The 46,569-nt window shown below is 58.0% G+C and carries 69 protein-coding genes and 1 pseudogene; 61 read left to right on the plus strand and 9 right to left on the minus strand.

The features are described from left to right. Positions 1-76: 76 nt before the first annotated feature. The 4 genes from BG83_RS0125620 (at position 77) to BG83_RS0125635 (ending at position 5,469) form a co-directional block, all read left to right on the plus strand. A complete protein-coding gene (locus BG83_RS0125620) occupies positions 77-1,933 on the plus strand; it encodes a GspE/PulE family protein (RefSeq protein ID WP_235193283.1) in 1,857 nt (618 codons plus the stop codon). Continuing rightward, positions 1,930-3,084 carry a hypothetical protein gene (locus tag BG83_RS0125625; protein ID WP_024979433.1) on the plus strand — a complete coding sequence of 385 codons (1,155 nt, stop codon included), beginning with the start codon at positions 1,930-1,932 and terminating at the stop codon, positions 3,082-3,084. Before BG83_RS0125620 ends, BG83_RS0125625 begins: the two co-directional genes overlap by 4 nt. A gap of 107 nt (positions 3,085-3,191) precedes the next feature. Then, a complete protein-coding gene (locus BG83_RS0125630) occupies positions 3,192-3,896 on the plus strand; it encodes a type 4 pilus major pilin (RefSeq protein WP_235193284.1) in 705 nt (234 codons plus the stop codon). Positions 3,897-4,155: 259 nt separating this feature from the next. Further along, a complete protein-coding gene (locus BG83_RS0125635) occupies positions 4,156-5,469 on the plus strand; it encodes a hypothetical protein (protein ID WP_231973557.1) in 1,314 nt (437 codons plus the stop codon). Between the two features lie 164 nt (positions 5,470-5,633). Here the strand turns inward: BG83_RS0125635 and BG83_RS0125640 are convergent, their stop codons facing one another. The 4 genes from BG83_RS0125640 to BG83_RS0125655 all read right to left on the minus strand — a co-directional run bounded on the left by BG83_RS0125640 (position 5,634) and on the right by BG83_RS0125655 (position 8,024). Continuing rightward, positions 5,634-6,116 (minus strand): lytic transglycosylase domain-containing protein, encoded by a 483-nt coding sequence (locus BG83_RS0125640; RefSeq protein WP_024979436.1) that lies wholly within the window; start codon positions 6,114-6,116, stop codon positions 5,634-5,636. Beyond that, on the minus strand, positions 6,109-6,462 hold the full coding sequence (locus tag BG83_RS29090) for a hypothetical protein (protein WP_080693746.1): 354 nt from the start codon (positions 6,460-6,462) through the stop codon (positions 6,109-6,111). The genes BG83_RS0125640 and BG83_RS29090 overlap by 8 nt, the downstream gene beginning before the upstream one ends. Positions 6,463-6,527: 65 nt before the next feature. Then, positions 6,528-6,962 (minus strand): hypothetical protein, encoded by a 435-nt coding sequence (locus BG83_RS29095; RefSeq protein ID WP_080693747.1) that lies wholly within the window; start codon positions 6,960-6,962, stop codon positions 6,528-6,530. 9 nt (positions 6,963-6,971) lie between these two features. After that, positions 6,972-8,024, minus strand: a complete 1,053-nt coding sequence (locus tag BG83_RS0125655; RefSeq protein ID WP_024979439.1) for a PRTRC system protein D — start codon at positions 8,022-8,024, stop codon at positions 6,972-6,974. Positions 8,025-9,668: 1,644 nt separating this feature from the next. Between BG83_RS0125655 and BG83_RS0125660 the strand changes: the two genes are divergently transcribed. The 23 genes from BG83_RS0125660 (at position 9,669) to BG83_RS0125775 (ending at position 23,448) form a co-directional block, all read left to right on the plus strand. Further along, complete coding sequence (locus tag BG83_RS0125660; protein WP_231973555.1) at positions 9,669-11,072, plus strand: phage integrase N-terminal domain-containing protein; 1,404 nt, start codon at positions 9,669-9,671, stop codon at positions 11,070-11,072. A 310-nt stretch (positions 11,073-11,382) separates the two neighbouring features. Beyond that, positions 11,383-12,885: an LPD1 domain-containing protein gene (locus tag BG83_RS0125665; protein WP_024979441.1), complete on the plus strand. Its 1,503-nt coding sequence runs from the start codon at positions 11,383-11,385 to the stop codon at positions 12,883-12,885. A 272-nt stretch (positions 12,886-13,157) separates the two neighbouring features. After that, positions 13,158-13,694 carry a hypothetical protein gene (locus tag BG83_RS0125670; RefSeq protein WP_024979442.1) on the plus strand — a complete coding sequence of 179 codons (537 nt, stop codon included), beginning with the start codon at positions 13,158-13,160 and terminating at the stop codon, positions 13,692-13,694. A 70-nt stretch (positions 13,695-13,764) separates the two neighbouring features. Continuing rightward, positions 13,765-14,295 carry a hypothetical protein gene (locus BG83_RS0125675; protein ID WP_152543761.1) on the plus strand — a complete coding sequence of 177 codons (531 nt, stop codon included), beginning with the start codon at positions 13,765-13,767 and terminating at the stop codon, positions 14,293-14,295. A gap of 81 nt (positions 14,296-14,376) precedes the next feature. Further along, positions 14,377-14,589, plus strand: a complete 213-nt coding sequence (locus BG83_RS0125680) for a hypothetical protein (RefSeq protein WP_024979444.1) — start codon at positions 14,377-14,379, stop codon at positions 14,587-14,589. A gap of 84 nt (positions 14,590-14,673) precedes the next feature. Further along, the gene (locus BG83_RS0125685; RefSeq protein WP_024979445.1) at positions 14,674-14,946 is read left to right on the plus strand and encodes a hypothetical protein; all 273 of its coding nucleotides are present in this window, start codon (positions 14,674-14,676) and stop codon (positions 14,944-14,946) included. Positions 14,947-15,493: 547 nt separating this feature from the next. Beyond that, on the plus strand, positions 15,494-15,886 hold the full coding sequence (locus tag BG83_RS0125690) for a hypothetical protein (protein WP_024979446.1): 393 nt from the start codon (positions 15,494-15,496) through the stop codon (positions 15,884-15,886). 10 nt (positions 15,887-15,896) lie between these two features. Continuing rightward, the gene (locus BG83_RS0125695; RefSeq protein WP_024979447.1) at positions 15,897-16,283 is read left to right on the plus strand and encodes a hypothetical protein; all 387 of its coding nucleotides are present in this window, start codon (positions 15,897-15,899) and stop codon (positions 16,281-16,283) included. A gap of 370 nt (positions 16,284-16,653) precedes the next feature. Continuing rightward, positions 16,654-16,935 carry a hypothetical protein gene (locus tag BG83_RS28135; protein ID WP_048935417.1) on the plus strand — a complete coding sequence of 94 codons (282 nt, stop codon included), beginning with the start codon at positions 16,654-16,656 and terminating at the stop codon, positions 16,933-16,935. Continuing rightward, a complete protein-coding gene (locus tag BG83_RS0125705; RefSeq protein WP_231973553.1) occupies positions 16,889-17,257 on the plus strand; it encodes a hypothetical protein in 369 nt (122 codons plus the stop codon). The genes BG83_RS28135 and BG83_RS0125705 overlap by 47 nt, the downstream gene beginning before the upstream one ends. 10 nt (positions 17,258-17,267) lie before the next feature. Further along, entirely contained in the window at positions 17,268-17,426 is a 159-nt protein-coding gene (locus BG83_RS29760) for a hypothetical protein (protein ID WP_197495080.1), read from the plus strand. Between the two features lie 18 nt (positions 17,427-17,444). Continuing rightward, positions 17,445-17,690, plus strand: coding sequence for a hypothetical protein (locus BG83_RS0125715; protein WP_231973551.1), 246 nt, complete (start codon positions 17,445-17,447; stop codon positions 17,688-17,690). 132 nt (positions 17,691-17,822) lie between these two features. Beyond that, a complete protein-coding gene (locus BG83_RS0125720; RefSeq protein WP_231973550.1) occupies positions 17,823-18,164 on the plus strand; it encodes a hypothetical protein in 342 nt (113 codons plus the stop codon). 27 nt (positions 18,165-18,191) lie between these two features. Beyond that, positions 18,192-18,686, plus strand: coding sequence for a hypothetical protein (locus BG83_RS0125725; protein WP_024979452.1), 495 nt, complete (start codon positions 18,192-18,194; stop codon positions 18,684-18,686). Positions 18,687-18,793: 107 nt separating this feature from the next. Then, positions 18,794-19,024 (plus strand): hypothetical protein, encoded by a 231-nt coding sequence (locus tag BG83_RS0125730; RefSeq protein ID WP_024979453.1) that lies wholly within the window; start codon positions 18,794-18,796, stop codon positions 19,022-19,024. Positions 19,025-19,372: 348 nt separating this feature from the next. Beyond that, positions 19,373-19,792: a hypothetical protein gene (locus tag BG83_RS0125735; RefSeq protein ID WP_024979454.1), complete on the plus strand. Its 420-nt coding sequence runs from the start codon at positions 19,373-19,375 to the stop codon at positions 19,790-19,792. A gap of 14 nt (positions 19,793-19,806) precedes the next feature. Next, positions 19,807-20,058, plus strand: a complete 252-nt coding sequence (locus BG83_RS0125740) for a hypothetical protein (protein ID WP_024979455.1) — start codon at positions 19,807-19,809, stop codon at positions 20,056-20,058. A gap of 18 nt (positions 20,059-20,076) precedes the next feature. After that, positions 20,077-20,424 carry a hypothetical protein gene (locus BG83_RS0125745; RefSeq protein WP_024979456.1) on the plus strand — a complete coding sequence of 116 codons (348 nt, stop codon included), beginning with the start codon at positions 20,077-20,079 and terminating at the stop codon, positions 20,422-20,424. A 64-nt stretch (positions 20,425-20,488) separates the two neighbouring features. After that, positions 20,489-20,920 carry a hypothetical protein gene (locus BG83_RS0125750; RefSeq protein WP_024979457.1) on the plus strand — a complete coding sequence of 144 codons (432 nt, stop codon included), beginning with the start codon at positions 20,489-20,491 and terminating at the stop codon, positions 20,918-20,920. Positions 20,921-20,936: 16 nt separating this feature from the next. Further along, positions 20,937-21,323 (plus strand): hypothetical protein, encoded by a 387-nt coding sequence (locus BG83_RS0125755; RefSeq protein ID WP_024979458.1) that lies wholly within the window; start codon positions 20,937-20,939, stop codon positions 21,321-21,323. Positions 21,324-21,364: 41 nt separating this feature from the next. After that, positions 21,365-21,622, plus strand: a complete 258-nt coding sequence (locus tag BG83_RS0125760) for a hypothetical protein (protein ID WP_024979459.1) — start codon at positions 21,365-21,367, stop codon at positions 21,620-21,622. A gap of 212 nt (positions 21,623-21,834) precedes the next feature. Beyond that, on the plus strand, positions 21,835-22,059 hold the full coding sequence (locus tag BG83_RS0125765) for a hypothetical protein (RefSeq protein WP_024979460.1): 225 nt from the start codon (positions 21,835-21,837) through the stop codon (positions 22,057-22,059). Between the two features lie 495 nt (positions 22,060-22,554). Continuing rightward, positions 22,555-23,448: a hypothetical protein gene (locus BG83_RS0125775; RefSeq protein ID WP_024979462.1), complete on the plus strand. Its 894-nt coding sequence runs from the start codon at positions 22,555-22,557 to the stop codon at positions 23,446-23,448. 69 nt (positions 23,449-23,517) lie between these two features. Here the strand turns inward: BG83_RS0125775 and BG83_RS0125780 are convergent, their stop codons facing one another. The 5 genes from BG83_RS0125780 to BG83_RS0125805 form a co-directional block, all read right to left on the minus strand. Then, the gene (locus tag BG83_RS0125780) at positions 23,518-24,879 is read right to left on the minus strand and encodes a type II toxin-antitoxin system HipA family toxin (protein ID WP_024979463.1); all 1,362 of its coding nucleotides are present in this window, start codon (positions 24,877-24,879) and stop codon (positions 23,518-23,520) included. Next, positions 24,879-25,259 carry a helix-turn-helix domain-containing protein gene (locus tag BG83_RS0125785; RefSeq protein WP_024979464.1) on the minus strand — a complete coding sequence of 127 codons (381 nt, stop codon included), beginning with the start codon at positions 25,257-25,259 and terminating at the stop codon, positions 24,879-24,881. The genes BG83_RS0125780 and BG83_RS0125785 overlap by 1 nt, the downstream gene beginning before the upstream one ends. A 543-nt stretch (positions 25,260-25,802) precedes the next feature. Next, complete coding sequence (locus BG83_RS0125790; protein ID WP_231973527.1) at positions 25,803-26,255, minus strand: DUF6283 family protein; 453 nt, start codon at positions 26,253-26,255, stop codon at positions 25,803-25,805. Positions 26,256-26,515: 260 nt separating this feature from the next. Continuing rightward, on the minus strand, positions 26,516-26,905 hold the full coding sequence (locus BG83_RS0125800; RefSeq protein ID WP_024979467.1) for a hypothetical protein: 390 nt from the start codon (positions 26,903-26,905) through the stop codon (positions 26,516-26,518). A gap of 24 nt (positions 26,906-26,929) precedes the next feature. After that, on the minus strand, positions 26,930-27,133 hold the full coding sequence (locus BG83_RS0125805; protein ID WP_024979468.1) for a hypothetical protein: 204 nt from the start codon (positions 27,131-27,133) through the stop codon (positions 26,930-26,932). A 307-nt stretch (positions 27,134-27,440) separates the two neighbouring features. On the opposite strand from BG83_RS0125805, the gene BG83_RS0125810 reads away from it, so the two are divergent. The 34 genes and pseudogenes from BG83_RS0125810 to BG83_RS0126010 form a co-directional block, all read left to right on the plus strand. Then, positions 27,441-27,791, plus strand: coding sequence for a hypothetical protein (locus BG83_RS0125810; protein ID WP_024979469.1), 351 nt, complete (start codon positions 27,441-27,443; stop codon positions 27,789-27,791). A 215-nt stretch (positions 27,792-28,006) separates the two neighbouring features. Then, positions 28,007-28,588, plus strand: coding sequence for a hypothetical protein (locus tag BG83_RS29975; RefSeq protein WP_024979470.1), 582 nt, complete (start codon positions 28,007-28,009; stop codon positions 28,586-28,588). A gap of 249 nt (positions 28,589-28,837) precedes the next feature. After that, positions 28,838-30,121 (plus strand): hypothetical protein, encoded by a 1,284-nt coding sequence (locus BG83_RS0125820; protein ID WP_024979471.1) that lies wholly within the window; start codon positions 28,838-28,840, stop codon positions 30,119-30,121. Between the two features lie 1,357 nt (positions 30,122-31,478). Next, a complete protein-coding gene (locus tag BG83_RS30070; RefSeq protein ID WP_257784480.1) occupies positions 31,479-31,610 on the plus strand; it encodes a hypothetical protein in 132 nt (43 codons plus the stop codon). Between the two features lie 399 nt (positions 31,611-32,009). Then, entirely contained in the window at positions 32,010-32,453 is a 444-nt protein-coding gene (locus BG83_RS0125845; protein ID WP_024979475.1) for a hypothetical protein, read from the plus strand. Between the two features lie 15 nt (positions 32,454-32,468). Continuing rightward, complete coding sequence (locus BG83_RS0125850; RefSeq protein WP_024979476.1) at positions 32,469-32,828, plus strand: hypothetical protein; 360 nt, start codon at positions 32,469-32,471, stop codon at positions 32,826-32,828. A gap of 12 nt (positions 32,829-32,840) precedes the next feature. Next, entirely contained in the window at positions 32,841-33,134 is a 294-nt protein-coding gene (locus tag BG83_RS0125855) for a hypothetical protein (protein ID WP_024979477.1), read from the plus strand. A gap of 31 nt (positions 33,135-33,165) precedes the next feature. After that, positions 33,166-33,360 (plus strand): hypothetical protein, encoded by a 195-nt coding sequence (locus tag BG83_RS29465; protein ID WP_048935418.1) that lies wholly within the window; start codon positions 33,166-33,168, stop codon positions 33,358-33,360. Positions 33,361-33,474: 114 nt separating this feature from the next. Continuing rightward, positions 33,475-33,852 (plus strand): hypothetical protein, encoded by a 378-nt coding sequence (locus tag BG83_RS0125860; RefSeq protein WP_024979478.1) that lies wholly within the window; start codon positions 33,475-33,477, stop codon positions 33,850-33,852. 131 nt (positions 33,853-33,983) lie between these two features. Continuing rightward, the gene (locus tag BG83_RS29590; protein ID WP_156669041.1) at positions 33,984-34,145 is read left to right on the plus strand and encodes a hypothetical protein; all 162 of its coding nucleotides are present in this window, start codon (positions 33,984-33,986) and stop codon (positions 34,143-34,145) included. 25 nt (positions 34,146-34,170) lie between these two features. Continuing rightward, positions 34,171-34,356 carry a hypothetical protein gene (locus BG83_RS0125870; protein WP_152543762.1) on the plus strand — a complete coding sequence of 62 codons (186 nt, stop codon included), beginning with the start codon at positions 34,171-34,173 and terminating at the stop codon, positions 34,354-34,356. A 275-nt stretch (positions 34,357-34,631) separates the two neighbouring features. Beyond that, the gene (locus BG83_RS0125875) at positions 34,632-35,096 is read left to right on the plus strand and encodes a hypothetical protein (RefSeq protein ID WP_064809138.1); all 465 of its coding nucleotides are present in this window, start codon (positions 34,632-34,634) and stop codon (positions 35,094-35,096) included. 8 nt (positions 35,097-35,104) lie between these two features. Then, positions 35,105-35,365 carry a hypothetical protein gene (locus tag BG83_RS0125880; RefSeq protein ID WP_024979482.1) on the plus strand — a complete coding sequence of 87 codons (261 nt, stop codon included), beginning with the start codon at positions 35,105-35,107 and terminating at the stop codon, positions 35,363-35,365. A gap of 403 nt (positions 35,366-35,768) precedes the next feature. Beyond that, positions 35,769-36,323, plus strand: coding sequence for a hypothetical protein (locus tag BG83_RS28145; RefSeq protein WP_024979484.1), 555 nt, complete (start codon positions 35,769-35,771; stop codon positions 36,321-36,323). Positions 36,324-36,554: 231 nt separating this feature from the next. After that, positions 36,555-36,815 carry a hypothetical protein gene (locus BG83_RS0125900; RefSeq protein ID WP_152543763.1) on the plus strand — a complete coding sequence of 87 codons (261 nt, stop codon included), beginning with the start codon at positions 36,555-36,557 and terminating at the stop codon, positions 36,813-36,815. A gap of 79 nt (positions 36,816-36,894) precedes the next feature. Next, positions 36,895-37,110 (plus strand): hypothetical protein, encoded by a 216-nt coding sequence (locus BG83_RS28410; protein ID WP_024979487.1) that lies wholly within the window; start codon positions 36,895-36,897, stop codon positions 37,108-37,110. Between the two features lie 217 nt (positions 37,111-37,327). Beyond that, the gene (locus BG83_RS0125915) at positions 37,328-37,558 is read left to right on the plus strand and encodes a hypothetical protein (protein WP_024979488.1); all 231 of its coding nucleotides are present in this window, start codon (positions 37,328-37,330) and stop codon (positions 37,556-37,558) included. A 402-nt stretch (positions 37,559-37,960) separates the two neighbouring features. After that, on the plus strand, positions 37,961-38,122 hold the full coding sequence (locus BG83_RS29595; RefSeq protein ID WP_156669040.1) for a hypothetical protein: 162 nt from the start codon (positions 37,961-37,963) through the stop codon (positions 38,120-38,122). Between the two features lie 465 nt (positions 38,123-38,587). Continuing rightward, a complete protein-coding gene (locus BG83_RS0125930) occupies positions 38,588-39,010 on the plus strand; it encodes a hypothetical protein (protein WP_152543764.1) in 423 nt (140 codons plus the stop codon). A 476-nt stretch (positions 39,011-39,486) separates the two neighbouring features. Next, positions 39,487-39,810, plus strand: coding sequence for a hypothetical protein (locus tag BG83_RS0125935; protein WP_152543765.1), 324 nt, complete (start codon positions 39,487-39,489; stop codon positions 39,808-39,810). A gap of 7 nt (positions 39,811-39,817) precedes the next feature. Beyond that, positions 39,818-40,192 (plus strand): hypothetical protein, encoded by a 375-nt coding sequence (locus BG83_RS0125940; protein ID WP_024979492.1) that lies wholly within the window; start codon positions 39,818-39,820, stop codon positions 40,190-40,192. Positions 40,193-40,438: 246 nt separating this feature from the next. Then, positions 40,439-40,651: a hypothetical protein gene (locus BG83_RS29980; protein ID WP_235193285.1), complete on the plus strand. Its 213-nt coding sequence runs from the start codon at positions 40,439-40,441 to the stop codon at positions 40,649-40,651. 16 nt (positions 40,652-40,667) lie between these two features. Further along, positions 40,668-41,009: a hypothetical protein gene (locus BG83_RS0125950; RefSeq protein ID WP_231973514.1), complete on the plus strand. Its 342-nt coding sequence runs from the start codon at positions 40,668-40,670 to the stop codon at positions 41,007-41,009. Positions 41,010-41,065: 56 nt separating this feature from the next. Beyond that, positions 41,066-41,416, plus strand: a complete 351-nt coding sequence (locus tag BG83_RS0125955; RefSeq protein ID WP_024979495.1) for a hypothetical protein — start codon at positions 41,066-41,068, stop codon at positions 41,414-41,416. A gap of 102 nt (positions 41,417-41,518) precedes the next feature. Beyond that, positions 41,519-41,932 (plus strand): hypothetical protein, encoded by a 414-nt coding sequence (locus BG83_RS0125960; RefSeq protein WP_024979496.1) that lies wholly within the window; start codon positions 41,519-41,521, stop codon positions 41,930-41,932. Positions 41,933-41,940: 8 nt separating this feature from the next. Continuing rightward, the gene (locus BG83_RS0125965; protein WP_024979497.1) at positions 41,941-42,156 is read left to right on the plus strand and encodes a hypothetical protein; all 216 of its coding nucleotides are present in this window, start codon (positions 41,941-41,943) and stop codon (positions 42,154-42,156) included. Between the two features lie 79 nt (positions 42,157-42,235). Next, positions 42,236-42,532, plus strand: a complete 297-nt coding sequence (locus tag BG83_RS0125970; RefSeq protein WP_024979498.1) for a hypothetical protein — start codon at positions 42,236-42,238, stop codon at positions 42,530-42,532. A gap of 1,015 nt (positions 42,533-43,547) precedes the next feature. After that, a complete protein-coding gene (locus BG83_RS0125980; protein ID WP_024979500.1) occupies positions 43,548-43,772 on the plus strand; it encodes a hypothetical protein in 225 nt (74 codons plus the stop codon). 41 nt (positions 43,773-43,813) lie between these two features. Then, positions 43,814-44,071, plus strand: a complete 258-nt coding sequence (locus BG83_RS0125985) for a hypothetical protein (protein ID WP_024979501.1) — start codon at positions 43,814-43,816, stop codon at positions 44,069-44,071. A 16-nt stretch (positions 44,072-44,087) separates the two neighbouring features. Continuing rightward, a complete protein-coding gene (locus tag BG83_RS28155) occupies positions 44,088-44,348 on the plus strand; it encodes a hypothetical protein (protein WP_037032527.1) in 261 nt (86 codons plus the stop codon). 101 nt (positions 44,349-44,449) lie between these two features. After that, positions 44,450-44,728, plus strand: a complete 279-nt coding sequence (locus tag BG83_RS0125990) for a hypothetical protein (RefSeq protein ID WP_024979502.1) — start codon at positions 44,450-44,452, stop codon at positions 44,726-44,728. Positions 44,729-44,735: 7 nt separating this feature from the next. Next, positions 44,736-45,047 carry a hypothetical protein gene (locus tag BG83_RS0125995; protein ID WP_024979503.1) on the plus strand — a complete coding sequence of 104 codons (312 nt, stop codon included), beginning with the start codon at positions 44,736-44,738 and terminating at the stop codon, positions 45,045-45,047. Next, entirely contained in the window at positions 45,044-45,487 is a 444-nt protein-coding gene (locus BG83_RS0126000; protein WP_024979504.1) for a hypothetical protein, read from the plus strand. Before BG83_RS0125995 ends, BG83_RS0126000 begins: the two co-directional genes overlap by 4 nt. Positions 45,488-46,217: 730 nt before the next feature. Next, a pseudogene (locus BG83_RS0126010) lies at positions 46,218-46,569 on the plus strand (hypothetical protein); the annotation flags it as partial.

Genomic DNA, 46,569 nt, shown 5'->3' on the forward strand with positions numbered 1-46,569 from the left:
ACGCTAAATGCTGAATCGAATTCTGAACAGGGGTGAGGCGAGCGTGAATCGCGCTGAGCCGGTCATCGGAAATCCCGTGGACATCGTTTCGTCGGGTGCTTGGGTGCCCCCGTCGTCTCCCGGTGGGACTCCTCAAGGCACGGTAACGATCGATTCCGACGCTGCCGAGATTGCAACGCCGCGCATTGGTCCTCAGGACCGCGATGCTGACGACTCGGTGGTCATCTCCACTGTTGACGCGCTTCCGCTCTTTACACGCAAGATGTATGACGACGATCTGGTCCAGATGCCGCCGTCCATGCGTCAATGTGTTTGTCCAGTGGAGGTGTCCCCGCCAAATGCTGAAGGTAAGAAGCGGGGCGAGTACGCCATCATTCTGACCAAGGACATGCGAAACGACGACTACGTCGAGGAGCTCGTTGCGCACTTGGCAGTCAAGTGGGACCTTGTTGCTGATGGCTATCACATTGCCTCTGATCAGGTACTGATTGATCTCGCACGCGACCGGGTGATGGAAAATCGTCGGCGCAAGTCTGCTGCTGTGTCGCTCGAGCAGAAGAACGCAAGCGCTCTTTACCGGCAGTTCGAACTGATGGGCGAGTTCTCGATTGCAAATGAGGCCTCGGACTTGCATATCGAAATGAACCGCCGGCAGGCGAAATCTCAGGTCTCGTTCCGAATCCACGGAAAGCTGGTGCAGCCGCCCGAGTTTTGGATCGACACGCATACGTTGCTGGACATGGTCGCGTACCTGTACAACAACAAGTCGCAGAATGGATCTCACAACTCGTACAACGAGAACATCCTGCAGCAGTGCCAACTGCAGTTGAAGATTCAAGGCCGTGAGGTTCTGTTCCGTTGGGCGTCAGGTCGGACCGCGCTCGGTAGCATCGTTGTGCTGCGCATGTTGTTCCAGGATGACATGCAAAGCATCAAGTCTCTCGAGGAGCTCGGCTACTTCGACCAGCAGATCCATATGTGGCGGAACGCAATCAGCCGTCACAAGGGCGGAATCACTGTCGCTGGAATCGTCGGCTCGGGGAAATCGACGACCATGCAGACCAACATGGCCGGTCTTCCCGCTACGATGGCCAAGTACACGGTTGAAGATCCGGTCGAGTACTTGATTCCTGGCGTACGCCAATTCAACGTGTCGCGTTCCCTGACTGATACGGAAGGCGATTCATTTATTGGCTGGAAGCGGCAGTTGAAGCGTATGGACCCCAGCGCAGTCCTTGTTGGTGAGTGTCGTGATTTGGAAAGCGCCTCGATGTTCCGTGACATTGTCGAATCCGGCCACCTTGGGTTCACTACGGTTCACGCTCCGTCACACATTGGCAGTATCGACCGCTTTTGTTCGTCGGAGTTGGGGATTCCCCGTGAAGTCATGGCGACCCCTGGGTTCATGAACTTGCTTGTTTACCAAGCACTCGTGCCGATCAACTGCGAGTGTTGTAAGGAATTCCCCGCAACTCGAGTTGCTAGCCCGGAGTATTTGCATCGCCTTGAACGCCTGTTTGAGATCGACGTTGACGGCATCTTCATAACGAATCTCCACGGGTGCGAAAAATGCCGCAAGCCAGGATTAACTGAACTCAATGGCATTGCCGGGCGTAAGGTGGTCGCCGAGATGCTTGAGCTCGATACCTACATGCTGGAGATGATCCGCGATCATCGGAACATCGATCTGATCAAGTACGTCAACAAGCAGCGCACAGCAGGTTTCAACGAGGAAGACTCGGTCGGTAAGTCGGCAATGGAAGTTGCTATGTATCGCTGCTCGCGAGGCGAAGTGTCGCCCTTTGAAATCGAAGAGAAGTTTGGCACCTTCGAGCAGTATGAGAGCGAGCAGCAGCGCTTTGGTCTGGGAAAATTCGCCGGTGCGCAAGAGCGGTTTGACTCCCTGCAGAGGAACTGGGGGGTTGTCGCATGAAAACCATGCTTGCTCGATTGCCATTTGGCAGAACGACCGCGACATCCGATCCGACAGCCGGTCGCGGTCTATATCTTGCAATACTCGACTTTAAACAGCGCCGGGGGGAGTTCTACGGGGATTTGGCTGGGATTATGGATGCCCAGCCTGGCCGGAACATCCGGGAATTGCTTGAGCCCTATGTTGAACGGTATGGCTCCTTGCCGGAAGGCAAGCTCGCGGCGTTTTGGCTTCAGCGAATGGACGAGGACGTTGCTACGTTCTCTGAAGCGCTCACCGGGACCGTCCCATCGGAAGACCTAACCGTTCTTTCCTTTGCCGAGCGAGCAGGTGATCTCAAGGTTGGTTTGAAGCAACTCTCAGAAAGCATTCTTGGAATGGAGGCCGCGAAGAAGGTCGCACGCACTGTTTTGATGACTGCAGTTGCAGCCATTGTGATCTTCCACGTCTTCCTTGGCGTTGAAGGTTTCGTGCTCATGCCGCGACTTTTGAGAACGATCGGGGGGATGATCCCACCCGAACAGTGGGGCCCAGTTGGCAAGTTATTCAACACAGTTGGCGAGTTTATTCGCAGCTGGGGCTGGGCAGTTCTCGCGCTCGAAGCGCTGGCAATATGGTGGGTCAAGTGGTCCTTCCCAAACTATGTCGGGAAACTCCGCCCGTGGCTCGACCGAAACTTTCTTCCCTATCAGTTCTACAGAGACTTTCGCGGGGCGTCATTCCTGTCTTCGCTCGGAGCGGCCACTACGAAAGTCGGGACCCAGGTGCAGACAGTTCCAGACGCTTTGGAAAAGATGGAGCCCGAAGCTTATCCCTGGCTGAGATGGCACATCAAGCAGATCCTCGACAACTTCGAGCAGGAGCCTAACGCGAAGGGCGAAGCGTTCAATACAGGAATAGTCAACGATCGAGCTTACTACCGGATCGTTGACTTGGCCTCGTACAACGATATGTCGACCATGCTTGGCAAGGTCGGTGAGATCGTTCGTACGACGGCGCCGGTCGAGATGCAGAAGAAGGCCACCACGCTCCGATACATCGTTGTTATTGGCGTCATTCTGCTGATGATGAGCTTCTACTTCGGAACGTTCAAGATGGGCGATGAGTTCAAACAGATCATCCAGTTGAACATGATGATGCGTGGCTCTTGAGCCGAAACGCATTCGATTTCCGTCCGAATGACCCCGCCGATAGGCTCTCTCTCGCTATTTCGGGTGCTTCTAGGACGTGTTTTACTGATTCCGAGGAAGAAGTGGCAATGGTTGAGTCGCGCCGAGTTCACGGATGTGGAGGCGCGAACGGTCGACGCTTCGTTCGTGGCGGTGGCGCACTTTCCTTCTATTACGTGCTGAGGAGCATCATGGATATTCGTTTTACTGAAGTGGAAAAGAGCGGCCTGGCGCAGCGGCCGCGCCGTCTGGGTTGGGCAAAGTCGTGTGCTCATCTGAAGGGCAACGGGCAGCGGGGCAGCGTGTTGGTCGAGTACGGCCTCTATTTGCTCGTGATTCTGATCGCCGTGGTCGGCTCGTACGCATATTTCAGTTCGAACAGCGTTGGCGAGCAAACCAATCTGCTCGGCAACGACCTGACTTCGTTGGCCGGCAAAGTGAAATCGACGTACGCAGGTCAGTACGCCAACGTTTCGAATGCATCCCTGGATACTGGTGGGTTCTTCAAGAACCTGGTTTCCATGCAGGACACCGCCGGCACCGTTACTGTTTCGCCTGGCGGCGGCCTGCTTACCGTTACGCCGGGCACCTTGAACATCGCGAACGACTCCGTGCAGTATCAAATCACCAACCTACCTGATTCGGCTTGTCAGCCGATCATCTCGGCAATCATGCGGTCAGCGTCGCAGATCTCCATCAACGGCACAGTGATCAAGTCGTCGACGGTGACGTTCAATCCGGCCAACATGACTTGCACGAACAACGCGAACAAGCTGGTGTATCTCATGACCTGATGCGGCCTGCGCAGGTCGAACATTTGGCAAAGGCGCCCGTGAGCGCCTTTTTTCTTGGCACTTCTATCGCCTATACTTCCTGATGGGAAGTTTTATGCGCTCGGAAGCAACGCGGACATCGTTAGGATCATCGAAACACAGGGGATGGCATTCTATGAATCAGACACTGGATTGGAAGGACGTGGTGGGGCGCCCCCCTATGTGGCGTGCAGGGGCGACGGCAACTGCGCGACGTGCTCGTCTGCGACAGAAGGGCAGCATGCTCATTGATACGGCGTTGGCGCTGACGATTGCCACCATGACGTTGGGAGGGCAGTTCGCCAACACCACCGAGGCAGTCGACGAGTCGCTTGCAAAGGCAACGGGGCAATGGGCTGTGGAGTTTCAGGGGGGGATTAACGGGTACTACAGTGACTATGGCCAGCAGATCATGGCCGGGCAATCTGTGCCAGGGGTTGCCAGCCCCTATAAACCCACCGTGCCCGAGCTGATCAATCTCGGATACCTGCCGTCCGGATTCGGCAGCGTGGCGCCCAACGGGCAGACCTTCACATCGTCAGTGTCGCAAGTTTGCGCTAGCGGAAATTGCTCGTTGGCCGGTTACGCAGTCTCGACTGCACCTTACACGGATGCAAGCGGGGCGGTGCGCAATGATTTGGCCGGCATCGCAATGCAGGCCGCTGGCGCGGATGCTGGGATGTCTACTCCTGGCAATGCGGGGAAGCTCATCGGGACAGGCAATGGGTGGCAGACTCCAATGTCGGGTGTGCCTGTGGGTACCCTGGCAATGCGTCTAGGCTCCTATTCCGCGACGGATGCTCGCCTAAGTCAGTTTTACAAGCTGGATGGGTCGAGGAAGCTGACCGGCCCCATGAATGCGAACGGAAACTCAATGAGTAACGTTTCCACCTTGGGTGCCACGGGCAACGTGACTACCTCAGGTGGTGCATTTGTGGCCAGCACGCCAGGCATTGGTGTCAAGATTGCAGGAACGCAGTTCTACGGCGACTCGAGCAACATTGCGCTTCGTGCTCCCGGCGGCACCTACATCCAGCATACAGATGGCTCTTGGGCGTCGATGAATTCTGGGACGATCAATGCCTACCAGGATTTGAACGTAGCGGGCAACTCTACGCACAGCGGCGTAACTTGGCTCAACGGTACGACCGTACACAATGGTTACACCTATTTGCAGGGGGGAGCGGTCGTGAACTCAGCCCTGGCAATGGCAGCGACCGCCTGGTCAGGTTATGGTTGCTCAGGGACGGGCATCACTACAGATCCGAACGGAAAGATTCTCTCTTGCCAAGGTGGCGTTTGGCAGTTGGCCTCAGGAATGGGACAGCCTTTCCAAGTGGCTGGCAGCGGAACTTGCGACTATAGTGCGGCAATCGCTCAGTGTCCCGCTGGGTCCAAGTTGGTCGGTGGAGGCTATGTTCTGACTTGGTACAACGGCGGTTCCTTCAGCCATGCCCCGGACGGTTCGTATCCAGACAGTGGCAACAACCGATGGGTCTTAAATGGTTCCGGCACCAATAGTTGTTTCGCAAGCTACGCGAGCTGCGTCTACTAAATGATCGAATGGGCTTGGCGGTGTCCTTACCGGCAAGCCCATTTTCTTTCCACGGTCAGCATGCACAAGTGCCGTACCGGAACCCACAGAATCACTAGCCCGCGCACTGGTGAGTTTGGAGTGCACGGTCGCCCCATTGTAGGCAACGATGCCGCAAGACGCCTTCAGCGCGACGTCACCTGTCCCCAGGAAGTAAGGATCTGCTGTATGGCACGGGCATACTTGTCCCGATGCTGAGGCGTCTCAGAATGGTAGGCGCCGATGGCTTCCCAAGTGTTACCGTACTTTGCCATCTTCGTCTTCAGCCGCCAGGCAGCAACATATATGTTGATGCATCGGTCCATAAGTGCTGAAGGCGTTATTCCCCATGTTGCAAGCTCGGGAAAGTGCACCGAGTTTATCTGCAATTCGCCGACGTCTACTGAGCCATTGGAATTCCTGTGGACAGCAGTCGGGTTCCCCTTCGATTCGTACCAGGCGATCGCCCTGAGTACATAGGGGTTCACTGATTGGTATGCACCGGCGTCGTCGAAGCAGTCTGCCTTGGCAGGCAGACTGCAGACGAGCAGGGCGATGACGAGGCAGCTCGCTAACCGAGACACGAAGTAGCTTCGGCGACTTTTAGCGGTCAATGCGCGTTCAAACATAGCTGTATCGCAAGGGCACTTGGCGTCGGCCACCTCCGGCCGGCGGGTCGATATCGCAGCTGTTCGCGAAACGGTCCAGCTTGAGGCTAGCAGTATCCAACTTGGCCAGCACGCGACCGAGGCGGATCAAAATCCAAGCGATCGCCGGCGGGAAATGTCGGCCGGCCACTGCTTCGGCGTAAGCGTCTTCCACAACGCCATCCTTTTCGACCAGGCTGTTCCCGAGCCCCTCCACTCGCAAGAAGAGTTCATAGAGCTCGTCACGGCCGTCCCCACGGCCGCGCAGTTGGGCCGGTACGCTTCGGCGGTCGAGTTGGGCGTGTTCGCACAGATATTCGTGAGTCATTTGATCCTCCTTGAGTTGCTCCACGCTTTCAAATTTACAGAAGCGCAACCCAAGTTCTAGCCCCCTTATTCAGGGATCCACATGTGTTCTGCCAGCGAAGCGTCAACGACATGTGAGTCTTCGGGCTCGCCGAGTTTCACCCCGGCCGTCTGCGCAACGCTCGAGGAGGGAACAGTCGCCTGTATCGAAGCGGAAGGGGGCGCTGCTCCAAGAATCAATGCGTCCGTCTGGGCTGCTGGTGCCGGCAGGGAAGAATGAATTGGCGCCACAGCAGCCGGCGCAAAGAGGGATGGCCCCCCCCTGAAGTTCAAGAGTTTCACGATATCGGCGACGGAACGCATCGGTCCGCAAAGCTCTTCCAGAGTGGCTCCGATCTCTGCAAGCCGAAGTACTTCTGCATTGAGATCGGATTCTTCGTCGAGATTCCCCAGATGTCGATTGACGGCGTGATGAGGCGGGACGGTCAACCTCATGCGGCGACCGGCTGAAGTACGTGCCATGGCTCCCCCTTATGCGGCAGCGCGTTGTCGGTCCATTGCGGCCCAGAACTCGCCGGCGTACTGAAAGCCGCGGACATTGCTGTACACAGGATCAGTATCAACGTGAATTTGGCTGTGGGTCTTGCCGAGTTCCTTCTTGACGTGGTCGACGAACAAGTGGGCTCCGCCTCCGGTAATGAGAATGTTGTCAATGTCCGAAAGGTTGCCGATCGACATGAGCATCTCATTGATGGCATCGGCGACGATTTGGTCAACAAGAGGCTTGAAGGGGCTGATGTCGATAGTCTTTCCGTTGATGGTCAACGGGCTCCCCGTACGAAGAGCATTGTCGATTCGAGACATAGTCCGGGGGTTCGACGTGAGGTCCGGGCCAATGTGATCCGCGACTGCGCTGATAACTGCCCAAACTGACTTTGGAGTCGCGCTGCATCGGCCGGTGAGCGGCTTTGCGCCCTCGGTGACGAACCAGTCAAGCGTGCCATAGCCAGGGTCAAGAACCAGATTGGTCTGCTGCGACATCGACTGGAGCAGCTTGCGCGGAACGGCGTAGTTGTAGAAGGCACCGCTCGGTTGGGGAAACACCTTCACCCGGCGGACGTCGACTTTGAGGACTTGGTCGTGTGCCACAGGATTTGGCACTTCATGCGTTCCCGTCAGTAGCTCCGTGAGCTCCTTCGAGTACCGGTCATAGGTCGTCAGAGGTAGGCCAACGACCATGTAGTCGATGGCGTTCAGCCGCATCTTCTGGAGTGCTCCGAGAAAGAGTGCGCGATATGCGCGCGAAGTCGAATATGCACTCGCCACCTCACGCTTATAGATACCTTTGGATTCGGCAAGAGCGTCTGCACCGACCGAATAGTTCTCGCCATCAACCTGAACAACAATTCGGTCCACCTTTGCCATCAACCCACCAGTGAAGTCCGATTGCGTAGCCCGAGGTGCGAGTGAGGGGAAAAGCCCGACTTTGACATCCATGTCGATGTCGAGTTGGGAAAGGGTGTGCTTGGTGTTGCCGTAGCCAACATCGATAGCGCGAACGATCGCAGGGGTGGACTTTGACATTTAAGGTTCTCCGCAAGAAGTACGGCAAGGATATGGTTCCTGTAACTTCCTGGCAAGAAGTTCTTGCGAATTGTGGCCAATTCGAGGCCACACAATGGCCAAGATGAGCCAGTAATGAGCTGCTCAAGGCCAATTTGGGGCCGTTATGCTCGCTGCTTTCCAGTGTTGGCAGGCATATGGGGCCACGCTTGGTCCGTCCAGAGGCCAAGTGGAGGACAAGTTCGGCCACGCGCTGTCGAGACTTGGTTGGATCTCCACTCAATCTCGTCTCTGTTCGGGGATTGCCCCGCTATTAGAGGAACGCGGCGAGGACAGGCGCTCTGGTTTTTATGAACGGTGTTACAAAGAGAGTGTCCCTGCATGCGGCAGGAAACACCGTAGGTAGAAAGGAATCGGAGGAATTTACAAACAGTAGAGCGGGGCTGAAGGGAAAATTCATTCTTGACAAGAAATGCGCGGCGCCATAATCTGCACGCCATCTACTGCGCCTCGGCGCGGTGATCGGCAGCTGGGCCGCATCTAGCCCCCGAACGCCTGCCAGAAGGCTGGCTTCGGATCAGGACGCGCAATGCGTTCGAACTTGTGGAAGATTGGAGCGCAGACCGCTCCGCCCGGAATCCGATGAGGATCGACCGGGCAAAAGGTATGAAGTGGATCCCTCAGGGATTCGTGCGGCTCGCCAAATCGGCGTAGACGTGGCAACGCCCGCCAACGGCATTTCAATACGTGACGATCCAAATCCGCGATGACCTCCTGCAGCGACAGCTGCCGGGTTGGTCCGGCATGCTTCGCGCTTAGAGCGCGGGTTCGGCATTCGTACACGCATAGAAATTTCCAAGGCACCCCACAACCCGCGAATAGGTGCTTCCGCTAGGAAGGTCTAGTCGGTTGGGTTTCGCAATATGAAATCGGTGCACACCACCGATGAAAAAGCTGTGTGAGCGCTCCTATAGGGAGCCAGCCGCCAGCCTCCCGTCCTACACGGGGGGGCTACTGGCGCGAAGCGCGCGATGTGCTTCTTGTTTCCGATGACTCTCATTCCGCTGGACGCGGCTTCGTGCTAACCGCATGGAAGTCGACCTACCCGTTTGCGAGCGCCCATTGAGGCGTGTCGTGGGCGGGTCTGGTATCTGGCAACTTGCTCGAACCCGTCACGGTTCGGTGGCCGCAAGGGATGGAATGGGAGGAGAGAGATTCGTTCAGGAGGCGCTGGAGTGCGCCAAATGACAATCCGAGGGTGTCGCCACCTCCAACAAACGCGACTTAGGCTCCTCTCTTTGACACAAGAGAGGATGGCGCACCAGCGCAATTGCATAGCCAAGGGATTGGTTATGTAGTTCCGAGAGTTTCTAACGTACGGCCCTGCCAACCCCTGTCGCTACGGAAGCGACCAAGCAATTCCTGTAGGAACGCGGTGCAAGCAATAGACAGCCGGCCTCATGCTCGGAGGGATTGATGCGTCAAAGCGTCGATTCCTGCGGGGATGAGACCGGGGAGTGGAATTCGATGGCATCTGGGCTATGGAGCCTGGACGGTTGAAAGAAACACAAAGCGTGGTCAGTGCTACCACGGAGCCAAGCGATGGATGATTTTTTCGAAGGGACTGGGACGGGGCGAAATCCAAGCCGGAAGGGGACGGAAGGCATGTACTCGACCTCGTGGAACTGGAAGAAGCAGCTTACCGATCTGATCAAGAAGCCAGAGAACCTCCGGACTGTCCGGGGAGATCGGCGCGCATCGGATCGTACCCAGGAAGCACGTTCGAAGATTCTCTTTCTGGGTTTCGAGGAACTGAAGCTGCTCGGATTCCGCTTTGAGACTATCCACAGCTTCCGGAAGAAGCACATGCAGGCGCTCGTGAAGAAATGGTTGGATGAGGGGAAGTCCGCATCAACCATTCAGAACCGTCTGACGGCATTCCGTATTTTCGCTTCCTGGATTGGCAAGGCCGACATGATTGGGCCCACCGAGGATTTCGTGAAGGATGACCCGGATGCTGCCAAGCGCACGCTCTCTGCGCAGGTGGACAAGAGCTGGTCCGGCAACGGCGTGGACATCGACGGAAAGCTCGCTCAGATCCGGGCGGCCGACGAACGCGCGGGGCTCATGCTCCTGGCGGGACGAACCTGGGGTCTGCGTCGGCTCGAGATGGTGTGTATTCGTCCGTACGCCACGATCGATCAGGGCGGCGTGACGAACATCCTCGCATTCAGCGATGTCAACGTGACTCGGGACGAATTGAAGGCGGCCATCGCGGCGAGTGGCACTGGCCTTCCGATCAAGAAGGGTACGAAGGGCGGGCGGTATCGCGTGCTTCCCCTGGATACGCCTGAGAAGCTGGCCGTGCTCAAGGAACTCCAGTCGGTGGTCCGCGACCGTGATGGTCACCTCGGCTGGCCGGGGAAATCCCTGCAGGCCAATGCCAATCACCTGTCGTACCTGGCTCGGAAGTTCGGTCTGACCAAGGCGGACCTCGGCGTCACGCTTCATGGACTGCGCCACGAGGTGGCCAACAACGAGTTCGAGCACCTTTCTGGCGTAAAGAGTGCGATCCGAGGCGGCAACAGTCCTTTGCGTGGGGAGACCCGGGTTGCTGCCCAGCTGGTGGCCCGGCTACTTGGCCACTCACGGGTCAACATCATCAGCGCGTATTGCGGAACGGTGGTGAATATGGGCGAGGTTCACAAGAATCGCGCGGTCGCTGAGTTGGACGCCCTGCAGCCTCACATCGAGGCGATGTCGGCGGCGCTTGATCAACACGGCTTCATCAGTCTGTACATGGTCGGCACCAGGGCGATGGGCAGGCGGCGTCCGCAGGACACGACCGTTCCGTACGAGTTTGTGACATTCGGGGAGATGGGCCAGCCGACGCCGCCGCTTCAGGCGGATCTGGAGGCGATCCTCAAGTCGCGGGTGCACGTTCGCGTGATGGCCGATACGCCGTTGGAGACGAGTGCCACCTACCTGGACAACATGCTCGTGGTGATTGACGGTGGTTCGCCCGGTTCCGGCAAGGAAGATGCAGAGGGTGAGCTTGATGTCGCATGAAGGCCGTACAGCTACGCGGCGGCAGTGCATTCGCGCGCAGGATCCCAGCGGAGAGTGGTGGTGCCAACTGGCGGGCGCGCGTCCGTGGGCGAATGAATCGGCCGTCACGCGCGGCTGGCGGACCTGCCGAGCCTGGGTCTTCAACGGCAATCAGGTCTGCCAACCGACCAGTCGGTGTCGCCTAAGAGGTGAGCGCAGTGCAAATTCCCGTTTGGAAGCTGTGGGATGCAGGCTTGCTGCTGGTGGAGGGCGTGAATATGGCAACCTTTAACCGGCATCGCCAGCGGTTTCCTGTCGGGAGGAGACTGCCATGAGATCTGAGATTGACGATGCCGGCGAGACGATTCCCTACGCCCACAAGCACCGCTCCAATGATGCCGAGGTGAATGAGGGGAAGGCGGTCTGCCTGGCTGACTTCTGGCCAGAGCCTGATTGGAAGCTGTGGATCGATGAAGGGCGACCGTGCGAGGTCGTGGCCAAACTGGCGGTCCTCTATTCAGGATTTGCCAGCCGCCCTAAATCGGGCATGAAAGAGTGCAGTGCTCGCGACTGGCAGATTGCCTTCGAGCGGGCTGCTCCCCTCATCCGAGATCTCTTCGAGCGTGCTCGGACTGTTGCAGACGTGGAACGCATGCCGAATGATCTCGCCTGCGCGGCAGGATTCGAACTTCCCAACCTGCCTAACCTCTCCTTGCGTGATCGGGGCGTCCAGGTATTCCTTGCGCTGGGCCGGGGATCGCGGCGATTGCGCGGGCCATTCAACCTGACGTTGCGCCAATTGGCTCTCGCAACCTGGCTGCCGGATCTCGGATGGCCTGAAAACGCCCACGCCTTCGATTCGGCCATCGTCCCCGTGAAACTCACAGACGGCACCTGGGCCGTCGGGCGGGTGGAGGGGAACCGCTACACATTGCTCGCCGAGAAAATCCTGACCAGAGCAGAGGCATTGGAGTCAGCCCGTCAACACATTGCGAAAGGCACAAGCGCGGTCGGTGCCGGCAGGGCCGCTCGAGCGCGGGAGATTGAACGGGTTGGCGCAGACCACCGGAAAGGGCGAGACGTCACGCCAGAAGAGTTGATGGGCGTGTTTGGCTTCCGCGGCATCCAGTTTGGGGAATCCTTGGGACAGGCCGAGCGGCAACTGTGGGTCAACGAGCTCTATGACGCTTTGCACGATCTGGCCGCCTTTCTCGGCTTGAAGCCACGTTGGATCGGGCTCAAGGGGCTGGCGCTGGCCGTAGGGGCGCGCGGCGTCGGGCGGGCGCTTGCCCATTACGAGCCCGGGCTGCGTTGCTTCAATTACACCCGCAAGCGCGGTGCCGGCTCGGTGGCGCACGAATGGTGGCATGCCTTAGATGCCTATCTCGTCCAGTGGGTCAACCCTTCCTACTTCAGGCTTGCAGATGGTTACCTGTCATTGCACGATTGGGCCTTCCCAGCCGCATCACACCCATCGGCGCCTAAGTTGCTCCCAGCGTTGCGAGAGATCTTGAGCTTCACCGGAAGGACAGGGCAGGCGTCCGAGTTCCTCCGAGACGCTTGGAAGATTGCGGGAATGCCACGCCAGGGTGAGTACTGGTATCAGCGCCACGAGATGATTGCCCGGGCGTTCGAGGCGTATGTCCAGGATGGCTTGGCCGCACGAGGCCAAATCAGCCCCTACCTAGTATTGGGCACATCCCAACAGGAAATGGCTGAAGAGGATGCGGACCTTCGGGCGTACCCAGTGGGTGAGGAGCGGCTTGCACTCAATGGGTATTTCGACGCGATCTTTGCGGCGCTTCGAGGTATTGCTCCAGCTGGCGGCGCTTGAGTAAGGCGTCATCTGCACCGCGCCTTGCCATTCGGAGCGCTTGACAGATTCCTTTATGGAACAGGACGCGCAAGGTAACCAGGTTTACTGGGAACGGCGGAACGACTGTCGGAGACGCAACGGCAAATTCCTATCGGGAGTGCAGGGCGGTTGCGGCAGCACCGTGGGCGTCGAGCGCATGGTTGTGACTCATCAGCGGAACTGGATCTGCTGCGCGCCGTCGATATATTGGGTAGCTCGAGCACGTACGGCTGACATGAACGAGAGGATCTATGCCTGAAGCCATCTGTGAATCAGCAACCCAGCCTGATGCCGGTCCTGCGGCGCACTTCGATCCGGCGGCCATCGTGGAAGCCGTGAACACTGCAAACGACCGCTTTGGCGCGTCCGTGATCTTCAATCTGCTGCTTGACGAACGAGATGTCTCCGGCCGCAGCCTGGAACACATCAAGCGGGCTCTGGGCGACGGCGCCGATGAGCTCATTCACAACTATCAGGCGGCACGGTCCGCTTTGACCGACAAGATGAAGGAACGGGTGAGGGCAGGACGCGATGCAGCCGGTGCACAGTTGAATGCGATGCTCAGTGCGGCAGGGATTTCGATTTCCGGTGAGCCACAGTTGCTGGCCACGCGGCGTGGCGGGTTGATTCAGGCCCGAGTGGTCAGCGTCAGTTCTGCCCGCCTAGTGGAGGATGGGTCCATCTGGGGCTTCCTGCGGCTTGAGACCTCGCGCCATTCCTATGAGGAAAAGGAATTCACCTTCTCGGAAGGGAAGCTCTTGGTTCGCGATGAGCCTGATCTCGTCTGACACGACCGACTGCGTTGGACGAAAGCCGATCAGCGGCAATACGGGCACGCGCCTGAGAAGGGAGATGAACATGCAGTACGAGCACATTCCATACGAGGCGTTTGGCGAGGGCGGTGAGTACACGCGCGCCGCACGTGAGATTGGCGAATTGCCATGGGAGATGCGGGCCCAGGCGCTCAAGGACGCCACATCGGAGATATCGGGGTTGATCGGCCAGCAGGCGGCGCGGGTGATCTCAAGTGGAACGCCGGCCTACCTGGCCTTCGACATGCGGCCAGAGGAGGCAAACCGGCATGCGCATGCGGACATCCTCCTAAAGTTGGGTACCCACATTCCGCTCAGCTACTGCAGTAAAGGGGGCAAAGCGACCGTGCCAAAGCCGAGCGCCGCGCAGCAAAAGATCATCAATCGGGTCAACGCCGGCGAATCCGTGGTCTTCGACTCGAAGAGCGGGCGTTTTGTGATGCACAGCATAGGCAAGACTTCCCAGGTCGACCAGCGGACCATCGACGCGATGCTGAGAGCGGGCATGTTGGAGAAAGACAATCTGGGCCGGTGCAAGCTCAACAATGTGTTCGGTCAAAGTGATCCGGCCGCGTAGCCACGTGTCGACCCCAGATGGCGGGGCGTTTGTGGCCGCAGCGGTCATCCGTACGAATTCCATTTATCCAGGGAGCAACCTTTGACAAACCGTCACAGCACCAATGGCCGATTCCGGATCAATGAGGAGCAGCTGTCGTACGCCACCGGCCCATTTGCGTACGAGTTCGTGCCAAGCCGCGCGATCGGCAAGTGGCGTCTGCACGATGCCAAGGACAACGCCGTCGGCAGCGCCGAAGACGAGGCTGCGGCCGTTCAGGCGGTGCGTGTGCTGAATGGCGACACGCTTCACTGAACACCGGTTCTGTCCATAGCAACGAAGTCCCGCAGCAACCGCTGTGGATTCAATCCCGAACGGAAGGAGAATGAAGTGCACGAAATGCTTGAAGACATCCGCCTCTTCTGGAGAACCGAAAGGACGGCGGCGCTCCTCCTCTTTGCGAGCATCCTTGGCTTGCTCCTCGCCGGCACCGCGGGCGTTACATTCTTGCTGGACGGCAATATCCTCGCGTTCGCCGTGAGCGTTTTTGCGTTCCTCATCTTCGCGCTTCCGGTGTTTGTCCTGAGCACCGTGAACTTTGCGTCGGCACAATGGGATCGGCGCCAAGCGAAGAGTCGCAGCGGATCCAAGCGTTCCTGCGAAATCCGTTAAGGAAATTGAGGCGTGAGGATGCGGCGGGCAACCGGAGTCTCCATCAACCGGGCCTTACCCGGGCAGTGGTCGTGACCTGCACCACGCAGGCGCCCACGGATGTCGCCAAGTGGTTAGGTGGATCTGGCCGGAGACACGCAGCGACGATGGGAGGCGATCCCGGTACCGGCCCGACATCCCCGCCCATCCAGAGGAAATGTGAGTGATCCGGAATAACGTGTGGAGGCATTCATGAACACCCCTCAGAGCCCCAGCATTGCGAGCGCCGAAGCGAGGCGTTGCGCCACGTGCGGGGCTACGTCCGCAGAGGAGGCCTGGAACATCTGCAATGCCACTAGTGAGGCAGTTTGCTATGGCCTAACCCTCTTCCCGCTGGACATCCAGATCGGCCGAATCGAGTGCGGAGCAGTCACAGTCGATAGTTCCGACGGCATGCCCGATTCCACACGACTCTCCAAATAGTTGAAATGTGTAACTTGCGTTGCCGGTTTTGCCGACTGGGTGCCATTTCTAGGTATGGGCAGCGTGCCCAATCTAGGAGATGGTCATGAATCGAATTGAACAGGGTGTGAGCTGGAAGGACCGTATGAAAGACGTCAAGCGCTGGGCCAACGTCGAGCGAATCGCTCGCAATGCCACCATCACGCTCATCGCGATCTCGGCCGCGTTCGTGGTAGGGCAGTTCACCGCGGCATCGGCAATGTCTTCTGAGTTCGTGGAGGGAAGGCTAAACGCGTGGGCTTCAGGCGATCCACACAAGGCCCAAGCCGTTGCGGACTTTCGGCAGTGTCAGCTTGCCGGGCCGGCGGTCAGCTTGGCGGGATGCATCGAGCAGGTCGCTCCTGGCGAATTGGGGAAAGCGCTGTCGGACCAGGTACATCAGGTCCAGGCGACTGCCGCGCGCGGCACGCCGGCGCCACTAAACTGGTTCTTGAACTGAACCGAACGGAATGAAGATGCCCAACCGCCGAAAAGTCGAAGGCCAAGATGTTGCCCTCATCGTGATGGGGGTGATTTTTGCTGCAGCTGCGTATCTCCTTGGTACGAGTTACCTATTCCAGATAGGCGCAGACGGTTCATTCCTCATGTACCGGGCTGCACAGCTTGGGCTGGTCCCAGACAAATGGGCGAAGGGGCATTTGCTTGATGTCGTCTATTTCAAGCAAATCTCAGATGGAACCTGGGAATATCGGGTTCCAAGGAAACTCATCGGATACGCCTACGTGCCTGGCGTAGTCGCAAAGCAGACATCCAAGGATCTAGGAGCGCTTTGCAATACGCCGGATCCGAACGGGAATCGGGGCTGCCAACGAGCTCGTTTCATCGAAAAGCCCTGACCTCTTTTGCTGCCCGCACGGCCCAACTGATTTCCGCCGGCGGCTGTCGGCTGATTCGGAAATCCGGATTGGAACGCGGTACCGGAGTACCCGGTAATCGGACGCACCTCGATCCGAACTCGTCTCGGAAGCCGGTCTAGGCCGAAACGCAGGCCACTCTTGAAATCCGCGTGCCCAAGTGTAAAAGAGGGGTGCGTGCTCGGGAGTTAGCCCAGCGGTATCGCTATTCGTGGGTCTCCAGGGCTCTGGACCGGCTGGAATGCCCCATTGGTTAAGTATCCAGAACGTTTGCCGATATAGCGTTGTTGAAGGCGCGGAGTCTGTTGCTTCGCGGCGGTGCCGTCAGGGCGCCAATATTAGAGATTCACATATGCTGAAAATCATTGCGATAACGAGTGCTTTCTTTGCCGTTATGACCGTCCTTGCAGGACTTGTCCTGGGGGGCTGGAATAAGCTTGCTTGGACGATTTGCGCCGTCGCATTGGTGCTTGCCATCGGAAATGCCGTGAACATCGCCGGGGCTCCAGACTGGGTCCGTTATCTCATCGTCTTCCTCGTGCTCGTCGCAACCTTCTACGTTTGTATCGGCGGACCCGGCACGTTGCATGTCGATTCGCCTCGGAAAACCCGCCCAAATTGGCCTTGGGAGTGACGCGTTGATGCCACGGATCATCACAGACGCCGCGGGCAACGTTGTTGTCATCCAGGGGCAAGTCGGTCAGGTTGTCAAAGGCGACCAAACCGGTTCCGTCCGGATCGAAATGCGCGGGAATGGCAAAGGCATGACTGTCACGACGCTTCCGGATGCCGCTATCGAGCGGGCGCGGGGATATTTCAGTGCCGTCGCCGCGCTGCTCCGGCTGGAGGGTGGCGTTACGCCGGCGGTGCGGACCCTGTTTGCGGCGGGCGGTGATCCAACCAAAGCCGAATCTGACGATGTGACGCTGTTCCGCGAGCACGGCTTACTCGACTGACTGCTGACAAATGCAAACCTACATTCTCATCATGATCGCCATCAGCTCCATGACTGGCCAGGTCGAAGCAATCCATTCCACCGAGTTTTCCGGCAAGCCCACCTGCGAGGCAGCGGCAAAGCAGCTTGCGAAAGACGGTGTACTGAAGACAACTTGCGTCCCCAAATGAGCTGAGGACGCGGAACACATGACCATGTCATCGACGATGAACATCACCTTCACTGCCGGCCTGCCTGATGATCATGGGCAGTACTTGTTCTGGCTGTGGGACGACACTGTGGTCGAAGCCGCGTTGCATCGCGACGACGAGCTTGGCCAGGTCATTACGTACTACAACCTCGCCATTCCTGAGCGACCGGAACGAATCGTGCATCGCGCCGAGACGGGAAAGGTGAAGGGCTGGGCTAATCTGAAGCAGCGCAGCGTGCGCTGATTCAAGGGGGGTACGGTGAACAATTCCAGCGCAAACACTGCTCGAAGCCGAGCTACATCCCCAGGGGCGATTCTGCTATCGCTTCTTGTGCTGGGCCTTGTCATATGGGGTATCGCCGACAGGCTGAGCGCCTTGTCCGACTGGGTGTCGAGCAACAAGATCCGGGAACGCGAGGAAGCGCTCCTGACTGGAAAGGCCGTGGATGATTCGACGGTTGTCCTAACCACGCTCAAAGACGCGACCGGCGTTCGCCAGGTGTATTACAAGTTCGGTCACAGCGAATACGCGAAAGCGCTTCGTGACGCGGGCATCGGATGCCGGTTCTATACGCCCGGGGGCACAGCCTACTCGTTCGCGCAGTACAAGACGACAGACCCCATTCCGTTCGACAAAGTGCCGACCGGGGTGTGGGTGAAAGGCACCTGCGATATCGACCAGGTTGGCGGCGTCGACCTCGCCCGCATTCAAAAGTAGACAACTGCACACTGGGGAGGAGTCAATATGCGCAATGCAAACGTGACCGTTTATCAGACAGCACGCTCGACGCTATGGGGAAAACTCGGCTGGATTCTTTGTGGAATCGTGGCCGCGGTGTGTCTGGTTGGAGTGGCGACCAACTATCACAAGCTCCTGCAGGAAACGACGTCCCGAGGTGCGCCGTGTGTCGATGGCGACTACAAGGCGCCGAGCGATGCGAAAACGCTGCGGGGACTAGTCGAACACTATGCCGGCATGTGCTCCTATAAGGTTGTCTGGAACACGAAGGTCGACCACGTCGTGGACCCGAACGTATTCAACGCCGCCGGCGTCCTTTACGGAACGCGGGATTTCGCGGGCGCGGTACAGAACACGTTGGTCAAGTCGGTGGAAATGGGGCTCTATCGGATGCCCCACCTCGTTGCCTGCTTTGACGAGAAGGCAAAGACAATCACGGTGATCGAGTACGAAACGATGAGCTCGTATAAGCACTGCGCACTGGCCCCAATGGGCTGGTGACAGTTAGGTCGCCTGCGGGCTGTGCCTATACGGCGTCTGTGAGTTCGACGAAAGCCATGTCGATGCCACGGGAGAGCGGTCAGAACGGGGCCATAAGGAATCGAGAAATGAATCAGCGTAGCAAGTCGAAACGTATCGGGTGGTGGTTCTTCGTCGCCTGGACCGTACTCAGTGGACTGGTCGTTGGTTGGGGTACACCGCTGTTTGCGGTGCCAACCATGGGGCAAATCGTGCTGTTACTCGAGCTGACAGCCTTCGGGTTTGTCGCGGCGTTCGGTGTGACCCTGCTCGTCGAGATTTGGTCGCCACTGATTCTCGGGCATCGCCGGGATGAATGACGGGGTCCGCGGCCGCTGATGTTGCGTAAACGCGGACGTTCCAGAGCATAAGGTGAGCCGAGCTTATTGGCTCAAACTTCGATCAATCGAGGAACCCCATGTCGAAACCACCGCTTAATCCTCCCATCCCACCGGATGAGTCAGAGCCTCTTAAGAAGGGCCTCCTGAAAGGGCGCCTTGAGCGAAATCTTGATAATGAGAAGAAGCGTTGCTACGTCACACAAGAGAAGGAAAGGTGCGACGGAAGCGTGCGGCTTCAAGGCGGTGCAGTGTGCTCACTGTGCGGTAAGAAAGGAAAGGTGTGATGCCTGGAGAATCCCGAAAGGAAACCTCTTCCAAGGGAAAAGCATGACCCCGAAATCGCTCTTTGTGCGTGGCTACGAGATTCCCCTTGCCACTTGGTCCAACCGATGCTTCTACGGGCTGTGGCTCTTCGCCCCAACCTTTGCGCTCGTGCTTTCGATCTACTTTGCCCGCTCTGCTGTTTCAGCCAGCTTGGCGTGGTTTTTGATTGCTATCGGCATTTTTCACATCCGAAACGTTGTCGTCCGCAAGGAGGTGGACGAAGGGCTGCACGATAGTCTCTATGGACCACACCTTATGCGAATGCGGCAACGGGAGTTCGACGAACGGTTGCCGTGGTTCAGAAAGGCTTTGTTTTCTGCGGTGGCGATGGTGGTCGTAGCCGGTGTAGTGCTACATATCGTTGGCATTGACGTCGTGTCATCGCTGGCGGCATTTCATGCGTCCTTGGTCACCAAGAACTAGGTAGAGTTTTGGCAATGATCGGCGAATACGGCAGCACCAAGACCTGCGAAAACTGCACGAGCTGGCGCAGGCTTGAGCCCTTTGAGCACATAGAGAAGGGCACCATCGAGCGAGGCGCCTGCGGGCGATTCCAACTGAGCCCGCACGAATTGGCTCCGGATGAGATTGCGAAGCCGGCCGATCCTGGGCGGCATGACTACGTGATCGGTGGGATGGTGATAACCGGCCCGCAGTTTGGCTGCATCCACTACTCCCGGAAGGCCTAGGAAAGATCGGAGATTCCTGTGTTGCATCTGCTTTCGTTCGTCGTCCTTGTCATCTTCGCCATTGGCTGCGCTGCCTATATCTGGCTAGACCAGGCTTATGGCTCGCCTAAGCCCTCTGAAAGGGGTATCACGCTCATGCTATTTGCATGGCTCTTTGCCGGGATGGTGAAGCCCGAAATTCCGGCTATCGTCTGGAGCTGGTGGAGCCAGGTACTGCCAGAGACCGGAACAACCCTTCACCTGGTGACGACTGGGCTGCTAACACTTTTGTCTTGGCTCGCCATGATGCTAGGAGTCATTGGTGTGGGGGCGAGCATTTCCTACGGCTGGTTGCACTGGCGCAGGAATCCTCGTCAAGTCATGTAAATAGGAAAACCCAACTTGGCGAGAACTGCGCCCCGCACCCGGCCGGACGCCGGCAGACACTAAAATGGAAGAACAAATGTTGAAGTCGAGTCTTGTGTTAGCCGTTTTGGTCGCGTTGGCAGGTGCTGCTCATGCCGCGTCAACGTGCAGCCCGGAGGGGGATTTCGCGCGCTACCTTGATAACGAGGTCAAGCAGGAACACATCAGCATCAAGAACGATAAGGCTGTGCTGCGTACATTTGAAGCGAGCCATCGCTTGGCAAGCGTTTCCGACAAGGATCTTCGCCTACTGACGGAAGAGCATGCGACCGTGAAATTCGATGGCGACGGCAAGAACGGTGTTCGGAGTTTCGACCTCGTGAGCGAGAAAGGTGACCGGCTGTACATGATGGCAATCGATTGCAACGCCAAGACCAACTTCGAGGGGAAGGCGGCCCAGTACATCGAGAACCCGAGCGTTGGCGCTTGGGTACGCGTTCGCAATGCACAGATGTGACGCCTCGGAAAAGTCCATGAGTACACGCTTCCCGATCAAATCTGTCTTTGAATCTTCGACCGATGCCACAACGCCAGTGCCTTCGCAGCCGATGGCGGGCGCCAAGTTCGATCGGGATTCGCGTGTGGTCGCATTTGCCGTTACGGCCGGCGTGCTGTTCATGCTCGCGTGCTTCTACGTGGTGCTTTACCTCGGCTATAGCAGGAGCATCGTCACGTTCGCGAGTCCACTCGGGGTTGCGCTTCCGTGCGCCGTTTACTTGTCGCTCACCTCGCGGATGAATGGCGAAACGCGACGATCGCAAGCAAGCGCAATAGCGCTGGGCATTTTCGGCGGGTACGTAGGCGGCCAGGTCCTCGTCGCAATCTTCGTTCTAGCCTGGAACCTGGTCGGCTCGGCATAGGCCTGCGGAACGCCAAACGAACAACCTCTTAGGAACACAACATGGCAGCTAAGAAAAATGCGGCACTCACCTTCGGGCTCCTGGTGATTCTTGTCTTGTGTACGCTGAAGATCCCAGGTAATGGATTGACGGCCGTGGCCATGCAGGCGGCAGCTGGCGTCGTCGCGTATCTCTTCATGATGAACTTCTGCACCTTCCTTGGAAGCGTCTTTGTCGGCACGAAAGATGCCAATAGCGACAAAGCCGACGGTGCGGTAGATGGATCCTTTGGTCACCAAATCCACGGCGAGAGCCGCTAAGGAATCCACTATGGAAAAAGTAATCGGCTGCAGAACTTGGCTGTTTGCCTGCGCGTCGCTTGCGATCTGGCTGATGGCCATGCACTTCGTGTACGTGACGGTGGGCAGGGCGGCGATTGGTCCATGGTCGGCCCTGGGCGCTTTGACTGTGCCCGCGATTTGGTTTCTTGCGCGCCGAGTGTTGTTTTGGCATCGCCGTAGGGGGCATGGCCATGAACGAGCGTAAACGCCGAATCCTCGAGCGTGCGGCAAACGCTGCTGAAGTCCTCATCTTTCTCAGTGCGGTCATCACTGGCTGGTTGGTCTTTTTCGGCCAAGATGAGATGCTCGGCTTCTTCCTTTTCCCATCGTTCCTGTACTGTTTTGTTGGCGCTCTGTATGTAGTGCTATCGCGGCTAGCCATGACCATTCTGCGATCTCGCTATCCACACCATTAGGACGGATCTGCGGGCAAGCCGTCGCCGGCAGGCCCGCCTGGAAAGAAGCGTGAAGCGCGCGGAAGATCACGCTGTCACCCCTTGGGGCATTCAGCTGCTGGGGAACGCGAGGAATTCATCCGACCACTGAGGCAAAGCCGCTAACCGAGCAGCGGCCATCTCCTGGGAGCGGCCTGCGCGCGATCCGGATCAGCGCAGTGATTCCATTCCGTTCCGGGCACGCCCGAAATGGACACGCCCGTCCATCTTGAAGCGTGCTTCCGCGCGCGATCGGGTCCGCCGAACGCTGGCGAATATCCGGCCAACATGTCCTTCAAAGCCACCTTTGCCGGCAAAGCCTGCGCGCCCCATGCGATCGGGTTTGCCATGCGCATAGACCTGGTGACTTACCACATTGCTAGAGGGGGAAACGGCGCCACGGACCGCGCGTCAGGCCATCAATCGCGGCTGTATCATTTGGCATAGAAGAATCGGGTTCAACCTTGGGGAGGCGGCATGGCACGTGGGCAACCGAAAGTCGTTGTGGACGTGAAGGACATCGGCGGTGGTGAGCTTCAGTACACCGACACGGAAGGGAAGTCGCACACTTACTATCCGAACCGCCGCATCTGGTTGGAAGCGCAGACGCTCGAACTGCTGACTTTCCTGAGGGAGCCTCAGGAACAGGGTGATCTGCCGCAGCTGGTAACGCGCGTCCGAGGTACCGCGGTGCTCGAGGACTATTCGATCTCGGTGGTCGGCGACCCCACCTCGAAAGTCCGAAAACTGTCCATTGTTCTTGGAGCCGAGGAACCGCGCGCAACTCGTGAGGCGCCCGAACCCGGGCCCGACGGGTTCGAGTTTGGCCAGTTGGGTCGCGCGATGCTGGGCTTTAACAGAGGCGATTGGGAGATCGGGAACAGCGACGAATGGTGGGTCGAATGCTACTTGCCGAAGCCATTCATTGAGAACCTTGTCGCGGAAGTCCGTAACGGCGAGATCCACGATATGCAGTTGAGTCTCTCATTGCGTGGGCTCTATACAACCGAGCACACCATGGCGCCGGTGTCGTCGCGAGGCCATCTGTTCATCCGACCCAACAAGCGGGATAACACGATTGATCTCCCGGAGCTGGCCACCGGCTCAGTGCAATCGATTCACTTTGCATCGTCTAGCAGAGATCTGCGTAAGGCCGATGCGAATCAGGCAGAAGCGGGCCCCACGGCCGCGCTGCAGAGCGCAGATGACAGCCTTTTGAATGAGGACGTTGCCCCGGCCGCCGGCGCGGGGAATGATCCTGTGGCGACGGCCATCGATCATCTCATCGCGAGCCTGGACAAAATTCACGGCATCGTGAAGTGGGTAGGCCCTTGCATTGCGATCGCGTTGGCGATCATGGCCTTCAGGTAGGCAGCGGCTCCGCCGAGGGCATGTGCTCGCGTCGGCGGCCGACTGCCGCTATTCTCGGTTGGCCGTGAGCTATGCTGCTGCGTGGCGCTCCAGACGTGCACGGGCGGACGCCACCATGGGTTGGCTGTTGAAGAAGGCCAACAAGTTTTCCTTCTGCCGGGCAGTGAGTTTCGACTCTTCAATCATCTGCGGCCACGCCTTGACCGCGTTTTGCACGGTTTGCATAACGACTGTGGCCAAAGGTTTCTCGGGCAAGCCTAGGTTCTCGCTGAATCTGCGTAGGATTGTCGGACTCAAGCGCTGCTTCGGTGCAGGCTTATCCTTTGGCGGCGGCGGCAAGAGTTCTGGCGGGATGATGTAGAGCCCGTGCCCTTGGCGGTTGTTGTAGGCGCTGTAGGCCACGATATCGTACGCTGGCGAAAGCGTTGGGCTTACACCGTCCAGGTAGAGCACACCGATGTTCTTGATGTGCATGTCGGGGTTTCCCAGCAACTCGTTCACGGTGATCCGGCGCAGCAACTCATGGATCGCCGGTTCGCCAAGTGTGGGTTCGTCCAACATGACGGCGGCAATGTCGAAGTAGCTCGAGCGGTATTTGTTCTCGGGCTGAATCTCCAGAATCTGCCCGAAGTCTTCCGCGTGGATACGGCCACCAGGGGACCGATCAAATCGCGTGACGGCCAGAAAGTTTGTCTTGCCGGTCGTTTCATCCCCCAAGTCGTAATTGTGCTCAACGGCGAGCTTTTCCAACGGCTCGAGCGTGACCTCGCATACCGTGACGCCGGCTGCGGCTGCAAGGCGCAGGGAAAGGTCTTCAAGTTCCGGGAGGAGGGCGTAACCAACCACCGGCAGCTTGGCGATGATGTGCGTGTCCTGCAATTTGGTACGCGCCACGTAGCGGTCGCCTTCCTTCAAGACGCCCAGCTTGGCTTGCATGCCTGATACCGACATGCCGTCCTCCATCGGCTCAGCGACTACGCTCATTTCGAGCGAATCAGCGTCCTGTGTGACCAGGTGAGCGACCTCCTGGAAGTCGAGCTCAACGGGACGCGCGGAGACGTTACCAGGCAGGTCTCGCCCCGTGGCAGCGAGCATTTCAAAGTGATCATCCGGTTCGCACTTGCGTTCCGCTGCGATGTGGTCGCGGAACACGCCCTCCGGCAGCAATCCCTGAAAGAATGCCGGGAGGAGGAAGGCGTCCTTTTTGGCCGAGTAGCTGCCGTTGAATACCGGCTGGGTGACATCTGCCCAGAACGCGCGCTGCTGAGCAGGGTCTGCCGCCTGCATAGAGAGGGAGAGCGTCGGCGGTTGCGGCAGGTCGATGTAGTCGTCGCTCGCGACGAAGCGAATGATCGGGTCATCCGTCCCGTACTTGAACAGGGTGCCGACACGCAGCGTGCCGATGTTGATTGCCAGGGCGCGAAACAGCATCACGCGCCTCCCTTGCGCACACGTGCCAGTCGCGCTTGGACTTTGCTTTGGATTCCCGAAGTCCGTTCCTTTCCGGATTCGCTACCTCGGAGTGAGGCCTTCAGACCATCAATGCGGAGTTGTGGGCGCTCAACGGTCGAACGGGCACTATTCCCGGACGGAAACATTGCACGCGCCTCTTTGGGTACCAACACCAACTCCAAGCCAAGCCGGTCGGCCACCGCCATGAGCGTGGACACTTTGAAGTCTTGGTCGCCGCTCAGCACGTGGCTGAGTGTCCTGTATGTGACTCCTGCGTCGGCGGCGAGCTGCATCTTGCCGTACCGACGCTTGCTCGCGCGCTCGGCGAGCGCCTTCGAAACTTCGCCCAAAGTGATCATGGTGGTACTAAAGTGTCATTGCTGATCGAAATTATACTTTAGTACCATCTTCCAAACTTTCCAAGGGGTGTGTAGAAGTAGTAGTAAAGTATCAACCGGCGCGAGGATGATACTTTAGTATCACTTCTGACTTGCACCAAAGTGCAATTTCACAAGCAAATGATACTTTAGTACCTGAGCGGAGCCGGGTGCTCGCCCATGTGCGTCACCAGGCGCTATGGTGCGCTCCAGACGGGGTCTTCCCAAGCGTGAGTGCCGACGTCTACCCTCACTCCACTCGTGGTTTGCACGGCGGCGCGTCGATGAAACCAACGTGGGATAGATCGACGGTAATTGCGCTCTCAAATCGGTCTGTGCCGGTGTAAGGTCGTGCCCACTGACGACGCTCCTTCGGTGTTCTCTTCGAGCAGACGCGCTCGTGGCGGCGCTTCCACACCTTGCATAGCCCCTGCATGTCGCGGTTGAAAATGGTGAACAACCGAAACTCTGCGCCGCAGTGGTTGCAGCTGGCATAGCCAGTGTTGTTGAGTCCCGTGGTCGAAATCAGTCCCGGCAGGCACCCAAAACTGGATCGTCCGGCGCCACGCCATTTGCGATCGCCATCGCACGATAGTTCTCGTGAAGCTCGTGGCCGCCATCGACCACGTCGCTGAAACTGTCGCCTCTAACCATCTTGAGTCGGACCGCGAGGTTGTGTGCCGCACCCCGAAGTAGGAAGCCGGCGCACATCGCAGGATTGCTCGTGCCGGAATCGTGGCAGGCAAAAGTATGGGAACTCATGTCGTACGCCGTCTCCGCCGAATGACGAAACGCCTCGGCCGGAAACTCCCCAACGGCGTCGACGCGCCATGGGCACTTGTCGCACGGGCGACGTCGATAGCTTCCTTTCCCGCCCTCGGATGTCACCACCTGGTGATCAGGGCCCGCTGGTCGTGTGCGCGTGATTTCTGGTGCTGATCGAGACATCGACATTCCCTCTTTGGTAACCCAGATCATGGTGCGATCGTGACGAGCGTCGAGCAATGCCCATTACGCAGCATTACCCGAAATCCGGATGAGAAACAGTTCCCAGAATGCAGGGTCCATGCGTCGTGCGCCGCCTTCCCACAATTCCCATGCACGAGTCGTCTTGTAGATGAGCCGCGCAGCTGCAGCCTGGGAAATGCCAGCGCGTAACCGGGCAGCTTTGATATCGGCCGGCGGAGGATTGCCGGGAGGGCGGGGTGCGTCCTGCCGGCGTTCAGTGCGAAACGGCATCAGTGATCCGTGTAGATGACGTGGCCGACGACCTGGCCGTTGGCCAGCAGGGCCGACGAAGCATAGTGAAACGGGCACTCTTCATCCGTATTCATGGGCCTCTGTGCGCCCACTGACACTGCATGCAACTGACCATCCTGATCGCAGTAGAAAAAGTCCGGGAGCGGCCCGTCAAAGCAGTCCTGCAGGTCGAATGCCCGGCTGATCGCAGCTTCTGTGGTTGGCCACAGCTTCTTCTTACCGTCGTCGAGCACGCGCACCTCGAAAAATCGAGAGGCATACAAGGCGTTCATTTCGGCCTGCTGGTCGCGAATGAGCTGGCACGCAGCACTGTAGGCCTCATTGATGCCCTTCGTTTCGAGAATGCGGTCAATAGTGGGGTTTGCCATGTTCGTCTTCTGGCTCTCACTTCGTTATTCGAGATTGGACAAAGCGTCTTCGGGGTCGGTGTCGGTCAACATGACCTGTGCGGCGCAGGCCCCTTGCCATGCCTCCGCTTCGTGCGGATGGGTCGCACGATCGAATCGGTAGCCCTCGGGTGCCGTGTACCCGCGGATCTCGTAGAGCTTTCGCGCAAGGGCATTGGTTTGGTCAATCACTTCCTGTTCGGTACGCATTCTTCACTCTCAAGATGGTTTGCGCGGGCATTGCGCCGTGGCGCCGATCACAGATCAAACGATACCGAACAATGTTCGGCGTTCAAGCCTGCCCAAGAACGGTTTGAAGGTGGAGAAACAAACAGATTCCTGTTGGGAATTGTCGTGCTATCCTTCCAACGAATTCCAACGGTAGCTGGGCCGAATGCCAGCCTGCCGCTGCCAACCGGCTGCGGTTCTATTCACCGCCAGGTGGATCTCTTCAACCCATGCGGGGCTAGTGACCCCATGGGGCGCCTGCTTCGCTGATTCCTTTTCGGAGCAGGAAATGTCGATCAATAAGCTTCACCCGCATGATGTCCAGGTAACTGGAGGCCTTCTGTCGCTGGTGCTGGTGATTCGCAACGCTGCAGTGCTGTACCAGTCCGAAGCGGTCATGGCTCACCTCCTCGAGCTGCCGCTGCCCAAACCAAGCGATTACTTGATGCGTTGTAAGGACTTGTTCTACAAGACCTATGCAGAGCAAGTGACGAAGGTCGGGCTCTCTCTGGATGACGCTACTTTCCAGGCAATCGTTCTCGGACGGCTGCCGGCAGAGGTGGTGGATGCGAAGTTCGGTGATTTGGAAGCGAACTGGGTGTTCAATCCAATCCGCCGCGAGACGTGGCGCAAGCTCTAATGCAAGCCGCACCGTGCCCACAATCGACATTTGTCGGCTGTGGGCATCGTGTCACCTTCGATTCAACAGAGGATCTGCCGAGAATGAGCAGGCTCTTTCCAGAAATTCCTGGAAAGAAATTGTGACGGTCTGAGCAGTAGCATCAACGCCTTGGGGCACGAGTTGCCCTGATGGGGTTTGCTCGTGCTCCTTTCAGGAGGGGTACGGAAATGAACATGAAATCGGACACGGCAGAGTTTGACACCGAGATCGTCGGGTTGAACAAGCGGCAGTTGACGGCGCGGGTGCTGACGATGGAGCAGGAACAAGCCAAGCGTGAGCAGCTGCTTGGAGATCCTGCCAGGCTGGCCGAGTACGCGGTAGACAAGGGTCTGCCAGTCAGCGAAATGCGAGAGTTGCTCCAGGCTAACCACCGGAACAACGCTCCGCGCCTCGCGCGGTACAAGGAAGTTCTTGCAATCAAGCCCGATGCTCGGCGTGTGCAATTCGGTTGGACGGAATTGCCGCCCGATGCAGTGTTTCCACCCAGTGTCGGTGACCAGCATCAATCACCTGGCGTGGCCAACCGAAATCAGAGTGCAGACACGTCGCATTTAGTGGCACTCCATGAGCGCTTATTGCGTGAGCGCGCCCGGCTCGCAACAGCCGGATCCGAAGAGGAAAGGGCTGTGCGGCAGGTATGGGTCGCTCAGGCTGAGCGCGAGCTCGAGGGCGAACTGAAGTTCCTCGGCATGGATGGCGGTACTGAGGTTGCCGAAATCAGTGACGATGATGTGCTGGCTGAGCTTGGGAAGTAACCCGCCGGGCCAGGTTTCAGCGGCCAACCTCCAGAGACGTCGACATAGGTAACCAGGTTTACCGACGAATCGCGGAGGTCGTCCGTTTTGCAGGGAGCTCGCCGGCGCAGTAGCCGCCGGATTGAAGCCAACCAACGCGGCCTCTGAGCCGCGGTTCTGTTCACCACCTGGTGGACGTCTTTAACCCATGCGGGGCTTGTGACCCCGTGGGGGCACCTGCTTCGCAATTTTCTTTGTAGGAGCAGGAATATGCTGAACATCAAGCCCGAGTCGAGTACCCAAGTCGTAATCGAGCCTTCCGGCCTCAACGTCAATCGCGTGCTCGAGGAGGGCACGCCGGAAGTCTCGCAAAAGCCGACGAACGACTCTTCCTTTCCAGACCGTGTGCGATTTAACTGGGGATTCCACGATGGAACTGCCGAGGCAGAGCGGGCAAAGGTACGTGAAATGGATCAACATCCTGATCGTGTCTATGCCGCGGGCTATGTCCGTGGCGTACTGGCCTGGAAGAATCTGGGATACCGACCTGAAACAAGCGATGAAGCGTGGTCAACATTCCAGGGACATCGTGCCGGGCGGGCAGATGGAGAAAATCCGGAAAACGAAATCCCAGGCCCCGGAGAGTGCCAGACCTATCTGTACGATGACGGGACCGATTCGGGCTTCATCATTCGAAATGAAGGGAATGGCCTCTTCAAAGCGGAAGAGTGGCGCAACGGTGATATTGCTGACATCACGTATGGACCATACGCGCAGATGAAAGCGTGGACCGACACAGAATCGTCTTCCCACAATGCCTGGCGTACAGCAAACGGCTATGGCTCATTGCCGCTGCGCACGCTCAGCGAGTTATACGGGCTTTGGGATGCCCTCCGCGACGTCCCCGTTACCGAGGATGGCCGCAATCTTGACGGGGCGTTCCTGCACTTCTCCAAGGGTGTCGAAACGGAGACTGTTTGGCGCTGGTTTGAGGCACAGAACCCGAAGTTCATCGTGGGCGACGTGCAGCGAGGCATCCGGCACACAGCTTCCAATCAGGAAAGCGCGACAGTTTCGCAGGTAGCACGAACGCCATGGGAGCGTGATGACGTCCAGTTCCCGCGGCTGCTGGCCGAGATCCTGGCGACCCAGAATTCGTTGGACAAGAAGGCCCTGGCGGACTCCATGGGACTGTCACTGGAGCAGGTAGCGACTCTGTTCGATCGTGCCGCAGCAACCTGGGAGGCTTTCCAAGCAAAATCTGCATTGGAAGCAAACGGAGCCTCGAGTACCCCGGGATTAACCGAGGTACGAAAAGCCGTGCTGCAGTACACGGTATTGCACGACGACGATATCGACCTCTCCACGATTTCGTTGGAGGAAATTGGCAAGGCCTGCCGAGAGGGCGGCTACATTGGGGGAGATCTCATCGTGGTATCGGATGAGCATCTGACCCAGTCCCAGTTGGATGTCGAAGCAGCAAGGCTCGGCGCAGATCCCACGTTCTTTTGCATCGAGGGTGACGACGACGCCCCCGCGCCACCTTCGTTCTGAAGGTAGTCTTCAACAAGCCATCACGCCCGCCGTGGGTCCCACTAGGGGCCCCGGCGGGTTTTTCTTTTGGGCTAACCGACCGAAAATCGTGCCGCTGCGCGATTCCAGAAAGACCTTCGGCTGAAGCGCGGAGGGCTGTAAGTGCAGGACGGACGCTCTTCCGCATCGTCAAGATGCACCAATCTCGTTTCTGAGTTGATACGGTCCACGCTGAAGTTCCATGGCGAACTGCCGTTAATGCTCTTTGGCCGCGAATTTCGGCGTTTGCAGGCCCTAGAATGTCGGCAATCTTCGAGCAAGATGTGGGATACCGAGGGTGGACCCGAGCAGAAGCGCTCCTGTTGCGCTCTCGGGCCAGAACTCAAAGGAAAAGAATCGTGATCCAAATGTGCGAGCGAGATTACAAGCGCCTTCTGGAAGGGCGGAATGCTTTGGGAGCCGCCCTGGCCGCACTGGTCAACGCGCCTGACGTGGCAACCTCAGAATTGGCCCCGCGTTCCGAAGTGCTGGAGCATGCCCGGGCTGTCCTTGCCGAGTATGGTGCACACCAAGCCTTCGTGCTGGAATCAACCTAACGGAAGAAGCCCATAGAAGGCACCAATTATCAGGACAACAGGATGAGTAAGCGATTCCCGCTCCAATCGGTGTTCGATCAGCGGCCCCAGATCAGGTCTGCGCCGAAATTTACACTTAGCGACACTGCCCACATGGACAAGGAATCAAAGCTGGTCCTACTCGCTGCAGTAATGTGCGCGGTGTTTATGGTGGCGTGCATCTACGTTGTGTACTTCCTAGGCTGGACCAAATCTATCGCTACTTTCGTGAGTCCCCTTGGGGTTGCAGTACCTTGCGTTCTGCAAATGTCGATCGTGTCCAGAATGGACGGGGAAACAGGGAGGGCGCGAGCTAGCTCGCTTGCGGGTGGGTTCGCTATCGGCTACGTAGGCGGCGTGATTCTTATGGCGATTTTCGCTCTGACGTGGGATTTCACGATCAGGTAATTGACTGGAAAATTTTGTGAAGCTCAAAGACCTCACTCGCCTTCGCTTCTTTGACGAAAGCCGCGACGTCGGTGACGGCCCAAACTGGGCGAAGTGGCTGTTCATTGTGGCTGCTGCAATATCCTACAGCAGCATAACTCTTGGCCTTATCGGTGTGGCATTTGGGAAGGATCCAAGACCCCTGCTCGCTTTGATGGTGGTGAGCCAAGCGGTAGTGGCAGGTGCGTCATTTCATCTAGGCATGCCGGGCAGGGCTTGGAATGGACTGGTATTAGCTGCCGCATTCGCCGGGGTCTTGTGCCTAATGACTCGTTTCGCATGACGTATCTACTGTAGACCTCGGAAAAGGAGGGGGGATGCCTGACATTCCATTTGACGTAGTTGTCATCGTAGCTGGAGCAGGGCTGCTGCTAATGCTGGTCGCCGCCTTCTTCCTGAAGACAGAGAAGCCAGCAGAAACGCATGTGAACCGGAACCGAGCAAAGTGAAGGGAAAACGCCTGGTCGCTGAAACGTAGGGGGTGGTCGACCTCATGCAGTGGCCAGGCTGGGGCGATGTGATGACTCGACGCATCAAGGAACGCGCAACGGCCTCGATGCCGTAACTCTGACCACGAAAAAAGATCGCGATGTTGGAAACGTGGATTCAATGGACATGTGACGGCTGTGGAGTCACAGAGATGCACTCGCAATCGGATGTGGCGAAGGGCCAGGTGCGAGCATCACTGAAGAGCGGCGGGTGGCGATCGCATGGGCGCCTTGACTATTGCCTTCGTTGTGTGAAGTCTGGCGCGGCGGGGCGTCGTGAGACCAACATGGGTTTGACGGCCGAATAGCAGGAAAGTTACCAAGCTGCGGGTCTGTAACGCGATCTGACCAGGAAAAAACATGCGACTGGTTCACGAAATCTCCGACCACACAAAACGATGGTGGGATTTGGTGTGGTTCCTGCCAGCGGCGGCGGAGCAGCCAGAGGGGCAGGATTGGGCGGAGCTGCGTAGCCATCCATGCGGAGGCATGTCTTGCAACTATCTGGATGGCTGGGTTCTGCCTGTTGCTGGAGCGCCAGCTTGTCAGGACATGCTCCGCGACATCGTAGATGAGGCCTGGTGCACGGACCAACTGGGTCTCGATTACGGAGTGAGCGACTCAGCGAAAGCAGAGTACGTGGGCTATTTGGCAGGGAAGGGCTTGGAGCCCGGCGAGTTGAGCATGCTTCAGCAAGGCGCCTACCCGCTGTCGGCCACCAATCGCGTGCTGGACACCCTCGGGATTGGGGAAAGTCCCGCTTCTGGGGCGCTGCTCATGGTCCTTGGTCCCAACTGCGACTAGATCGGGAAAAACGAAATGACGACTACCTCTACCTACTTCGGTTCGGTCCTTCTGGGGGCTGCAGCTGTGTACTTCGGTCTGTACGGGGCTAACCCAGTCTCGGTTTTGTTCATCGCCGTCTGCGTGATGTCAATGCTTCTGCCAGTCCTCATGGGAACCCGCCGCAAGGTGGCACTGGTGCGCATGGGTGGCGCAGTCGCGGGCGCACTGCTGATGGGACTTCTCGCTTGGCGGATCAGTACGCCCATCGGCCAAGCGGCGGTGGGAAGTCGTGCTAATGAAGAGAGCGTCAGCAAGCTTCTGCAAATGCAGGCAGAGAGCCGTATTGCCACGCTGAAGATCGAGGCGAAGCGAAATCAGGCTCAGTCGCACTGACCACGGAAAAGCATGACTGCCAGCAACGAGATTCCTCGAATCGAGGGTATCCCGTCGAAGGACGGGGCCTACTGGTACTACAAGCGCGGCGCGGTGTTGCCGAGCTTGGTGCAGGTTGGCACGCGCGATGGGGAGCGAGTCATCAAGGATGGCTCCTCAGTCCAACGGTATTGGTGGCCAGGTGAGTTCTTTGTTGGTCCGATCGAACCTCCCTTTGCGACCCCCGTGGACTTGGCGAACGCCTACAGAACGCATGGCGAAGAGCCACAATACTCTGACACGGTGAGCGGCAAGGCTGTTCGCTGATACACGCAGGAAATAAGAACCGGATACGACGATGGAAACGCTGACAGATAGCGAGCGCATCGCGCTTGTCGAGCTATGGAAAGCAGAGTTCCTGCATTGCATGGATACTCGTCGCCCTGTCTATCCAGGTGCCGTTGGTCGCGACGGTATGCGGCTTGTAAAGAAGGGCCTGGCGGAGCGGATTGGCCCAGTTACAAACGAGGCCGGCGCTCGCTATACCGCCTAGGCTTACCGAAGCAGGCAAAGCTCGTGCTGCGCAACATGTACCAGCCGCAATGCGGAACTCGACCTTCTCTGGAATTCGCCGTTGAGGCCTGAAGGCTGATAGGAAACGCACAAGATGACCTACCAATCTGTTACCACCTGGCAAGCCGAGGACTTCGAAGTCGAGGTGCGCTACGGCTTCTTCTCTACGGTCGAGGCTGCGGCCGAGATGGCACGCAATGGCATCGAAGGCATCTTCGTAGACGGCGGGGGCTTGTGGGCCGATCTGCGTGATCGGACGCGGGCGCCAGTCCGGGAAGGTTCCTTCACCGTCCGCCGCTTGCGCGAAGGTTCCCGCAGAGCAGCGAGTCATCGGGCACTGACCATCGAAGACTTCGATGTCGTTGCCATGAGCGCCGACGCAATGCGTAAGGAGCCCGCAATGCGGAGCTTTGGTTCGAAGTCCTATGGCGTGGTTGACGCGGCCGGCAAGCCGGTGATCCTTCCCAACTAATCCACGGGAAAAGCATGGCAGGCATTACGGGGTTCAGACTGAGGCAAACAAGCACCTCGCAGGCGGCGAGGGCTAAATCGCCGGCAAAGCGGCCAGCTGCCCTATACGATCAGCAAGCGCAGGATCGCGTCATGGCGAAGATCAACGCGATGGGTGAGACGTTTTATGCCATGTCGGAGAGTGAATACGACGACTGGCTCGATGCTCTTCCCCAGGATGAGTTCTTTGAGTTCATGTCAGTGATGATCGAGTCGGATGACAGACAACGACAGGCAAGTAGTCGAGCAGCGTAGCAACGGAAAAACTGAGGGAATGGCGATGTTCGCACCAACCACAGATCAGCGTGCGCAGGCACAAATCGACACACAGGCCCACTCTGGCAAGTTCATCCGAGACGACGGAAGTGCCGATCGATTCCGTACCAGCAGCCAAGCTCTCGCAGTCGTGTGGGCTGACCGCGCGATCGAGGCCGCACGGCGCAAGACGCCCGACCGTGTGGTCTGACAAGGAAAAATGCCCGTGAGCCGAAACGGTAAGAAGCCGCTCGATTGGGCCGGACTGCCTCGTCTCGATCCTCGTTACTACAACGAGGAAAGGGAGCTGATTGGTCATACCGTTGTCCCGATGGATCGTCCGTCGGATGGGGTGTTCTGGTGTCGAATTTGTGGAGGGCACCCGACCGATCCTATACATCAGCCCGGATATAAACCGTAACGGGAAAGGAAACAACATGGCCATCTGGTTAGCACTCGGACTTGTCGCACTCGTGGCTCTCACCATTGCCGTCGCTGCCCAACGCCGCGCGGCTGATGATCCCGCTGTGGACCGTGTCCGTTCAGCCGTTCAAGAAGTTTGGGAGTCGGTCCGTCACGTTGACGCGAATGGTGTCGAGCAACGACACAAAGATGGTGATCAATGAAAGGAAAAGTCAGATGAAAATTGCGCACCGATTCGCTCTGAGTATGGGCTGCGTACTGATCTACTCAATGATCGCCATTGGGCTCTTCTTTATCGTCCACCGTGCATGGAATGGCGTTTGCGGGAATCTCAGCCTCTCGCCCATGGCAGATAATCCGCCACTAGGTCTATGCGCTCTGTCCGGCCTCGCCTTACTGGCCTATTTGCCGCTGGCCGGTGCTGGAGTCGTCTACCTCGTCGCCTGGATCTATCGGCGCTTGAGAGGCGCTGACAAGGCCTCCGAACTTCCCAACGAGTTCATCAGCCCGGTGCCTCGCGCCCGCTAACTGGAAAAATGAAAGCGAAAGAACTGCGAGCGCTCATTGAGGGCATTGCCGACGATCAGGACATCGAGCTGTGCATCGAGACGGATGAGATGCAGTTGTGGAGCGGCCAAATTGAGTCCGCATCGCTTCAGGCCGGCGAGACCGGCAACCCGTGCGTTGTCGTGCAATGCGGCGATGACGAAGTGAACGCTGCTGATGCTGGTCCTCCGTATGGGAACGCCGAGAACGATCAAGTAGAAGTGGTGGTTCGCGCGCCTGACATTCATTAATGGGTAAACAGTAATGAGCGCATCAAGAGAAAACTTACTTCGCGTGCAGCAGCAACGAGACGCCGTTAGAGCCGCCTGCAAAGCAGGCGGCATTCAGAACGATGTGCGGCTTGCAGCTGCCGACGCTGCGTACAAGGAGGCGGAAAGGCAGTATCGCGAAATTCAACGCGGGAAGATTGTGGCCGGTGTGTGCTTTGCGGCGGCGTGCGGTGCGGTTGGGCTTGCCCTCGGCTTACCCGCTTGGGGCGTTGCAGCCATCTTCTTGGGTGGAGTCGGTGTGGTCAAACTCCTGACTATTTGAACAGGGAAGAAAGCATCTCTTGCAGAGCTTCGAGAACACGATTAGGAAAATCTGGCGCGAGATGCGCACCGCAGCGGCCGGAAGCCGACAGTGACCTCAACAATGAAGACTTTGCCTTTGACACTGGCTGTCGCGATGCTTGCGACAGGGATGAATGCCTACGCTGCAGGTGCTCTGACCGAACTCGAGCTGCTTAGTAGCGCCGCCAACGCCTACGCGGCTATTAATGCCACCGCCTTGTACGATGGCGCAGACGTGCGCGAGAGGGTGATGACGATTCCGCATGGATCGTCCTATGGACAATCGCTCCACCCGTCGACCGACGCGCTGAAAGCTATGGGATATCTGCCTCCTGGCGCGAGTGGTGGAGACGTCAGTCTGGAATTCACCCCGTCTGGATGCAACAAGGGGAAGGCGCACAAATGCTCCCTGATCGTGTACGCGACCGTTGCAGGCGCAACGAAGTCGAGATCTTGGCCGATCCGTTATGACGAGCAGGTACCCGTGAGGGTCCAGGCGATGCCTGTTTCCTGTGCTAGTGGCGGAGGCTCCGACATCGTCAGCGGTGGGAAAGTGGATTGCCGTCGTGGCGGCCAGATCAATTGGGAGTTGGTCGGCCGGAAGGCGACAAACGGCGAGACGCAAGTAGGCAAGTAGGCAAGTAGGACGAACAATAATCGTGATCCAAATGTGCGAGCGAGATTACAAGCGCCTTTTGGAAGGGCGGAATGCTTTGGGAGCCGCGCTGGCCGCGCTCGTCAACGCGCCTGACGTGGCAACCTCAGAATTGGCCCCACGTTCTGAAGTGCTGAAGCATGCCCGGGCTGTCCTTGCCGAGTATGGGGCCCACCAAGCCTTCGTGCTGGAATCAACCTAATGGAAACCAACATGAGCGATTCGAATGAATTCCGCGTGCAAATCAACGGGGGGCCCGAGCACGTCATCGCCGTTTTGACCGGCGAATATGGTCTTGCTGCTCTAGCGAGTCTGGCGATGGTTGAGCACGAACAACGTCGGGGGGCCGGCCAGGACTACGACGTCGTGAAAATTTGGATTCCTGAGCAGGTTAAGGGGGGGTACGGACCTTACTTCTACGCATGGGATGGCCACAGTTTCAGCTCATGCGTTCCTTCAGAACGCCAATGGTAAGACGCACAGGCAAAAACTTGCGCCAGTTTTTGAGATACTTGACCGTTCTCGGTGCGCAGTAGGGACCTCGGAAAAGGATATGAAGAGTGCAATGTTTCTGGTGAAGCATCGGCAATCGCCAAAGCTGGCGGCAATTGTTGAGTACAGCGAAGCCTCTGGACGGCGGGGAAAGGTTCTGGTCTCCGAGCCTATTGCCGACGATTTCACCAACGAGACGCTGATTGAGGTAGCGCGTCGCCTTGTCCCGCAAGTTAGCGGCTACCACGTGATCTTGCCGGTTGGCGTTGACCTATAACACCACGAAAGGATCATGGCGGGCATTGCGGGGTTTAGGCTGAGGCGAACAGGCACCTCTGAGAAGGCGAGGGACACCTCGACGCGAAGTAAGCCAGCGGCCCTATACGGTCTGCAAGCCCAGGATCGCGTCATGGCGAAGATCAATAGGATGGGTGAGTGACGGGCCTGAACGGCAGGCCGCCCAGGCACGCAGGATCGTGACCGGAGATTCGAAATTGGATATCGATAGCAACAACATTGACCTGACGACGATGGTTGAGGCTGCAGACCGTGAGTTGCTGGTGGCCGGCCTGCAATCGCTGTACCGCGAGCGCGTAGCTGCGCGAAATGCAGCCGTCTCGGTAGCGATCATGCGCGGGGGTGAGCAACCGGCAGATGAGATGTTTGGTATCGGCGAAGTTGCTGCGCTCCTGCGTCGCGTAGGGGCAGCGCCGGCCTCGTTCTGATCGGAAGAATCCAACTTCACAAGACGTTAGAGAACATCGTTAATGAAAAGAACGGTCGCAATCGTCGGTACAGCAAGCGTCTTCTACACCCTTGGCCTATTCACGCCAATCTGGATTGCGCGATACACACACAAGCAAGATATTCAGGGCATCGCCGACCACTGCAACAAACTCACTTCCGATAGCGGGAGAGTGGGAGATGCCAGCAAGACCTTCTTCCGAGAGTGTTTCAACCAGAATGTTGCCTCTTTAGTTGAGGCACGTGAGAAGTCGGCTGCGCGAGAAGCTGGTGATCTTGCAAGAAGACTGGACTAATTCTAGGGGTGGGTCGGAATAATTGGTGAGTTCGAAATGAAGAAGATAGGTCGATGGACTCAACGGGATGTGGTCTTTGCGTGCTTGATGCTGCTGCTGTTCATCAACGGCTTGGTTCTTCACGATGATTTTCTCTATGGCGGCGGAATCGGCTGCGTCGCCCTCGCGGTGATCTGGTACATGGGCCGTGGGCCGGGAGGCAACCCGCGCACAAGCGACAAGATTGAAAAAGGTTGGCCTTTCCAATAGCCAGGAATCATTAAGAAAAAGTCCATGCTGCGAACGATGTGAAACGTGTCCGTCGAGCCAGCCCGCCCATGAATCGCTTGAACCCTTGGTAGAGGAAGGTGTCGATGCGCATTGTTTGTAAATTGAGTGGTTGGGCGGCCGCAGTGGCGTGTGCAACTGCGTGCACGCATGCACCCAGGAGTGAGCCCGTTTATCTCACGATGACGGTCCAGTCGACTCAGTGCGTTCTGGAGGAGATCGGTAGCGGCTACAAGGCCAATATCGTGCGTTTCAAGGGTTCGCTACGCGAGATCGATCCCCAAGTGTTCCGATGCTCAGTAGAAGTACCAAAGGCGGAGTTCGAAGGAAAGTTGGGCGTCTGCACGATGCGCGGGTACACCCTTTCGTCCGGGAGCCTCTTCAAGGGAGATCGCACGACGCGACGCAGCTCATGCGACATGCGTCCATTGCGGAACTCGAACATGTATGTCGAAGCGACTGGCATCGACCAGGACTCTTGCGACTGGATTTGTACGCCAGCAGCGAGTCGATGATGGCCGGCGGCGAGGCCTCTTGGCCATGCTTGGCGCTGGCCGTACCGCCAACCTGACAGAAAAATCCATGGAACTTCTCGGAATCCTAGTCGTGGTGCTTTGGGCGCTGCCGATGTATGTCGCAATGGGTTTTGACAAAGACCCGGGCTCGACCTTCACAGGCGTATTCCTATCGAATTCAGCGATCGCTGCGGAGATATATGCCCTGTCGAGGCTGCTTTCCGTTCTCTCCGGGGACAGGCGATTCTGGGTGATCCTGTGCCTCCTGCTCCTGGTCGGAACGTACTACGGGGTTTGGTACGTCTTCTCTGAAAATTTCCGAAGATTGCTAGGCAGTTTGCTGCGTCGTCACTAGAGTCCGCGCCCCACACGTCAGATAGCAAGAGAGAGCAGGTACAGGGCGCTTGATGTCCGCGTTCGGCTGGCAGGCGAACGGCTCCATTTGGCCTGGCGGTTGTCGATTGCGCATCGCCAGCAGGCCGATCGACCCAACTTCTCTGTTGAGCCGTCATAGGGCTTGAAGAGCGCTGCTGTTGAACCGACCCAAAGTGATGCCGCTGCGCGAATCCTGAAGGGACTACGGCTGGGATTGCTGTATTTACCGAACGGAAGCGCTCCGGCCTCGGCAAGACCGTCACCCCCGGTCCTGAGCTGAACCAGTCAACGCTGAAGTTCCCTGGCGGACTGCCGATAATGCCTTTTGGCCGGGATGCCGGATTTGCAGGCCCTAGATTGCCGGGAATGTTTGAGCAAGATGTGGGATGTCGAGGCAAGCTCCGAACAGAAGCGCTCCCGATGCGCTCTTGGGCCGGATTTCAAAGGAAAATGCTCGTGAAGAAGATTCTCACACTAATCGCGTGCCTTGTGCCTCTGCTGGCCATTGCGCAACAGCAGACGTCAGCCTCTGGGACCTCGAAGCCCAAGATTGACAATGGCTCTGTGCCAGCATCAGTTGTGGACCGGGACGGCGCATACATCGAGTACAAGGCAGTGTTGTCAGACGGCAAGACGTCGATCGACCTGGGGCAGTATGTGCAAGCACAGGAATGTCTCCATCGCCTTGAGCTCGCCTCCACATCGCCTGAATTCTCCCGAGCGATCCAACAGCGGCCGATTCTTTACCTCCAATGCGTGGCTTTGCGCAAGAAGGACTGAGAACAATATGTCGAACAAGGCATTCATATCTGACTGGACGAAGGTCATCCATAGTCTGCCGATGGACAGCGCCGCGGAGCAGGTGCATGAATCGAAGATGCAGCAGGGAGGGCAGGGCACGCCCGAAGCTTTTGCGGTGGGTGACACTGTTACCTGGACCAGTCAATCAAGCGGATACACCCGAACCAAGAAGGGCGTGATCGAAGAGGTTGTGCCAACACAAGGCAAGCCAAACCGAGATCAGTTCCCGCAGTTGTACCGGAGTGCCGGCGTAGGGGCCCCACGCAATCACGTTTCGTACGTCGTTCGCGTCGCTGGCAAGACGGCGAAATCGGCCGGAACCGTGTACTGGCCACGTAGTGCCGGACTCAAGAAGATGTAAAAACTGGCGCTCGCGCGCCCCACACGTTGGCTGGTTGCCAACTCAAGAGGTTCCAGAATGCTGAGCATTGGCGTAGGTCCCGCCCTGATCCTAGCTTGCGTACTAGGTGCGACGGTCTTCGGGGTTCCTGTGGTCGTTCTTGCCCCGGTGGCTGCACTGGTTATGTGCTTGGCTGCGTACGGCGTCTCCCGTGATACGAACATATTCCACCTCGGTTTCGTAGTGGTAGGGATCGTTGTAGGAAAGATGCTGGTCAAGTTCATAAATTCTGCACTGGCGAGCCAAGGGGAGCGGTTTCTCGAATGGCCAGGGGTCCTGGCCAACGCCTTGACGTCAAATGGCGTGATTATTGCCGTGTCGGTCATTGCGTTTTTTGTTGCAATGCTCCTGGGCATCTTCGGACCGTTGAGGAAGCTTGGGAAAGGCGACGATGTTTCGAAGGACGGCGAAAGCCGCTAATCCCGAGGACTGCGCGATGAGCAAATCCAATCAGGCAGACGTTTCACACGCGCTGCGCATTGTCGGTGCAGAGGATTTCTCTGACGATGGGCAGTCCGGGGTTGTCACGGTTTCTGGGGACTTCGCATCAGCCATCATGGGTCAACTGGCCTCAGACCCTGAAGCGCGGCGACGCATGGGGCTCGATGATCAACCGGTGCGCATCAGTCGGATGGGCGGCCTGGAGATCTGCTGCAACGGCTTCTACATCGAAGGCCGTGGCGTGCGTGCAGTTGTGCACCGTGCGGCACGTTCTGTCATGAACTGCGCACGCCTTTCAACTGGCACGCTCAAGCCAGGGGATGCGTGCCCGCATTAAGGATAGACGTCAGACCGTTGTTATCGTCGATCAGCCATAAGCCAAAGCCATAAGCTATGAAGCACACAGTAAGTTCCGTAAAGCAGGTCAGCAGCGCCACCGACAATGCTACGAAGATTGTCGCTGAGTTCTGCCACGAGGTTCTGGAGGAGGCAAAGAAGCGGCAGCGCCGTCTTTCTTCCATAGCCGACCTTGAGGCGATTCTCGACTCCGAGCAGCTCGCGATTGCAGGCGATGCGAGGGCAGGTATTCGACATCTCGCCGCGAGCGTGCTCGATGTCAGTGAGCATCATCAGAAAGGCGCTATGGCCGGCCGGTTTGACGAAACGCTCTCGCAACTCGCGAAGATCCAAGACGAGGTCGAATCGACCTATCGTTGGCTCCACGCTTTGTATGCGCGGGATTAAGGTGAGCTAGTCGGCACGTCAAATAGCCGCGCACGTTCCGGCGAGCATTGTGTCGTCCGGTGAAGCAGAGCGCTCTCGAACGAACTAGTCCAAGAAAAGACGATGAAAAAATTGTTAGCGGTTGCGTTGATGATGGTGGTGGTGGTGGCTAAGGCCAACGTCAACGCCAACGCAGGGGATACGGGCCGGTATCGCGCCTTGCCGTCAGACAAAACCGTGGCTGGCTTGGTGACTAGGTTGGGCGCCCAAGATGGCCTGGTCGTCAAATGGGCCGCAGGCTATGACGTCGAGGTCGATAGTGCCGAGGCATTCACCAATGAGGCTAACCTCAGCTCTGCATCGTCGCTCGTCGAAGCGGTGCAGCGTATTGTCAAGCTGCTCGCGACGAAACCGGTGGCCGGTGAATTGGTGCCGAAGGAAACGCCGCTTGTGGCATGCGTGTACGCCGAAGGTAAGGGGTACATCGTCGTCCGTCCCGTTGGCGAGTCATGCGAGGGTCCGCGCCAGCGACCATAGGAGGTGTCATGCCGGTATACACCGAGAGCAACAACAGCATCTTCAAGCCTGAACTGCCCGCGGACCCTTTGGAGCTGGCGGACCTGCGTCGCCGAAACAATCCGAACGGAGAGCCGGTCGGGAATTTCACGGGGCGTTGTGCACATTGCGGCAGCAGCGATTTGTGGGACGACAATCTAGCGTACGGCTGTAATGCTTGCGGCGCGCTGCTCGGCGGCAACTGAGTGAACACTCGTTCGACGCAGGAATCGCAAGAGTTCGGCGAAAACACGGGTACGAAGCCCCGTGTCTGGGAGACCAGGGATGCAAACCAGACTAAACATTGGAATGTCGTTCGCCGGCGTGGCGGTTTTCGCCGCCGCGATCGCTGCCGCGCCCATGCTCCAGCACAACCCATTGTTGAAATGGGCCATCTACCTCATCGGTGGCGCGCTGTTGTCACCGTTGGCTCTAGCCGTCTTTCCAGGTGATGGAACGTCGGAAGCAAAGCAAGTGCTAGAACTGGATCCGTACTCTGGCGATCCTGCGGACCTGCGCCTGGATAATCCGTATCGTGAGATTGGGGTGAATGGTGAGAGTCTCCAGCGGCACTTCGATTGACAAAAGGGAAGCGATGGAAAGCCTTGGCCGTTGGAGAGAACCGAATCCCTTCATTGGACCGACGGCAACCGTGCAGTGGGTGGCTCCTGGTCGCTCGGGGATTCAGACATGGATCGGCCTCGTCGATGGCCACAAGGTCGCCACAATCAAGCGGCAGCCCGGGCACGCCGGGTCAAGCTGCACGGCGCTCCTGGATGGCTGGATGTGGAACATGACGAAGATTTCTTCTCCACTGCCCGTTAGCGAAAGCGTTGCCCGCAGCTTCGAATCAGTGCCGGCGGCGAAGAAGGCCATTGCCCTAGCTGTCAGTCTCCACCCAAATCATGCCGATGGGTGTAGTTGAGGAACGAATGACATGTTGTTCAGGTTGATATACGCATTGATGAATACGCCGAAAGAGGTCTGTGCTAAGTACGGACACGTGCCGGGGGATCTCGCTGAAACGTCTGGCAATGGGCACAAATGGACGTGCAGGCGTTGCGGGCAGAATGGCCACACCCCTGAGGGTCGTTAATCTGCGCACTTGAGAACCGGCTTGGCAACCCCGCTGATACGCGGGAAAGGGCTTATGGTCGCGGTTCGGAAAGCGATTTCGGACAGTTAGGCAGTGACGGTTGCAGCAATCCCTTGTCACGCCACCACGAGAACGTCGCAAAGAAGTTCCAGACGATCGGAAAGATCAGCCGTCCACCGGCTCCCGTCTGGAATAGCGGGACTGCTCCTACTCCAACGAAATATGGGAGCTTTGCGGTCCTTCGAGCCGGCGACATGCCGTCACTTCCCCCGTCGGTCGAGCGCTGAACAGGGCCTCTAGAAAGGCTCGTGTTGTCGTCCATAATTCGTCCATGAAAACCATTTCTTTGCGGCGTGCCAGACACCAAGGAGACTGCAAGGTGTTGGTAAAGGGGGCACGCATCCCGGTTACTCTCGGCGCAGGCTTTACGTCCAGACGGAAGGCCGCAGACGAGAGTTACGCATGCGACATCTCCAAATTCGAACAACAGGGGCAGCAATCATGAGCGCAGTCAATGACTTCCTCGAGAACATCGACGAGCAGGACCTGCGGGCCGCGGTGGCCGAGATCAAACAGGTTCACGCGACGGGCATCTTGCCGGATGGCGTGGTGCGGCGCCTCACCAGGGGTTTGGTTGATCGCACCCGCATTCCGACCGCGGAAGCTCGTGATGTCGTTGAAAAGGCCGTATTGCGCATGGCGGCCTTCCGATGGGCTGGCGTTTGACGCCATAGCCAACAGATAAACTCGGCGACGAGGAAAATGAGATGAGTGGAAATCTGGGCTGGAAAGGGAAGCGGGTCAAACATGCAGATGGCCGCACCGGAGTGATTCGTTCCGAATCCCTTGGGTTCTGTTTTGTCGGCCTCACCATCGCCATCGACGGCATCGAGGCGACAGACTGGGTGCAGTTGAATAGCAACGGTCCTGATACAGGCGCATTCGGTTGGTGTTGGAATGCCTCGATCGATGACGAGCCGGAGAATTGGCTACCGCTTGGCGACCACAACAGCAAAGCTGCCTAACCTGACCAGATTCGCGATGATGAGCAAGAACATAATCGACCAGGCTTCTTTGCCAGAAGGCTGGGTTGCCGAGCAACATCCCAGTTTCCCGGAGGTTGCGGTCCTGACTAGGCCAAACGGTGGCTTTGTCAGTGTCGACCTGCAAAAGCGAATCTTCAGCCTCGGCTACTGTCGGCCGCATTTTCCTATGAGTGGAGCTGCCACCTATGGAGGGCGCGGCTGGAAGTCGCGCATTGTTGCCGATGCTGTTGCTTGGCTGAATCGCCAGATGGCTTAACCCGCCAATAGCCAATTCGGAAAGGGCGGCCAACATGAGCTACGTTGTATCTGAGGTTCCGACATCAACGTTGATCCTCCTCCACTCGGGTACCAATCAAAATGGACCACTTCAGGCCGTTGCGTGAACCAGCACGCAGCATCTATGACGCTCTTGTGCGGGAAGCGTCCAAGCGCAGCGAGCGTACGGTAGAAGAATGGCTAGCGGCGGAGCCAGTTGCGGTCCATCGCGAGGCGAGCTTTCAGGCCGACAAGTTGGGGCTGAAGAGGCCGTCGATGCAGGATGTCGAGCGTGCAGAACGATTGGCGACGGGGCATACGGACTACGCGTCAAAATGGGCAATCGGCGTTGCTGAAGCCATGACGCCCACCCGCGGCTAACAGAGCGATGCTGCTGCACTACGAGACGGTTGCGGACGCCCAGGCTGCGGCATTCCAGTTGGAGCGACTGGGGGGAACGGCATGTCGGTTGCTCGAGCAATGCGTCGGAGCGCAAGAGTTGAAACGCACGAAGGTCTCCCAAACGGCGCTCAGACTTTCCGACGCCGGCTTCCTCTTCATCCGAGAAAGCGGCAACTTGTGGCGGCAGGAGATAGCGCTGCTTCCCTCTTTGGCTGGCGAGGAGGCGCTCGACGCTCTTGCCCAGATGCAAGCGAACAAGCGCGCTATCGTCGGTACGGACGAGAAGGACCATCAATGAGCCAGTTGCAGCCTGTCGAAGAACTTTGTTCGAGCATTCGAGGCATCTTTGAGCATTTGCTTGCCATCGAAAAAATCGCCGGCACAGCGGGGACGTGCTTGTACGGGTCGATCCTGCTCCAGCAGGCGCTCGACCGATTTGGAAACTGTGAAACGGTGGTCCGCGGTGGGGATGGGGCCGGTGACGGCGGCGCGCAGGACAAGACCGGGGCCTGGCACGGCCACTATTGGGTCGAAGGGCGGACTCAAGATGGGAAACCGTTCTTGGCCGATATCACAGCGGATCAGTTTGGCTGGCCGCCCGTCGTCGTCCTCCCGTTGGGAGAGGGGCGCGGAAGATACCAACCTGGCGATGACGCGACTTGCGGTCGCGCGGTAGAGTTTGAGCTTGCTCAAATGCTTGGCGCCGGTGGTGCGCTTGAAAAGGCCGCTGCGCAATGAAGCCGCCGGCACCACTTTTCGAGTTGACGTACCAACACAACCGGCGCAAGCACCGACACCGGTGTCGATGCTGTTTGCGGATCGTGGAAGCTGGGGAACAAGTCTTGATGGCGCGCGTGCCTACGGGTTTCGTAGTCGGCCAAAACAAGACCTGGGTCTTGCATCTCGCTTGTGGCGACAAGCAGCATGGCAAAGGGCCATGGTTACATCGAGACGCACTGCGGCAAAGTGGAGTGGAGCACCTGAGAAATTCGGGATGGACGAAACTGCACGATGACCCTCGCGCCCGCCTGACCGGCAACTGGCAGCGCATTGAGGACGGCACGTTCGTTCCAGACTTGAGTCAGGAAGCCGACGACGTCCGGTTGGGATATATGACGGCGGACCAGCTGGAGAGTCTCGGCGCCCGCATGCGAGCTGAGTATGCGCGGGCGATGCATGAGCTAGGCGCAATGCCACCATTCGCGGACCTTATGGGTGCCGATGGCAACCCATAACGGGGGATGCGCGGTGACGGGTGCCGCACCAAAGACCGTGCCGGCCGAAGCCAGATAGCCACGGCTGAAAGCGTCCTTGACGGACGCCCAGATGAGCAACATCAAAGTGGCCCCCACGTTCAACAGTGATACCATTTCCTAGCAAGAAGTTCGGCGGCATAAAATGGCCGACGCTGTAGCTTGGTTCGCTGATTAATTTCGACCAGCCAGCGACAACTAGCGGTGGGATCCTCGTGGAAGAACTGAATCTAAGGAATTCGTACGCCCTCATCCCGTACGTCGCCGTAGGCGTGATGGCTGCTGTCAGTGCATGGTCCGCATGCAGTGCGTATCTCGGCAAGCGAAAGACAAAGCGCGCTGCGGAAGATTGTCAAACCGTCGAGCAGACGATCTTTCGATCTGAGGCGCTTGAACAGTTTTGGGCGCTGCGCATGCTACCCAATGCCTTGGCCGGCGAGGGCATGTTCAAGGAACACTATATCCGGGGCATGCTCTCGACAATTCGGCGGATACACGCCGATCTGCTGCAGCTGGCCAGGCAAGTTCAAATTGGAATTCCTCTGACGCCAGCACAGCGCGAACACC

It is taken from the genome of Ralstonia pickettii, from assembly GCF_000607165.1.
GTDB lineage: Bacteria > Pseudomonadota > Gammaproteobacteria > Burkholderiales > Burkholderiaceae > Ralstonia > Ralstonia holmesii.

Bases quoted from the DNA above. Each gene is read 5' to 3' on its own strand.
- BG83_RS0125990 (WP_024979502.1), top strand. From the start codon at position 44,450: ATGGACCACTTCAGGCCGTTGCGTGAACCAGCACGCAGCATCTATGAC.
- BG83_RS0125775 (WP_024979462.1), top strand. From the start codon at position 22,555: ATGGCACGTGGGCAACCGAAAGTCGTTGTGGACGTGAAGGACATCGGC.
- BG83_RS0125735 (WP_024979454.1), top strand. From the start codon at position 19,373: ATGACCCCGAAATCGCTCTTTGTGCGTGGCTACGAGATTCCCCTTGCC.
- BG83_RS29975 (WP_024979470.1), top strand. From the start codon at position 28,007: ATGAAATCGGACACGGCAGAGTTTGACACCGAGATCGTCGGGTTGAAC.
- BG83_RS0125805 (WP_024979468.1), bottom strand. From the start codon at position 27,133: ATGCGTACCGAACAGGAAGTGATTGACCAAACCAATGCCCTTGCGCGA.
- BG83_RS0125730 (WP_024979453.1), top strand. From the start codon at position 18,794: ATGAATCAGCGTAGCAAGTCGAAACGTATCGGGTGGTGGTTCTTCGTC.
- BG83_RS0125750 (WP_024979457.1), top strand. From the start codon at position 20,489: ATGGAAGAACAAATGTTGAAGTCGAGTCTTGTGTTAGCCGTTTTGGTC.
- BG83_RS0125715 (WP_231973551.1), top strand. From the start codon at position 17,445: ATGACCATGTCATCGACGATGAACATCACCTTCACTGCCGGCCTGCCT.
- BG83_RS0125760 (WP_024979459.1), top strand. From the start codon at position 21,365: ATGGCAGCTAAGAAAAATGCGGCACTCACCTTCGGGCTCCTGGTGATT.
- BG83_RS0125705 (WP_231973553.1), top strand. From the start codon at position 16,889: ATGTCGATTCGCCTCGGAAAACCCGCCCAAATTGGCCTTGGGAGTGAC.
- BG83_RS0125660 (WP_231973555.1), top strand. From the start codon at position 9,669: ATGTACTCGACCTCGTGGAACTGGAAGAAGCAGCTTACCGATCTGATC.
- BG83_RS0125765 (WP_024979460.1), top strand. From the start codon at position 21,835: ATGAACGAGCGTAAACGCCGAATCCTCGAGCGTGCGGCAAACGCTGCT.
- BG83_RS0125940 (WP_024979492.1), top strand. From the start codon at position 39,818: ATGTCGAACAAGGCATTCATATCTGACTGGACGAAGGTCATCCATAGT.
- BG83_RS29095 (WP_080693747.1), bottom strand. From the start codon at position 6,962: ATGGCACGTACTTCAGCCGGTCGCCGCATGAGGTTGACCGTCCCGCCT.
- BG83_RS0125790 (WP_231973527.1), bottom strand. From the start codon at position 26,255: ATGATCTGGGTTACCAAAGAGGGAATGTCGATGTCTCGATCAGCACCA.
- BG83_RS0125955 (WP_024979495.1), top strand. From the start codon at position 41,066: ATGAAGCACACAGTAAGTTCCGTAAAGCAGGTCAGCAGCGCCACCGAC.
- BG83_RS29090 (WP_080693746.1), bottom strand. From the start codon at position 6,462: ATGACTCACGAATATCTGTGCGAACACGCCCAACTCGACCGCCGAAGC.
- BG83_RS0125690 (WP_024979446.1), top strand. From the start codon at position 15,494: ATGAATCGAATTGAACAGGGTGTGAGCTGGAAGGACCGTATGAAAGAC.
- BG83_RS0125665 (WP_024979441.1), top strand. From the start codon at position 11,383: ATGAGATCTGAGATTGACGATGCCGGCGAGACGATTCCCTACGCCCAC.
- BG83_RS0125930 (WP_152543764.1), top strand. From the start codon at position 38,588: ATGTCGAAGCGACTGGCATCGACCAGGACTCTTGCGACTGGATTTGTA.
- BG83_RS28135 (WP_048935417.1), top strand. From the start codon at position 16,654: ATGCTGAAAATCATTGCGATAACGAGTGCTTTCTTTGCCGTTATGACC.
- BG83_RS0125960 (WP_024979496.1), top strand. From the start codon at position 41,519: ATGAAAAAATTGTTAGCGGTTGCGTTGATGATGGTGGTGGTGGTGGCT.
- BG83_RS0125995 (WP_024979503.1), top strand. From the start codon at position 44,736: ATGCTGCTGCACTACGAGACGGTTGCGGACGCCCAGGCTGCGGCATTC.
- BG83_RS0125870 (WP_152543762.1), top strand. From the start codon at position 34,171: ATGTTCGCACCAACCACAGATCAGCGTGCGCAGGCACAAATCGACACA.
- BG83_RS0125695 (WP_024979447.1), top strand. From the start codon at position 15,897: ATGAAGATGCCCAACCGCCGAAAAGTCGAAGGCCAAGATGTTGCCCTC.
- BG83_RS0125800 (WP_024979467.1), bottom strand. From the start codon at position 26,905: ATGGCAAACCCCACTATTGACCGCATTCTCGAAACGAAGGGCATCAAT.
- BG83_RS29980 (WP_235193285.1), top strand. From the start codon at position 40,439: ATGCTGGTCAAGTTCATAAATTCTGCACTGGCGAGCCAAGGGGAGCGG.
- BG83_RS0125970 (WP_024979498.1), top strand. From the start codon at position 42,236: ATGCAAACCAGACTAAACATTGGAATGTCGTTCGCCGGCGTGGCGGTT.
- BG83_RS28145 (WP_024979484.1), top strand. From the start codon at position 35,769: ATGAAGACTTTGCCTTTGACACTGGCTGTCGCGATGCTTGCGACAGGG.
- BG83_RS0125655 (WP_024979439.1), bottom strand. From the start codon at position 8,024: ATGTCAAAGTCCACCCCTGCGATCGTTCGCGCTATCGATGTTGGCTAC.
- BG83_RS29465 (WP_048935418.1), top strand. From the start codon at position 33,166: ATGGAAACGCTGACAGATAGCGAGCGCATCGCGCTTGTCGAGCTATGG.
- BG83_RS29590 (WP_156669041.1), top strand. From the start codon at position 33,984: ATGGCGAAGATCAACGCGATGGGTGAGACGTTTTATGCCATGTCGGAG.
- BG83_RS0125640 (WP_024979436.1), bottom strand. From the start codon at position 6,116: ATGTTTGAACGCGCATTGACCGCTAAAAGTCGCCGAAGCTACTTCGTG.
- BG83_RS0125980 (WP_024979500.1), top strand. From the start codon at position 43,548: ATGAGCGCAGTCAATGACTTCCTCGAGAACATCGACGAGCAGGACCTG.
- BG83_RS0125845 (WP_024979475.1), top strand. From the start codon at position 32,010: ATGCGACTGGTTCACGAAATCTCCGACCACACAAAACGATGGTGGGAT.
- BG83_RS0125780 (WP_024979463.1), bottom strand. From the start codon at position 24,879: ATGCTGTTTCGCGCCCTGGCAATCAACATCGGCACGCTGCGTGTCGGC.
- BG83_RS0125985 (WP_024979501.1), top strand. From the start codon at position 43,814: ATGAGTGGAAATCTGGGCTGGAAAGGGAAGCGGGTCAAACATGCAGAT.
- BG83_RS0126000 (WP_024979504.1), top strand. From the start codon at position 45,044: ATGAGCCAGTTGCAGCCTGTCGAAGAACTTTGTTCGAGCATTCGAGGC.
- BG83_RS0125880 (WP_024979482.1), top strand. From the start codon at position 35,105: ATGAAAGCGAAAGAACTGCGAGCGCTCATTGAGGGCATTGCCGACGAT.
- BG83_RS28410 (WP_024979487.1), top strand. From the start codon at position 36,895: ATGAAGAGTGCAATGTTTCTGGTGAAGCATCGGCAATCGCCAAAGCTG.
- BG83_RS0125755 (WP_024979458.1), top strand. From the start codon at position 20,937: ATGAGTACACGCTTCCCGATCAAATCTGTCTTTGAATCTTCGACCGAT.
- BG83_RS30070 (WP_257784480.1), top strand. From the start codon at position 31,479: ATGCCTGACATTCCATTTGACGTAGTTGTCATCGTAGCTGGAGCAGGG.
- BG83_RS0125860 (WP_024979478.1), top strand. From the start codon at position 33,475: ATGACCTACCAATCTGTTACCACCTGGCAAGCCGAGGACTTCGAAGTC.
- BG83_RS0125685 (WP_024979445.1), top strand. From the start codon at position 14,674: ATGCTTGAAGACATCCGCCTCTTCTGGAGAACCGAAAGGACGGCGGCG.
- BG83_RS29760 (WP_197495080.1), top strand. From the start codon at position 17,268: ATGCAAACCTACATTCTCATCATGATCGCCATCAGCTCCATGACTGGC.
- BG83_RS0125965 (WP_024979497.1), top strand. From the start codon at position 41,941: ATGCCGGTATACACCGAGAGCAACAACAGCATCTTCAAGCCTGAACTG.
- BG83_RS29595 (WP_156669040.1), top strand. From the start codon at position 37,961: ATGCTGCTGCTGTTCATCAACGGCTTGGTTCTTCACGATGATTTTCTC.
- BG83_RS0125900 (WP_152543763.1), top strand. From the start codon at position 36,555: ATGAGCGATTCGAATGAATTCCGCGTGCAAATCAACGGGGGGCCCGAG.
- BG83_RS0125670 (WP_024979442.1), top strand. From the start codon at position 13,158: ATGCCTGAAGCCATCTGTGAATCAGCAACCCAGCCTGATGCCGGTCCT.
- BG83_RS0125635 (WP_231973557.1), top strand. From the start codon at position 4,156: ATGCTCATTGATACGGCGTTGGCGCTGACGATTGCCACCATGACGTTG.
- BG83_RS0125850 (WP_024979476.1), top strand. From the start codon at position 32,469: ATGACGACTACCTCTACCTACTTCGGTTCGGTCCTTCTGGGGGCTGCA.
- BG83_RS0125630 (WP_235193284.1), top strand. From the start codon at position 3,192: ATGGTTGAGTCGCGCCGAGTTCACGGATGTGGAGGCGCGAACGGTCGA.
- BG83_RS0125625 (WP_024979433.1), top strand. From the start codon at position 1,930: ATGAAAACCATGCTTGCTCGATTGCCATTTGGCAGAACGACCGCGACA.
- BG83_RS0125950 (WP_231973514.1), top strand. From the start codon at position 40,668: ATGAGCAAATCCAATCAGGCAGACGTTTCACACGCGCTGCGCATTGTC.
- BG83_RS28155 (WP_037032527.1), top strand. From the start codon at position 44,088: ATGATGAGCAAGAACATAATCGACCAGGCTTCTTTGCCAGAAGGCTGG.
- BG83_RS0125855 (WP_024979477.1), top strand. From the start codon at position 32,841: ATGACTGCCAGCAACGAGATTCCTCGAATCGAGGGTATCCCGTCGAAG.
- BG83_RS0125740 (WP_024979455.1), top strand. From the start codon at position 19,807: ATGATCGGCGAATACGGCAGCACCAAGACCTGCGAAAACTGCACGAGC.
- BG83_RS0125810 (WP_024979469.1), top strand. From the start codon at position 27,441: ATGTCGATCAATAAGCTTCACCCGCATGATGTCCAGGTAACTGGAGGC.
- BG83_RS0125675 (WP_152543761.1), top strand. From the start codon at position 13,765: ATGCAGTACGAGCACATTCCATACGAGGCGTTTGGCGAGGGCGGTGAG.
- BG83_RS0125785 (WP_024979464.1), bottom strand. From the start codon at position 25,259: ATGATCACTTTGGGCGAAGTTTCGAAGGCGCTCGCCGAGCGCGCGAGC.
- BG83_RS0125725 (WP_024979452.1), top strand. From the start codon at position 18,192: ATGCGCAATGCAAACGTGACCGTTTATCAGACAGCACGCTCGACGCTA.
- BG83_RS0125820 (WP_024979471.1), top strand. From the start codon at position 28,838: ATGCTGAACATCAAGCCCGAGTCGAGTACCCAAGTCGTAATCGAGCCT.